The following is a 55,666-nucleotide window of genomic DNA, read 5'->3' on the forward strand; positions in this document are numbered from 1 at the left end:
CGCCCCAGCCGCAAGGACAACGCCGTCCACGCTTCTCTTTCTCCGATGAACTTGTCAAAGAGCCTGTTCAACGGACAACCGAGCGATCCCGGGTAACCCACCCGGAGCCAGACCCGCAGTCTGTCCGAAAGAAGCAGAAGCGCCCGGGCCGCTGAGTTGCAACGGCCGGCGCCGATGGGTGGTCGTATACGCCCCGCTCCCAGACCCGTCAACACCCCCTGCGAAGTTTTTGCGACAGCCCCCCTCCCCCGCTCTCAGGCGCGCAGCGGCGTGCAGGCCTCGCGCGCCTCGGCCGCGGCGTCGAGGTGCGCCGCGAAGGCGTCGGGCGCCATGGCGCGGCCGAACAGGAAGCCCTGGCCGTACTCGCAGCCGAGCCGCAGGAGCGCCGCGACCTGCTCGCGGGTCTCGATGCCCTCGGCGACCACGTCGAGGCCGAGCCGGCGCCCGATCGACAGGACCGCGCCGACGATGGCCTCGTCGTGCGGCTCGGTGAGGATGTCGCGCACGAAGCTGCGGTCGATCTTCAGCTTGGTGAGCGGGAAGCGCTTGAGCGTGCTGAGCGCCGCGTAGCCGGTGCCGAAATCGTCGAACGCGATGCCGACGCCGCGCTCGCGCAGCGCCCGGATGGGGCCGAGGTCGGTGGCGTCGTTCTCCAGCGCGATCGTCTCGGTGACCTCCAGCTCCAGCGCCGAGGGCGGCACGCCGTGGCGAGCGAGCGCCTCCGCGACCACCTGCCCGAGGGTGCCGGCCCGGAACTGCGCGGCGTAGAGGTTGAGGGCGACGCGCAGGGGCGGCAGCCCGCCGGCGCGCCAGGCCGCGATCCGGCGGCAGACCTCGTCCACCGTCCACCAGCCGAGATGCAGGGCGAGCGTGCTCGACTCGACGGCGTGCAGGAACTCGCCCGGATAGAGCAGCCCGCGCTCCGGATGCTCCCAGCGCACCAGGGCCTCCGCCCCGACGACGGCGCCGCTGCGCAGGGAGACCTGCGGCTGGTAGTGCAGGACGAGTTCGCCGCGCTCGAGGGCGCGCCGCAGCGCGTTCTGCAGGACGCGCCGCGATTCGATCTCCGCCCGCATGCCGGGATCGTAGAGGCGCAGGCCGCGGCCGTCCCCCTGGCGCGCGCGGCCGAGGGCGAGATCGGCATTGGCCAGGAGTTCGTCGGCGTCGCGGCCGTGCTCCGGCGCGAGGGCGATCCCGAGGCTCAGACCCAGATGCACGGTGCGGCCGCCGACCTCGAAGGCGCCCGCGAAGGCGTGCTGCAGGGTGGCCGCGAGGGCGAGGAGGCCCGCCCTGTCCGCGTCCGGCACCATCACGGCCATGCGGTCGTCGTCCCAGCGCGCCAGCAGGGCGCCGCCGTCGAGGATGGCGAGCAGGCGGATCATCGACGTCTGGGCGAGGGCGTCGCCGAGCCCGTGCCCGAGCCCCTCGGCGGCCTCCTTCAATCCTTCGAGCTGCAGGAGCAGGGCGGCGGCGGGCCCCACCGCGAGGCGCGCGGCCAGGATCTCGGTGACGCGGCGCCGATTCGGCAGGCCGGTGACGGGATCGTGGTCGGCGAGGTCCACGAGACCGCCGTCACGCCCGCGGCGCTCCGAGGTGTCGCGGATCACCGCGCCGACCCCGCCCCCGTCCACGCCTGTCCAGAGGGAAAGCGTGATGTCGATCGGCACCTCGCTGCCGTCCTTGCGCAGGCCCAGGACCGACACGGTCTTGCCGGCGAGCGCGGTGCCGCCCTCCGCGAGCGCGCGGAACATGCCGGCGCGGTGGCGGCCGCGGAAGCGCGGCGGGATGATGACCTCGACCGACTGCCCCGCGAGTTCGCCCGGTTCGTAGCCGAACAGGCGCTCGCTCGCCGCATTCACGAATCCGATGCGCCCGTCCGGGTCCACGGCGAAGAGCGCGAGTTCGGTCGCTGCCGCCACGCGCGAGGCCTGCGCGCCGCGCCGCGCCTCACGGCGGAGGTCGAGCTGCGCCATCACCAGCCGGGCGAGATCGGCGAGGCGGCCCCGCGCCGCGGCGTCGAGGTCCGGACGCGGGGCACGGTCGAACACGCAGACCGCGCCGATCCGCTCCCCGCCCGGTGCGATCAGGGGCGCGCCCGCGTAGAAGCGCAGGCCCAACTCGCCCTTCACCACGGGGAGGTCGCGGAAGCGCGCGTCGCGGGTGGCGTCCGGCACCACCATCACGCCCTCCCCCCGGATCGTGTGGGTGCAGAAGGATTCCGCCCGCGGCGTCACCGCGAGGGCGAAACCGTGACGCGCCTTGAGCCACTGCGTGTCCTCGCCGAGGATCGACACAGCGGCCATCGGGGCATCGAGCAGGGCGGCGGCCAGGGACGCGACGCGGTCGAGGTCGGGATCCGGCGCGGCATCGGCGAGCCGGTAGGCTGCCAGCTCCCGCAGGCGCTTCTCCTCGTCCGGCGAGGCTCCGCCCGCGCGGGGATTCGCAACCACCATGTCTCGCACCCGTTCACCCGCCCCGCTGGAGAGCGGCCTCACGGGAGAGTTTGGCGCAAGACCTTAACGTAGGATTGTTTTCTGACCCCGGCGCCGCCGCCTTACAGTGAGGTGGCGCCCCGCGGGGTCGAGCGGCGCCGCGACCGCGCCGACGATGCGGGGAGCACGGGAGCGACCGGAGGTCGTCCGGGCGAAGGCGGCCTCAGGCGCCCGCGGCGCGGGCCGCCCCGCGTCAGTGGACGGACCGGGGGGCGGGCGCGTCTTGGGTCTGGCGCGCCTGCTGGATGATCGACGCCTCGTAGAGTTCCGCCTGGGCGCGGGTGAGGCCGCTCACCAGCACGCTGGTGCCGCGATAGACCGTGTAGGTCCCGTCATGCGTCGGCCGCACCCGGATCGCGTCCTGGGTGGTGGCAGCGTCCGTAGCCATGCGAGGCCTCCCCCTGTGCGCCTGAACTCGCGGACGTCCCGCGATGAACGTGACGTTAACGGAATGTGGCCCGTCCGCAAGGGGGAGGCCCCGCCATGGCCCCATTCCCGCCGTGGATGCGGCAGAATGCCAGAGGGGTTGTACCGGGCCGGCTCAGGACGGAGCGCGCTCGCTCCGGGCCTGCGCCGAGGGCGAGAGGTCGTGCGGGAGGCCGGGCAGCGTCCACCAGCCCACGGCCGCCTGCACGGCAAGGGTGGCGACCACGAGGAGCGTCGTCACCAGGGCGTGACGGCGGAAGATCGGCGCCGGCGCGCGCGGGGCGCGGCCGAGGGTCTCCAGCGGCTCCGGCTCGAGCGCCAGGAGCGAGGTGTAGATCCCCGCTGGCTGCCCGGTCGACCGGTGGAAGGGTCCAATGCTGAACATCGGCTGCTCCTGTCGCGGCCCCCTCAGAACCGAGGGTCATCGGATCCGAGGAAGATTAACAGATGCTGAACAAAGAGCCACCCCTGGCGACGGATTTGGGCTAAAGCGCCGCCGCGCAGCGGTTTTTTCGTGCAGCCCGCCGCCCGGCGCGGCGCTCAGGACCGCCCCGGCGGGTCGCGGGAGAGACCGCGCCGGGCGATCTCCTCGCAGTAGCGGCCGAAGCGGTCGCGCTCCTCCTGCCCGAGTTCGCGCAGGTAGGACCACGTGTAGAGGCCGGTATCGTGCCGGTCGTCGAAGGTGAGCTTGACCGCGTAATTCCCGACCGGCGCGACCGACAGGATTTGGACCTCGCGCTTGCCACCGATCCACTGGCGCTCGGAGGGGGCGTGGCCCTGGACCTCCGCCGAGGGGCTCTCGACCCGCAGGTACTCGGCCGGCAGCGCGTAGGCGGTGCCGTCCTCGAACGCGACGTGGAGCACGCGCTTGTCCGCGGACAGGCGGATCTCGGTCGGCCAGGCTGCGTCGCTCATCGGGGTTCTCCGCTCATCGGGGTTCTCTACTCATCGGGATTCTCTACTCATCGGGGTTCTCCTGGCGGGCCGATCGCCCGCAGGCCCGGCGGGCGCAACGCCCGCGTGCGGACGGCTTGCCCGCCGCCCCGTCCGCCCTCATATGCAGGAGGCGACGCGGCCGCCAGACGCCGCGCGGCCCGCGCGTCAGCGTCGCGCGCCGCCCATCCAGGAGCGCCAACCCGCATGTGGGGTCCCCCCGACGAGACGACGCGCCCGGCGCCCGCCCGGCCGGCGCCCCTCATCGACCCGTTCCAGCGGGCGATCACCTACCTGCGCGTCTCGGTGACGGATCGCTGCGACCTGCGCTGCGTCTACTGCATGGCGGAGGACATGACCTTCCTCCCCAAGCGCGACCTGCTCACGCTGGAGGAGCTGGACCGGGTCTGCTCCGTCTTCGTGGCGCGGGGCGTGCGCAAGCTGCGCATCACGGGCGGCGAGCCGCTGGTGCGGCGGGACATCATACGGCTGTTCCGCGGGTTGTCGCGCCACCTCGCCTCGGGCGCCCTCGACGAACTCACCCTGACGACCAACGGCACGCGGCTCAAGCAGCACGCGGCCGAACTCGCCGATCTCGGCGTGCGGCGGATCAACGTCTCCCTCGACACCCTCGACCCGGACCGGTTCCGGGCCATCACCCGGCGGGGCGACCTGCCCCTGGTGCTCGACGGGATCGCGGCGGCGCGGGCGGCGGGGATCAAGGTCAAGATCAACGCCGTGGCGCTCGCGGGCGTCAACGAGGACGAACTCGCCCCGATGCTCGCCTGGGCGCATGGCGAGGGCATGGACATGACCCTGATCGAGGTCATGCCGCTCGGCGACATCGAGCCCGACCGGGCCGACCAGTTCCTGCCCCTCTCGGTGGTGCGCGAGCGCTTGGCGGCGCGCTTCTCCCTCACGCCCCTGCCCGACCGCACCGGCGGCCCGGCCCGCTACGTGCGGGTGGAGGAGACCGGCGGGCGCCTCGGCTTCATCACGCCGCTCACCCATAATTTCTGCGAGAGCTGCAACCGGGTGCGCCTCACCTGCACGGGCCGGCTCTACCTGTGCCTCGGCCAGGAGGACGCCGCGGACCTGCGCGCGCCCCTGCGCGCCTCGCCGGACGACGCGCTGGTGGCGGAGGCGATCACCGAGGCGATCACCCGCAAGCCGAAGGGCCACGACTTCGTCATCGCCCGCGCGGCGCGCCCGGCCGTGCCGCGGCACATGAGCACCACCGGCGGGTGAGGGCGCGGGCGGGCCAGCTCTCGCCACCCCGCCCGCGCGCTGCCCGCAGCATTCCGACGCCGCACGGGCGTCCTCAGCCCTCCTAGTTCATGCCGGATGGCTCGGCGTCGTGGCGGAAGGCCGAGCTGGCGGTCTGGAACGCAACCCCGGCGATCGCGCCCGTCGTGCCATCGTTCCAGGTGAAGCGGCCCTCGTCCACGAAGGTGTTGCCGTTCTCCACGTGCCGGTGCGGCGTAGCGTGAAGGTCGATCGACCGAAGCCCGAGATCGCTCACCGAGACCAGCCGGCCCCGCGTCGGATCGGCGTGACCCTCCGGGTCGATCCACACCTTCAGGTCCGACCAGGCCGCATCGGCCGCGTCCAACCGCCCGTCCCGGTTCGAATCCAGCTGCCGCAGGGCCGCGAAGCTCGCCACGAGGTCCGAGTCGCGGGTCACCGCGGTCTTGTCCGCGGGCAGGTGCACCAGGTAGCCCTCTCCGGCCGTCCCCCATCCGGTCGCCACCTGGCGGCCATCGTTGAAGGCGTCGAAGGTGGCGTTCGCGGCCCCGACACCGACGGTCTGCACCGCACCGCCCTGCAGGTTGAGCACGACCGGATCGAGTTCCAGGTCCCCCCAATCCCAGCCGATGGTGGCATCGAACCCCCCGAGGTAGCGGCCGATGTCGGAGAAGTAGGAATCCGCCGTTCCGCCGAAGGTGTCTCCCACCCAGGACCCCAGGATCTCCAGGTCACTGTTGCTGAAATTCAGGACCTCGTGATCCCCGGCGACCTCGATGAAGTCCCCGCTCCCGGTGATGACGTCGGAGGAGCCGCGCACGAGCGCATCGACGTTGGCGGCGAAGTTGAGGACCGCATGATCGCCGTTCACCACCTCGTTGGTGAGGTTCGACAGCGTGTTGACGGTCGAGCCGGCGTCCCCGATCGTCAGCGTGTCGCCGCTGCCGCACAAGCCGATGACGCCGCCGCCGTAGATGGTCGCGGAGGTGTCGCCGCCCAGGTTGACGAGATCACTGCCGCTGTCCCCCGTGACCACCTCGCCCTGGCCGAACAGGCCCACGTACGCGCCGCCGTCGGGCGCGAGGTGGACGCTGTCGCCCGATCCGAAAACGTTGGCGCTGGCCTTGGATCCGACGGTGATGTCGTCGCCGCTCGCGTAGACGGTCTCGCCGGTGAAGTTGTTGTAGACGGCGAGGCGGGTGCCGGCGCTGTTGAGCGTGACGCTGTCGTTCGAGCCGTAAAGGCCGATGCCGACACGGCCGTAGACGCTCGCGGAGGAGCCGTCGCCGCCGAGATTGACGAGGTTGGAGGCGTCGTCGTTGCTGATCACCTCGCCGGTGCCGAAGACGCCTGCGTACCCGCTCTGGCCCGTGAAGCCGATGGTGTTGTTGGCCCCGAAGACATCGGCGGTGGCCTTGCCGTCGAGGGTGATCGCATCGCCGCTGGCGAACACTCTCTCGCCGATGAAACCGCCGTAGACGGAGAGGTGAGTCCCGGCATTCTCGAGCCAGACGCTGTCCTTGGACCCGTATAGACCGACGCTGACGCGGCCGTAGACGCTGGCGGAGGAGCCGTCGCCGCCGAGATTGACGAGGTTGGAGGCGTCGTCGTTGCTGATCACCTCGCCGGTGCCGAAGACGCCTGCGTACCCGCTCTGGCCCGTGAAGCCGATGGTGTTGTTGGCCCCGAAGACATCGGCGGTGGCCTTGCCGTCGAGGGTGATCGCATCGCCGCTGGCGAACACCCTCTCGTCGGTGAAGCCACCGTAGACGGAGAGCCGAGTGCCGGCGCTGTTGAGCGTGACGCTGTCCTTGGACCCGTACAAACCGATGCCGACACGGCCGTAGACGCTCGCGGAGGAGCCGTCGCCGCCGAGATTGACGAGGTTGGAGGCGTCGTCGTTGCTGATCACCTCGCCGGTGCCGAAGACGCCTGCGTAACCGTTCTGGCCCGTGAAGCCGATGGTGTTGTTGCCGCCGAAGACATCGGCGGTGGCCTTGCCGTCGAGGGTGATCGCATCGCCGCTGGCGAACACTCTCTCGCCGGTGAAACCGCCGTAGACGGAGAGGTGAGTCCCGGCATTCTCGAGCCAGACGCTGTCCTTGGACCCGTATAGACCGACGCTGACGCGGCCGTAGACGCTGGCGGAGGAGCCGTCGCCGCCGAGATTGACGAGGTTGGAGGCGTCGTCGTTGCTGATCACCTCGCCGGTGCCGAAGACGCCTGCGTAACCGTTCTGGCCCGTGAAGCCGATGGTGTTGTTGCCGCCGAAGACATCGGCGGTGGCTTTGGCGTCGAGGGTGATCGCGTCGCCGCTGGCGAACACCCTCTCGCCCGTGAAGCCGCCGTAGACGGAGAGCCGAGTGCCGGCGCTGTTGAGCGTGACGCTGTCCTTGGACCCGTACAAACCGATGCCGACACGGCCGTAGATGTTGGCAGAAGAGCCGTCGCCGTCCAGGTTGACGAGGTTGGAGGCGTCGTCGTTGCTGATCACCTCCCCGGTGCCGAGGACGGCCGCGAAGCTGTTCTGGCCCGTGAAGCCGATGGTGTTGTTGCCGCCGTAGACGGTGGCGGTGGCCTTGTCGTCGAGGGTGATCGCATCGCCGCTGGCGAAGACGCTCTCGCCGGTGCGGCTGCCATAGACGGTGAGGTGATCGCCAGCATCCTTGAGCATGGCACTCTGGTTGTTGCCGTTGAGTCCAATGCTCACGTCGCCGTTGACGTTGACGGAAGAGCCGTCACCGTTAATGTTGACAAGATTATAAGAATCATTGTTTTCGACTAATTCATTTTTACCACTCAATCCGACAAAGGCATGCGCATCATTAGAAAATCTAATGATCTCCCCATCGCCTTGAACTTCGAGATCGGCTTTCCTACCTACAAATATATGATTTCTGTCTCCAGAAACATTATTCTTAGATTCATCAGTAAATAAAAAATCTGAGTCTGATGCTTTAATTTCCTTGTATTTCGAATTAGCAGTGAATATCCCGTTTCCATCGTATTTCTCTTCATATGAAATCAGATTGATGTATTTGCCATTTTCATCCTTCAACGCTTTCAGTAAACTATCTATCGATTCTCTCTCTATTTTATAATCAAATAAATCTTTATTAAGGGCTGGAGCGGTGTATATACTGTCAATTGCTTCTTGAGGTATTTGAAATTTATCTAATTTCAATACAGTTCCAACTACTGAATTACTATTAGCGATCAGAGGATTATAGGGAATTTCCAGCTTTTGTATTCTATCCAACGTAGTGTAGTCGTTTTCTCTTATTCGTGCGACTTCATCTTCTGATCCTTTGAATAGAATGAAGCCAGACTTGCTATTAACGGACTCTATATAATCCGGCGTATCCTTTTGATATGCTCCATGGTCAGTTACAATTTTGCCAAATATTGAACCATCACTTGGGGCTTGGCGCTTCACTTCTGGCCCACCCCTCGCATACCCGCTGACGTTTCCAGCGTCGTCCCTGTAAATTATAAACGCATGACTGGCGAAGCCGACCCCGTTGGGATCTGTTACGCTGGCCGTAGCAGCCGGCTTGAAGAAAAGTTCAACACTAGCCATTTTTGGCTCTCCCCGTTATATAAGATCCGTTGCCACTAATCCAACGCTTACATACTTCAGTTGCTTGTGCAGATCGTCACTGTAGTAGAAGCCAATCGATAATTGATCATCAAGATTAAAGTATTTACTGTAACATTTCAGACGAGCGCCCTTAATTAGCGCCAATCGGGAGTATAGCCTTTCTTGAGTATTCATAGGCGATAAGCGCCTATCTGGGACTAACGTAAATTTTTCACCAATGAACTTCTCAAGCTCTTCATCACCGAACTTGGAGCGGATATCGTCAAAATAAAATGATAATTCTTTACGATAATTAGAGTATTTGATCTGTTGGTTTTCGGCAATATTCTTGACTATTTTAGAGAACCTGTGATCGAGAGACTTATTTGAGACTGGATACATATAATCTTCCACCATTGCGCATATAGGAGTTCTGAAATATAATGAATATGATGCATAAACCGCGGCCGGCACCATAGGCACTGCAATGATTGTATACCATACATACCGTTTCATTTTACGCTCCCGGAGCAAGAAAACCGAATTTGAGTTTTAGTAATATGTAATTATCAGGAAATATATCCATTTAATCTTCTCGATTTATTTGAGTGTAAATTTTTGATAGCGATGCTTCTCTGCTTTTATCGGGCGGTTGCGCTACACGAGCGGCCAATCGATGCAAGGCACTGATTGTATCCTAGCCATCGCATCCTCGTCATCTCTCTGCTACGTTGATTACCTTGCGTCATTAAGCGCGCGGCTGTCAAGCATTATCCTGGAAGTCAACGATGATCGGCATAGAATTTCTATTTTTATTATATTAAGATTAAATTGCACACTCACGTACTACCGGCGAGCCGCGCCTTGTTTCGTCCTCTGGGCAACTCTTATCAGTCGCCCCCTTGTTCGCGGAGATCAGATTGATTTTGCTCGAGAATTTTGACGATCCGAGTTCTGGACGAACTCCATCTCGGACGCTGCAAGCGATCGAATTGCCGGCTGGTGTCAGCCCAACACAGCCAATGTGTGTCCAGCAGCCGGGCAGGGACACCGCCGGCCTCGGCCAGGGGGCACGGCATCCGCGGCGGACGCGCGCCTCCCAACCGAGCCGCCCTCTCCGCCCGAGCGCTTCCCAACAAGCCCACTCACCCCCGATACCCCATCCGCACCGCCCCCCAGTGCCGCCCCTGCACCCGGATCGGCGCCGAGACCTCCCGCACCGTCGCCGCCCCCTCCCCCGGCCAGAGCTGCACCAGGAAGGCCCGCCCCGAGCGCGCCGCCGCCAGCCCGGCCGGATCGTCGTGGAAGCGCTGCGGCCCCTGCGCGCCAGAATCATCGCTCACCGCCGCATAACCCTGCCGGTCCACCGCGACGCAGTGCACGAGGCGCGGATCGGCCCGAAGCCGCGGCCCCAGCAGCGGCGGCAGGATCTCCTCCAGCACCGGACCGGCCGCGGTCGTGAAGCGGCCCGGCGCCCCCGGCACCGGCGTGTAGAGCGGGGCGAACAGCACGTCGCGGAACAGCCGGCCGGCCTCGACCGCGCCCTCCAGGGCCGCCCCGATCGCTCCGGCGAGGTCCTGGGCCGCCGCCACGAAGGGCGCGTGGGCCGCGCCGATCCGGGCCAGCGCCGGGGCGCAGGAGGCCGCATCCGCCTCCGTCGCGAAGGCGCAGTGCAGCCCGCGGGCGCTCGTCCCCACCACCCGCACCCCGATTCGCCCGATCCCGCGCAGGTCGAGGGCCAGCACCGTGTCGACCGGCACGACGGCTCCGGCGGGCGGCGCCAGCAGCAGGCCGCCCGCGCCGAGGTCGCGCACCCGCCCGACCCCGCTCCGCCCCACCCGGGCCGGCAGGTCGACCGGGTAGCGGTCGTGGACGCGCCGGTCGCCGATCTCGGCCTGGCGCAGGGACGCGGCGAGGCGCGGGCCGATCCCCGCGAGGTCGTGCAGGGCCTCGTCCAGGCGGGTCGCGCGCGCCACCGCGCCCGTCACCGCGGCCTGCGCCACCGCCACCTCCGCGCCGATCTCTCCGGCCTCCCCGGCCAGGACCCGCGCGGTGCCGGCGATCCGGCGCGCCTGCCCGGCCTGGCCGGCGCTGGCCTCGCGCAGGGTGGCGAGGACGGGCGCGAGCCCCGTCACCGAGGCCTCCGCCAGGGCGGCGGCGCTGGCGGCGGCCCGCACCCCGCCCTCGCAGTGGCGCCCGAGCGCCCGGATCGCCTCGCCGGCCCGCAGGCCCTCGGCGGAGAGCCGGGCCGCGTCGCGGGCCATCCGGGTGCAGCCCTCCCCGGCCTCGCCGAGGCGGGCCGCTTCGACGGTCGCCTGCTGGGCCAGGAGGTGCGCCGCCCGGGCGAGGCGGGCCACCTGCTCGACCGCCCCGGCGATCGCCCCGGCGGCCTCGCCGAGCAGGGAGGCGGCGCGTCCCGCCTCGGCCTGGCTCTCGCCCGCCCGGTCGAGGTGGCGGCCGGCCTGTTCGAGAACGGCGCCGAGGCCGGCGGCCTCCTCCGCCAGGGTGTCGGCCGCCGCGGCGGCGGCCTCCGCCCCGGCCGCCAGCGCGCCCGGATCCCGGGACGCGAGATGCCCGGCCGTGGCGCAGAGCCCGTCGCGGGCCGAGGCCGCGTCGGCGCGCAGCGCCTCCACCACGCCGGCCACCTCCCGCGCCGTGCGGGCGACCTCCGCCTCGACGGCGTCCACCGCGTCGAGGCCGGCGCGCAGGCTCGGCTCCGGAGGGCGCCGCCGCGGCGGCTCGGGCGGCAGGATCTCCACGATCCCGGTGGGATCCGGCGGCGTGCGAGGGTGAAGCGTCGGCGGCATGCCCCCATCAGGCGGATGCCCGCTTAAAGCCCGCTTAACCCTGCGCCACGTCCGGCCCCGCCGGTTGCGCCCGGGGACCCGCGCGTGGCAAGGGACCGCGTCCCCCACGTCCCGGCCTCCCGGATGCGCCGCCTCCTCCCCCGCCTCCCCGTGATCCTGGCCCTCGTCCTCGCGGTCCCGCCCGTCCGGGCCGCGGGCCTGCCGGACCCCGTCCGCATCGCCACCGAGGGGGGCAACCCGCCCTTCAACTACGTGGAGGACGGCAAGCCGGCCGGGTTCGAGGTCGACCTCGCCGAGGCGCTGTGCCGGCAGGCGCATCTCACCTGCCGGATCGTCACCCACCAGTGGGACGGGATCATCCGCGACCTGGAGAAGGGCGCGTACGACGCGATCATGGCCGCGCTCGCCATCACGCCGAAGCGCCAGGCCCGCATCGCCTTCTCGCGGCCCTATGCCCGCATCCCCTCATCCTTCATGGCCCGCCAGGACGCGAGCCCCATCCCCCTCGACCCGGCGTCGCTCCAGGGCCGCGCGGTCGGCGTCGCCGCCCATTCGAAGGAACTCGCCTGGCTGGAGGCGCGGGCGCCGCAGGCGCAGATCCGGGTCTTCGACACGGTCAAGGACGCGGGCTACGACCTGCGGCTCGGCCGGCTCGACCTCGTGCTCGGCGACAAGCGCGACCTCTCCGACATCCTGGCGCTGCGGGACGGCGCGGCCTGCTGCCGGCTCGTCGGCGACGTGCCGCCGGGCGACCCGCTCCTCGGCGAGGGCGTCGGCATCGGCCTGCGCAAGGAGGACGAGGCCCTCCGGGAGGCCTTCGACCGCGCGCTCGCGGCGATCATCCAGGACGGCACCTACGACCGCATCCGGGCGAAGTTCCTGCCGTTCGACACCAAGTAGGCCGGCGCCGCCGGCCGTTTCCCGAAGGAGTTTCAGAGCATGGCGAAGGTCGCGTTCCTGGGTCTCGGCGTGATGGGCGGCCCGATGGCCCGCCACCTCGCCGCCAAGGGCCATGACGTCACGGTCTACAACCGCACCGCCGCGAAGGCGCGGGCCTGGGTGGAGGCGCATGGGGGCCGGGCGGCCGCGACCCCGGCGGCGGCCGCGGAGGGGCGCGAGATCGTCCTCGCCTGCGTCGGCAACGACGACGACCTGCGCGCGGTCACGACCGGGCCGGAGGGCGCCTTCGCCGCGATGGCGCCGGGCAGCACCTTCGTCGACCACACCACCGCCTCGGCCGAGGTGGCGCGCGAACTGGCGTCGGCGGCCCAGGCGGGCGGGTTCGGCTTCGTCGACGCCCCGGTCTCGGGCGGCCAGGCGGGGGCCGAGAACGGCGTACTCACCGTGATGTGCGGGGGCGAGGCGGAGACCTACGCGCGGGTCGAGCCGGTGATCATGGCCTATGCCCGCGCCTGCCGGCTGATGGGCCCGGCCGGATCCGGCCAGCTCACCAAGATGGTCAACCAGATCTGCATCGCCGGGCTGGTCCAGGGCCTCGCGGAGGGCATCCATTTCGGCAAGCGCGCCGGGCTCGACATCGAGGCGGTGCTCTACGTCATCGCCAAGGGCGCGGCGGGCTCCTGGCAGATGGAGAACCGCGGCAAGACCATGAACCAGGGCAAGTTCGACTTCGGCTTCGCGGTCGACTGGATGCGCAAGGACCTGTCGATCGTGCTCGCCGAGGCCCGCGGCAACGGCGCGCTGCTGCCGGTGACGGCCCTCGTCGACCAGTTCTACGCCGAGGTGCAGAAGCTGGGCGGCGGGCGCTGGGACACGTCGAGCCTGATCGCCCGGCTGGAGCGGTAATCCCGGCCGCGGCATCCTGTTGCGGCGCAGCAACCGCCTCCCGCACTGCACGTTGCCTGGCGCGGGATGGTTCTCGGACCGTCCCGCGCCAGCTGAAACCAGCACCGAAGGAGACGCGATGCCGTTCACGAAGCTCGTCACCTACGCGGCGGTCGCCGGGTTCGTCGGGGTCCTGCTGATGACGGGATACGGCACCATCGACGTGCTGATGGCGGAGAGGTAGGGGGCGGCGCCTTCCCAACCCTCCCCGCAGGGGCACGGCTGTCCGGGGACAATGTGCGGCACTTCTCCCCTCTCCCGAGTGGGAGAGGGGCCGGGGGTGAGGGTGGCTCGGCTTCAGCAAGTATCCTGAACCGTGCCGCTGCCAGCTCGACTGTCGAAGTTCAATCCTGAAGCCGAGCCACCCTCACCCCTACCCCTCTCCCACTCGGGAGAGGGGATCCCGCGCGAGCTGGAATGGCGCAATTTCTCGCTCATGTAGCGCTTTTCAAAGACCAATTTTTCCCGGACAGCCGTGCCGCAAGCGGGATAGGGGAACCCACACTGCCTTGCGGGAGGGGTCACGCGCCCCGCGCTCCCTCCCCTCCCACCTCCCGCAGCGCCGCCTCCGGGGCGAGCCAGCGCCAGCCCTGCCCGGCCTGGTGGCGGAACCACGTCACCTGCCGCTTGGCGTAGGCCCGGGTGTCCGCCTGCCCCCGGGCGACCGCCTCCTCGCGCGACAGCGTCCCGTCGAGATGCGCGATGAGCGCCGGCACCCCGTGGGCGCGCATCACCGGCAGCATCGGGTCGAGGCGGCGGGCGCGCAGGCGCGCCACCTCGTCGAGGGCGCCCTCACCCATCATGGCGACGAAGCGCGCATCGATCCGGGCGCGCAGGGCCGCCCGGTCCGGGACCAGGAAGATCTTCTCGCACGCGGCCTCCGCGAGCGGGCCCGGCCGGCGCTCGCCGTGGAAGGACGCGAGCGGGCGCCCGGTGGCCGCCAGGACCTCCAGGGCCCGCAGGATCCGCAGCCGGTCGCTCGGCCGCAGCCGGGCCGCGCCCTCGGGGTCCCGCGCGGCGAGGTCGGCGTGCAGGGCCGCGCTGTCGCGCCCCTCCGCCGCCGCCCGCACTGCCGCGCGCACGTCCTCCGGCACGGGCGGGATCTCCGAGAGCCCCTCCAGCAGCCCCTTGAAGTAGAGGCCCGTCCCGCCGACCAGGATCGGCAGGCGGCCCTCGGCCCACGCCGTCCCCAGCACCGCCCCGGCCACGGCGAGGTAGTGGCCGACCGAGAAGTTCACGGCGCCGTCGACCGTGCCGTAGAGCCGGTGGGGCGCCTGCGCCTCCTCGGCCGGGCTCGGCCGGGCGGTGAGCACCCGCAGGTCGGCATAGACCTGCATCGAATCGGCGTTGATCACCACGCCGTTCCGGGCGTGGGCGAGCGCCAGCGCCAGCGCCGACTTGCCCGAGGCGGTCGGCCCTGCGATGAGGATCGCCCGTCCGGCCAGGCCTGCGCGCTTCTCGTCGAGTTCCGTCATGACCCTTGTGGCGACCCTGATAGCAAACCCGGCGCGTCCCGCCATCACGGATGCGGTGCTGGCCGAGGCCCGGCGCGTGCTCGCGACCGAGCATCAGCCCCGCATCCTGCACGGCGAGGTCGCCGCGGAGGTGCTGGTCCCGGGCGTGCCGGACTCCGCCCCGGCGCTCGCCGAGCGGCTGCGGGCGGCCCTCGGCGACGAGCCGGTCGACGTCGCGGTGCTCCCGGCCGACGCCCACCGCCGCAAGCGGCTGTTTCTCGCCGACATGGACTCGACCATGATCGGCCAGGAATGCATCGACGAACTCGCCGCCACGGTCGGGCTGAAGGAGCGCGTGGCGGCGATCACCGAGCGGGCGATGCGCGGCGAGATCGCCTTCGAGCCCGCCCTGCGCGAGCGCGTGGCGCTGCTCAAGGGCCTGCCCCTCGCCACCGTGACGGCGGTGATGGAGGAGCGCATCACCATGACGCCGGGCGGGCGCACCCTGGTGCGGACCATGCGGGCGCACGGGGCGCACACGGCCCTGGTCTCGGGCGGCTTCACTCTGTTCACCGGGCCGGTGGCCGAGCGGCTCGGCTTCCACGAGCACCGGGCGAACCGCCTCGTGGTGGAGGGCGACCGCCTCGCCGGCGCGGTCGAGGAGCCGATCGTCGGGCGCGACGCCAAGCGGGCGGCGCTGATCGCGCTGCGCGACCGCCTCGGCCTGTCCGCGCCCGAGACCCTGGCGGTGGGCGACGGCGCCAACGACCTCGCGATGCTCGGCGAGGCCGGCCTCGGCGTCGCGTTCCGGGCCAAACCCGCCGTGGCGGCGGCCGCCCGCGCCCGGGTCGAGCACGGCGACCTCACCGCCCTCCTCTACCTCCAGGGCTACGCCGCCGCCGAGTTCGTGGACTGAATGACCGAGGGGCTGATCCGCCATTCCGACGGGCAGGACCGCTGCTGGTGGCCCGGCACCGACCCGCTCTACGTCGCCTACCACGACACCGAGTGGGGCGTGCCCGAGCATGATGGCCGGGCGCTGTTCGAGAAGCTGATCCTCGACGGGTTCCAGGCCGGCCTGTCCTGGATCACCATCCTGCGCCGCCGCGAGGGCTTCCGGCGCGCCTTCGCGGGCTTCGACCCGGCGGCGATCGCCCGCTTCGGGGAGGCGGAGGTCGAGGCGCTGATGCGCGACACCGGCATCATCCGCAACCGCGCCAAGATCGTCGGCACCGTGCGCGGCGCGCGCGCCTACCTCGCCCTCGAGGAGCGGGGTCCGGGCTTCGCCGCCTTCCTGTGGGACTTCGTCGACGGGCGGCCGGTCCAGACCCGCGCCCGCGACCGGAGCGGCATCGCCACCGAGACCGAGGTCTCGCGGCGGATGTCGCGGGCGCTGAAGGCGGAGGGGTTCGGCTTCTGCGGCCCGACCATCGTGCACGCCTTCATGCAGGCGACCGGCATGGTCAACGACCACCTCGTCGGCTGCTGCCGCCACGGCGCCTGCGCGGCGCTGCCCGGTCCCGGCGGTCTCGGGGTGTCGGGGCGCCCGGCCGCATGAGCCTGCCCCCGATGAGGCCGTCCCGATGAGCCGCCCGCCCCGCGCGTGGCAGCGGATGCTCTCGGGGCGCCGCCTCGACCTCCTCGACCCCTCGCCGGTGGACATCGAGATCGAGGACATCGCCCACGGGCTGGCGCGGGTCGCGCGCTGGAACGGCCAGACGGCGGGGCCGCACGTCTTCTCGGTCGCCCAGCACGCGCTCCTGGTCGAGGCCCTGGGCGCGGGGCTGATGCCGGAGGCGGGGGCGGCCGAGCGCCTCGACCTCCTCCTCCACGACGCGCCCGAATACGTGATCGGCGACATCATCTCGCCCTTCAAGGCGGCGATCGGCGAGTCCTACAAGGCGGTGGAATCGCGGCTGCTGGCGGCGATCCGTCTGCGCTTCGGCCTTTCCCCCGAGCCCGCCCCGGCGATGCGCCGCCTCGTCAAGCGCGCCGACCGGCTCGCCGCCTTCCTCGAAGCGACGCGGCTCGCCGGGTTCTCGCGGGCGGAGGCGCTGAAGGTCTTCGGCCGGCCCGAGCCGGTGCGGGTGCCGGTCGACGCCCTGCTGGCGCCCTGGCCGACGGCCGAGGCCCAGGACCGCTTCCTCGCCCGCTTCCGCACCCTCGGGGCGGCGTACCCGGTGGCGGCCGCCCCACCGCCCAGCCCCGAACCCTGACCCGATGCCGCGCCTCCACGTCTGCCCCCTGTCGCGCCTCCCCGAGACCGTGGCGGAGACCGGCGCGCGCCACCTCGTCAGCCTGCTCACCGCCGGCACGACGGTGACGCGGCCCTCCGGCATCGCCCCCGGCCGCCACCTGCTGATCGGCGTGAGCGACATCACGGCGCCGCGCGCCGACCACGTCCTGCCGGACCGGGCGCATGTCGAGGCGCTCCTCGCCTTCGTGCGGGCCTGGGACCGGGAGACGCCCCTGGTGCTGCACTGCTACGCGGGGATCAGCCGCTCGCCCGCCGCCGCCTACATCGCGGCCTGCGCCCTGCACCCGGCGCGCGACGAGGCGGACCTCGCGCGCGACCTGCGGGCCGCCTCGCCCTCCGCCACGCCGAATGCCCGCCTCGTCGCGGTGGCGGACGCGGTGCTGGGCCGGAACGGGCGGATGATCGCGGCCATCGCGGCGATCGGGCGCGGCGCGGAGGCCTTCGAGGGCGCGCCCTTCGGCCTCCCGCTCGGCTGACGCATGCGCCCCCCGGGCCCTGACCTTCGCCTGCGGGTCCACCTGCTCTCCGGCCACGACGTCCGCCTCGGCGAGACGACGGCCCTCGACATGGCCTCGGCTTCGCTCATCGCCGTCCCGCCGGACGCCGCGGCGGGCCGAGCACCCCGCGCCGGGATCCGAGCGCCCGCCCATGGGGCGGCCCCGAATCCTCGCGGCGGCGCGAGCGCCGCGCTCTCACCCAGCGTCGGGCCGGTGCATCATAGTGCCATGCACGATACTGCCCTGTGCGATGTCGCACTTTGCTTTATTTTGCAGTGCAAAAAGCTCTTGTGCACCGCGATAACCCATGATTTACTCTGATCAACATCAACAACATCCTTGGAGTCGATCATGCGGTACTCCCTCCTTGCCGGCGCCTTCATCGCCGCCCTGTCCGCTACGGTCCCGGCCGCCGCCGAGGACGGTCGCATCACCGTGTTCCCGCCGCTCTCCCGCATGATGGTCCGCGAGAGCCGCGTGGAGCGTCCGGCCTCCGAACTCACCACGGTGCCGCAGCCGGTTCCGGCCGCCCCGGTGCAGAAGGCCGGCCAGCGCTTCGCCGAGGCCCGCTGAGGCGGGCCGCGACCGCCCTGCCCGCGGCGGGAGCGCCGTGCTAAGGGTGAGGGCATGAAGATCGACGGCCGCCCCTATCGCACCATCTTCCCCGAGCCGGGCGGCGACGCCGTCTGCGTCATCGACCAGACCCGGCTCCCCTTCGCCTTCGAGACCCGGCGCCTCACCAGCGCCGAGGACGCGGCCGCGGCCATCCGCACCATGGTGGTGCGCGGGGCGCCGCTGATCGGCGTCACGGCGGCCTACGGCCTCGCGCTGGGCCTGCGGGAGGACCCGTCCGATTCGGGGCTGGCCCGATTCGCCGCCCTGCTCGCCGCGACCCGCCCCACCGCCGTGAACCTGCGCTGGGCCCTGGAGCGGCTGAGCGGAACCCTGCGCCCCCTGCCCCCCGATATCCGCGCCGCCCAGGCCTTCGCGGAGGCGGGGCGGATCGCCGAGGAGGACGTGGCCGCCTGCCGGGCGATCGGCCAGCACGGCTCGCGTCTCCTGGCGGAGGCCGCCGCGCGCAAGGGCGGCCGCCTCGACGTGCTCACCCATTGCAACGCCGGCTGGCTGGCGGCGGTCGACTGGGGCACGGCCCTGGCGCCGATCTACGCGGCCCACGATGCGGGCGTGCCGGTGCACGTCTTCGTGGACGAGACCCGGCCCCGCAACCAGGGCGCGGCGCTGACCGCCTTCGAACTCCACGCGCACGGGGTGCCGCACACGGTGATCGCCGACAATGCGGGCGGGCACCTGATGCAGCACGGCCACGTCGACCTCTGCATCGTCGGCTCCGACCGCACCACGGCGACGGGCGACGTCTGCAACAAGATCGGCACCTACTTGAAGGCGCTCGCCGCGCACGACACCGGCGTGCCCTTCTACGCCGCCCTGCCCTTCTCGACGATCGACTGGACGCTCTCCGACGGCCTCGCCGAGATCCCGATCGAGGAGCGGGACGCCCGCGAGGTGACGCACCTCACCGGCCGCACCGAGGACGGGGGCTTCGCCACCGTGCAGGTGGTCTCGCCCGGGAGCCCGGTGGCGAACCCCGCCTTCGACGTCACGCCCGCCCGCCTCGTCACCGGGCTGATCACCGAGCGCGGCGTCGCCGAGGCCAGCGCCGAGGGGCTGCTGCGGCTCTACCCGGAGCGCCGGGCGGCGGCCTGAGGGCGGGGGCGAACCCCCTGCCCCCTTCGACGGCAGTGTGCACGCATCCTTGTCGTCAGCTGACCAGCCGAGCGCTTCTGGACGACACACCGTCCCTCATGCCGAGGGGCGGCGGCGATCGAAGATCGCGCGCAGCCTCGAAGCACCCCCAATCGATCATCCAAGAGAGAAGCGCCCCGGATAGGCTGTTCCGGGGTGCTTCGAGGCTCGCTTCGCTCGCGCCTCAGCATGAGGATGCGGACCTGTTGCCATTCGCCGGGTCTGAATGCTGCGATTCGCTACCGACTGGCTGGACGGGACGTAGCGGACGTCGGCTTTGATCAAGTCTTGCGACGTCGTGCCGGCTCGCGCGCGGCGGGTGCGGCCGAGCGATGAGGATCCACCCGAAGATCGCGCTGCGGGGGAGAGCGCGAACCGAGCGGCGCTCCCGAGTCCCCTCAGCGCCGGCCGCCGCCGAAGCCGCCGCCCGGGCCCCCGAACCCGCCCGGCCCGCCTCCGCCGCCGAAGCCTCCGGGGCCGCCGCCCGGCCCGGCCCCGCCCGGCGGCGCGAAGCCGCCCGGCTCGCCGAACCGGCCCGGGGCGCCGAACCCGCCCCCATCCCCCGGCAGCCGCCGATCGAGACCGAACCCGCCCGGCTGCGGCGCCCCGCCCGGCCGGCCCGGCTCGAACCCGCCGCGCCCAGGCGCGCCGAGGTCGCGGCCACCCGGCAGCCGCAGGTCGCGCGGGCGATCGCCCGGCGCGCCGGCGCCCGGCCGCCCGTCGAGGCCGCCCCGGGCAGCAGGCTCCGCCCCGCCCGGCCGGCGCGCGCCATCCCCCTCCGGGGCCGGGCGCAGGCGCAGCGACTCGACCCGCAGGCCGCCGCCCGGCTCGACCGCGGCGTCGATCACCGCGAGCCCGCCCGCCCGCGGCAGCGCGGGCGCATGGCCGGCCACCGCGAGGCCCGATCCCAGGCGCAGCCGACCGCCGCCCGGCGCCACGTAGGCCTCGATCGAGACGCGGCCGACCTCCGAGCCGAAGGGGCGGTCGGCGTCGCGGGCCTGCGCGACCGCGAGGCGACTCCCCGCCGCCTCGCCCTCCACCACGGCCCGGCGCCCGACGAGGCCCGGATCGAGCCCCGGCAGCGGCAGGGCGCCGATGCGCGGCGTCCCGCCCGCCCCCCGGCGCACCGGGCCGGCGACGAGGTCCAGCTCCCCGCCCGCCGGGTCGATGCGGCTCGCCGCGATGCTGCCGTCGGGCCGGCGCAACCCGCTCACCGCGACGCGCTCGCCGCGGCGCCACGCCCGCCCCTCGGCGATGCCGCCGGTCGCGACCGTCTGGCCGAGCACCGTGATCCGGCCCCGGCCCAGAGCCGTCACCGGCCCCACCACCTCGTGCGTCACGGCGATGGCCGGCGTCGACAGGCCGCCCTCCCCCGCGCGGGCCACCACGCGCACCACCTGGCCGAGCTTCAGGTCCCGGGCGGCGGCCGGCCTCCCGTCGAGGGTCACCGGCACGTCGGGCGGGTAGGCGATGCGCAGGTCGTTGACCACGATGCTGCCGAAGGCCCGGATCGTCCCGATGACGCCGGTCCCCCCGATGCCGCGGTCGCCCTCCTCCTCGTCGCCGCCCGGCCGGATGCCGGTGCCGCCGATGCCCTGGTCGAGGACCCTGTCCCCGGCCGCGCCCGCCGGCCGCGCGAGGACGAGCGCGCTCGCGCCCGAGAACAGGCGCAGCAGGGCGCGGCGGCTGAGCGCGTCGGCCGGGGCGGGCCTCCCCAGCAAATCGGGCCTCCTCACCACGGCGGGCCTCACGGAGCCGGGGGCGCGGGCGGCACCGGCGGCGCCTCCTCGCGGTAGATGTAGAGGCCGAAATTCCACCGCGCCTCGCCGCCCGGGTCGGTCTCGCAGGCCGCGTGCGCCTCGCGGTTGGCCTGCTGCAGGGCCTCCATGGCGATCTCGCGCGCCCGCGCCTCCAGGCGCCGGGCGAGGTCCGGGGAGAGCCCGTCGTAATGCACCGCCCGCTCGAAGAAGCGCGGCGTCTCCTCCAGGATGTTCGTCACCGCCGCCGCCACGTGGTCGTGCAGGTTGCGGCCGAAATAGTAGAGCTGCTGCTCGCCCCCGCCCTGCGGGACGAAAGCCGCCTCGGCGAGCGCGATCCGCCCGGCCTCGTCCACGAAGGCGACCCCGCGGTCGAGCCACTCGTCGAGCACCGCGCGGGGCCGGACGTCCCGGGTCACCGAGGCGACCAGGCTCTCGAAGGAGGGCTCGTCCTCGGCGGCGCGCGGCAGGGGCCGGGGCCGCCCGGCCGCGTCGGTGAATTCCGGCGCGGCGAGCCAGCGGGCGATGATCCGGCTGGTGCGCGACAGGGCCACCGGCACGGCGCTCACCGGCGCCCCCGCCCCGCGCAGGCGCCGCACCTCCTTGCGGTGGATCCCCGTGAGCAGGCTCACGCGGCTGTCCGTCTGCTCCTTGCCCGGCAGGGCGAAGTCGTACTCCGCCACGTTCACGTAGAGCTCCCGCAGCAGGTCGGTCAGGGCCGGGAAGGTGATGCCGCTGCGCACGAACAGCCGCACGAGCGGGCGCAGCAGCCGGGCCACCGGCGCCTGCAGGCGGCTCGCATCGGGAGGGACGTGGGGCGCGGACATGGCCCCGGTTCTACAAGAGGCGGTGTGGGACACAATCCCACAAAAACGCCGCCCACCGCGTTTTCCGATTGACGTGGGAAATTTGCCCACATAGAGAACAGCCGTGGTCAGATTTCCCACGGAGAGGCCCCCATGACCGAGGCCGAGCTTCCCGATTCCCAAGCTCCCGATGGCGGCGCGCCGGCGCATCGCTCCCGTCCGCGCCCGCCGGTGCCTTCGCTGGCCATGGCCGGGCGCGTCCTGATCGTCGCCCTGGCGCTGGCGATCCCGCTGGCGGCCGCGCCGATGGCGGATCACCTCCGGCCGGCCGCGGCCCTGCACGGAGAGGGACGATGAGCGACGCGTCCCGTCCGAGCCAGGGCAGCGTGGTGCCCTTCCCGACGCCGGAACTCTCCGGCCGCTGGTCGGCTCAGCCGGCGGATCTCGGCGATGGCGGGGCCGCCATCGTCCTGTTCGGACTGTGCCTGCTGATCGGCGGCGCCGTCCTGCTGGTGGCGATCCAGACGGCGCTGATCCTGCGCGCCCTCTGAGACCACCGCGTCCCACCGGCCCCGGCCGGCCCGCGGATCCCGCCCCGCGCGGGCTCCCGCTCCCACCTCAACCACGGCACAGAACCATGACGCGAACCCTCCTCCTCGGCGCGCTCGGCGGCGCCTGCCTCGGCTCGGCGGCGCTGGCGGCCGACCTGCCCCGCAGGGCCGCCCCGCCCCCCGCCCTCCCGGTCCCGCCGGTCTTCACCTGGACCGGGTTCTACGCGGGCGTGAATGCCGGCTACGGCTTCGGCACGGGCTCCCGGAGCTTCACCGACCCGACCTTCGGCGCGATCACGACCGGCAACGGCCGCGGCGGCTTCGTCGGCGGCGGCCAGGTCGGGTACAATTACCAGGTGACGCCGGGATCGGGCCTCGTCCTCGGCGCCGAGGCGGACATCCAGGGCACCACCTTCGGGCGCCCGCGGACCGGGTTCGTCGGCACCTCGACCTTCTACGACGTCGGTCCGAGCCTCGACTGGTTCGGGACGGTGCGGGGCCGGATCGGCTACGGGTTCGGCCGGTTCCTGGTCTACGGAACGGGCGGTTTCGCCTATGGGGGCGGCAGCCTGCCCACCTTCGCCTCGACCTATACCGGCACCCTGCCGGGGACGACCCGCACCGGCTGGACGGCGGGCGCAGGCCTCGAATACGCCATCACCGATCAGATCAGCGCCCGGATCGAGGGGCTCTACGTCGACCTGAGGAGCCGGCGCGGCGGCACGATCTACGACGCGACCTCGAACGCCTATTACGGGTTCGGGCGCGACGGTTCGGAATTCGGCCTGGTGCGGGCCGGCCTGAACTACCGGTTCTCGACGTTCTGAGGTCCCCCCAGCCTTCAGGCGTCGAGACGGGCCGGGGGCGACGCGTCCCCGGCCCGAACCGTTCCGGCGCGCCGCGAAGGGCGGCTTGAGCGGCGGCGCGCCCCGCGGCACTGTCCTTGCGTCATCACTACGGACGCAACCGACGGGGCCGCCCCATGGACCTCACCACCCTCCTGGCCTTCGCGCTCGCCTACGCGGTCTTCGCCGCGAGCCCGGGACCCGACAACGTCGCCATCGTGGCCCGCACGCTCTCGCACGGCGCGGGCGCCGGCCTCGCCTACGGGGCCGGGATGACCCTCGGCATCCTGGTGGTGCTGGTGCTGGCGGCCTTCGGCCTCGCGGCCCTGGCGGCCCGGATGGAGACCGCCATGACGGTGCTCCGCTACGTGGGCGCCGCCTACCTGATCTGGAGCGGGATCCGCCTCTGGACCGCGCCCGCGATCCTGCCGGAGGCGGCCCTGCCCCGCGGCGGGCACGGCCTCCCGGCGAGGCGCAGCCTCCCTGCGAGGCGCAGCCTCGCCGGGACCTTCGTCACCGGGCTCGTGCTGAATCTCGGCAACCCGAAGATGCCGCTCTTCTACCTCGCCCTGCTGCCGGGCGTGGTCGGCCCCTCCCTGACGCCGGGCGCGACCGCGCTCCTCGCCGCGGTGATCGTCGGGGTCGAGATCGGGGTGATCGGCGCCACCGTGCTCGCGGCGAGCCGCGCCCGCACGCTGCTGCGCGCGCCGGCGGCCGTGCGGCGGGCGAACCGCGTCGCGGGCGGCCTGATGATCGGGGCGGGCGTGGCCGCCGCGACGCGCTGAGGGGTGCCTCAGGCGGCCGCGAGGGACGAGGGCCCGTCCCGCCGCGTCCCGCGCGCGGGGCCCTGCAGGGCGATCTCGGCCTCGCGGCGCGAGCTGCCGCGCACCAGCTCGGCCCAGCGCTGCGGCACCTCGTGCCGGCCGACGAGGCGCCCGCGGGCGTCGAACCGCCGCCAGCCGCAGCGGTCCCGGCCATCCGCGTCGGTCTCGTCGTAGGTCTCGTAACGGGCGACGACCTGGCCGCCCGCATCGATCTCGGTGTGGAACCAGCACACGCCGTCCGCCGGGCCGCCGCGGCTGCGCGACCCCATGATCGTCAGCCTGTGCGCGACCGGAACCTGGAAGATGGTCTCGAACACCGGAGGCTGGAACAGCATGGCGGACGACGTCTCCTCCCGCAGCCCGCAGCGTGGGGCCGCCATCAGAATTCGCTGAGCGGGCAGGATGGTGCGCCGCAGCACCCGGAGCGTCAAGCACGCCGTGCGGCGGCCGGGTCGGCGCGGGCGCGCCCCGCCCGACCCCCACCCTCCGGAGAGGACGCGACCCCGCGCCTTGCAAGCGGGAGGCGAGCATCCCGAGTCCGCTCGCCTAGAAGCCGAGTGGGCATCGCGCCGCGGCCGGAGCGGCACGCCTGCGGAGGCGAATCGGCGAGCCGGCTCAGTGTTTTCGCCGCACCGCAGCACTCCGGCTCATCGTCCGGAGAGGTTTGCGCGGGGTCGCGCGCGAGGCTTATGGTCCGGCCGAACGGCCCGCCGGGGCGCGGTCGCCCGGCGAGCCGGCGCCGGCGCCGCGCCGCGGCGGACCTTCGACCAATGTCCGAGACGGCCGCCGGGAGGCCACCCCTCCCGGGCGCTCTGCCGAAAGGCGGTACGCCGCCTTCGGGTTGATCCCACCAGGAGATTCGTATGCGACGCCACCGCCACGCCAAGATCGTCGCCACCGTCGGGCCGGCGAGCGCAGCCCCGGAGCGCCTGCGGGCGCTGTTCCTCGCCGGGGTGGACACGTTCCGGCTGAACTTCTCGCACGGCAGCCACGACGACCACGCCAAGGTCTACCGGGCGATCCGGGCGCTGGAGCAGGAGATCGGGCGGCCGATCGGCATCCTGCAGGACCTGCAGGGGCCCAAGATCCGCATCGGCACGATCGCGGGCGGGCGCCTGGCGCTGGAGGCCGGCGACGCGGTGCGCTTCGTGCGGTCGGGCGAGGCCGGGGACGCGCGGTCGATCCCGCTGCCGCACCCGGAGATCTTCGCCTCGGTGACGCCCGGCCAGGACCTGCTGATCGACGACGGGCGGGTGCGGGTGCGGGTCACGGGCGTGACCGACGACACGCTCGACGCCGAGGTGGTCACCGGCGGCACGATCTCGGATCGCAAGGGCGTGAACCTGCCGGGCACCGTGCTCGCCCTCTCGCCGCTGACCGCCAAGGACCGGGCCGACCTCGCCTTCGGGCTGGAGCTCGGCGTCGACTGGGTGGCGCTCTCCTTCGTGCAGACGCCGTCCGACGTGATCGAGGCGCGCGGGCTCGTCGGCGGCCGGGCCGGGCTGATGGTGAAGATCGAGAAGCCCTCGGCGCTGGAGCACATCGAGGACATCGTGCGGCTCGCGGACGCCGTGATGGTGGCCCGCGGCGATCTCGGGGTGGAATTGCCGCCCGAGGACGTGCCGGGCCGCCAGAAGGAGCTGGTCCGCGCCTGCCGCCGCGCGGTGAAGCCGGTGATCGTGGCGACGCAGATGCTCGAAACGATGGTCTCGGCCCCGAGCCCGACCCGGGCCGAGGCCTCGGACGTGGCGACGGCGGTCTACGACGGCGCCGACGCGGTGATGCTCTCGGCCGAATCGGCGGTGGGCCAGTACCCGGTCGAGGCGGTGGCGATGATGGACCGCATCATCCGGCGCACCGAGCAGCATCGCCTCTACCGCTCGCTGGTGGCGGCGAGCGAGCCGGAGGTAGAGGACAGCCCGCCCCACGCGGTGGCGGCTGCCGCGGCGGGCCTCGCCGACGCGATCGACGCCAAGGTGATCGTCGCCTTCACGTCGAGCGGCACCACGGCGCTGCGCATCGCCCGCAAGCGCCCCCACGAGCCGATCCTGGCGGTGACCCCGGATGCCGCCGTGTCGCGGCGCCTCAGCCTGGTCTGGGGGGCGCACAGCGTCCTGTCGGACGACGTTTCCTCCTACGAGGCGATGGTGAGCCGCGCCGCCGCGGTGGCGAGCCAGGAGGGCTTCGCCCAGAGCCCGGACCTGATCGTGGTGGTGGCCGGCATTCCGTTCGGCACGACCGGGAGCACGAACAACCTGCGGGTGGTGGAGCTGGGTCGGGCGGAGGGCGCGGCGTGAGGAGCGCCGCCGAACCCGGCCGCACCGGGGTGTGCGTCGCGACGTGACGACGACGCGTGGCGGTCTCATCGGTCCCCCGCAGCGCGGTCCGATCCGGCTCGCGCGAAGGGTACCCGCGTCTCGATCAGGCTTCGGCCGGACCGGGACGCGAAACGGCCCTCAGGTCGAAACTCGATCAGCGCGACCTTGCGAAGGGCTGCTTTCAACCCGTTGCTAAATTTCAGAATGTCCAGTTGCGAGCACTTTGATGCAACAGGCTCACAGACCCGGTCCGGAGATCGCATAGCCAGCTTCGGACATTGACGTCGAGTACGCCGGGCACCCTTGGGTCAGGATATCTGCCTAGCTCAACTCGCACAGAACGGACCTTCACATCGGTAGCCTTCGCGGCTCTACTGTAACGAGCCCGACGCCCGCCGCTTGAGCGGGAACGCAGCCTCTCGAAGGAGGTGACGATGCGCTCGTTTGGTCCTGCTCTCCTGCCGCTCCTCGGCCTCTTGCTGGCCGGATGTCCCACGGCCTGGGCCGATCCCGCCTCACCCGTTGCGGAGGTCGACACGGGCCAACTCCGCGGGACCAGCGAAGGCGACATCGTCAGCTTCAAGGGCATTCCGTTTGCGGCACCTCCTGTCGGCTCCCTTCGGTGGCGCGCGCCACAGGCGACCCAACCGTGGCAGGGCGTCCGTGATGCGACATCCTTCGGACCCGCTTGCCTTCAGACAGATGCGGTGCCGAAGTCCGAGGATTGCCTCACCCTGAATGTCTGGCGCCCGGCGAAGCCTGCCGAGGAACGGCGCCCCGTGATGGTGTGGATCTATGGCGGCGCGCTGATCCATGGCCGGACGGCCATGTACCCCGGTGCGGCCCTGGCGCGGCAAGGCGTGGTCGTCGTCAGCATGAACTACCGCATGGGGCGGCTCGGGTTCTTCGCCCATCCTGCCGCCGCCGGGGAGGCGCCCGACGAGCCGACCGCGAATTTCGGCTTTCTCGATCAACTCGCCGCGCTCGAATGGGTGCAGCGAAACATCGTGGCCTTCGGCGGCGACCCAGGGAACGTCACGATCTTTGGCGAGAGCGCCGGCGGCGGCTCGATCATGGCCCATCTGGTCTCCCCGCTGTCACGCGGCCTGTTCCACAAGGCCATCATGCAGTCGCCGGGCATCCCGACGGGGCGGGCGCAGAGCATCGCTTTGACCGAACCCGAGGATGCTCAGGCGGCCGCCTTGGATTACGCACGTTCACGCGGCGTGACGGACGATGGCGCGGCCGGACTGGCGGCGTTGCGCGCGATGCCGGCCGAGAGCTTCCTCCAGAAGGCATCGAGCAAGCAGGAACTGCGGGCGCTTGCGGCTGGCGCCCATGTGAAGGGGGTGGTCGGAGCCATCCGGGACGGCAGGATGCTTCCTGATCATCCCGAGAGAATGATCGCGGCCGGCAGGCAAGCGCCGGTTCCCGTCCTCCTCGGGGCGAACGACCGTGATCTCGGATTGGGTTTCACCCTCGATAAGGCAGAGCTCTTCGCCCGGTTCGGAGACGTCGCCGCTCAGGCTCGTGAGTTCTACGACCCAACCGGAACCGAAGCCTTGGACGAGCTCAAGCAGCGAGTGTTCGCGGACGGGACGCTGATCGAGCCGACCCGCCACCTTGCCGATAGCCTCGCCCGCGCTGGCCAGCCGGTCTGGCTCTACCGCTTCTCCTACGTCGCCGAGAGTGCCCGCAGGGTGCAGAAGGGCACGCTTCACGGATTCGAGATCCCATACACGATGAACATCCCCGGTGGCATCGTCGGTCCGGATAAGGTGACGGACTCGGACCGGGCGATGGGAGCGCTGGTCAGCGCCTATTGGGTGAGTTTCGCAGCGACGGGCGACCCGAACGGCGGCGGGCGCCCAAGCTGGCCTCGCCACGATCCGGATGCTGACCGCGTGATCAACTTCACTAACACCGGTGTCGTGTTGGGTCCCGATCCATACAAGCCCGGCCTCGATCTATGGGCGAGCGTGTATGACGCGCCAAAATCCCGAACCCGACCTGTGACGCTCGATACCTTCGTTCGCGCCGAGACCGACCGCTACTTCGCTGACACGGCGAAGGTGGCCTTCGGCCACTTCAATCACCGCCGGGCCATGGTCGCGATCGATGCGCAGAACGTCGTGCGGATGAACCGCGACACGCTCTATTCCTCGGGCGTGTTCGATCTCGCAGCCGCCCCTCTGAGGATCACACTGCCGGACCCGATCAGGCGGTTCATGTCCATGCAGGCGGTATCGGAAGACCACTACACGGTGGATGTGGTCTATGCGCCGGGGAGTTTCGTGTTCACCGCTGAGGAGGTCGGAACCCGCTACCTGTACGTCATCGTCCGCATCGTGGCCAACGCGGACGATCCAGAGGACTTGAAAGCCGCAAACGGGCTTCAGGACGCGATCAAGGTGGACCAGGCAAGCGCCGGGCATTTCGCCATTCCGGACTGGGACACAGCCTCCCTCGACGAGGTCCGCGCTGCGATCAACGGACTTGCGCCGTTCCGAGGCGAGGCGTCCGGGCCCACGTTCGGCCGCAAGGACGAGGTCGATGCGATTGCCCACCTGATCGGTACTGCGATCGGTTGGGGCGGCAATCCTCCAACGGCGGCCGTCTACAAAGGGGTCTTCCCCGCCAAGAACGACGGCACCACGCGCCACGAGCTCACGGTGCATGACGTCCCGGTGGATGGGTTCTGGTCAGTCAGTGTCTACAACGACAAGGGCTTCTTCGAAAAGAACAATTTGGACGCCTACTCGATCAACAATTTCTCTGCTAAGCCGAACGTGGATGGCTCGACCACAATCCGCTTCGGCGGATGTAGACGAGAGATCGACAACTGCCTTCCGATCACAAAGGGTTGGAACTACACGGTCCGACTCTACCGTCCTGGTCCGGAAGTCCTGGACGGACGGTGGACATTCCCTGAGGCACATCCCGTCGAATAGTGAAATGGGCTTGCTGGGGTCGAACCTCGATCAGCGCGACCATGGAGGGACGGCTCCCGACCCCTCTCGGCCATTGAACCCGGCCCGACTGGTCCGTCTGATCTTGGCCGATCGCAGCCTGCCCGCTTCCGGACAGCGAACCCGCGGGACGGACCGTCTCATCCGCCGACCGAACGGATCTCCGCCGCCGCGCGCCGCGGGACGACGTCATCCACGCCCGCAACGGCCACACGCGCAACGACCACTTGGGCAACGACCACTTGAGCAACGATCAATTCCGACCGGACCAGCGGCGCCCGGTCGCAGCTCTCCCGCGGCTGAGTGAAGTTTCCGCCGCTCTCTGAGCCGTTTTCAGCCTCCCAGCGATCGAGTGAATGCATGCGCTGCAGCAACTTGGCGCCGTCGACGACTTCGTCTCTGACACGATTGCTCGCGCGGCAACGACATAACTTTAGATCAAATTTCTCTCGGATGTTGCCAATCCGATTCACGCCCGCGTCAGGGATCCGTGCTTTGATCCGAATCGACCGGCGAGGAGAGGAAACGTGGTCGATCCGATTGGTATTGGGGCGGGCAGCATTGGCCCGGATCTGCACCTGACCGACATCTTCGGCGATGCGGTGCCGACCAGCATCTCGGGCATGACGGTCCACGCGTGGACGGCCGACCAGACCGGCCTCTACCACACCACCACCGACCTGGGGGTCGAGTGGCAGGCCGCTTACCGCGCCGCGCAGGATCCCGCCACGGCCCGGGCCCTGACGCCGATCCAGCACCTGGAGGCGAACGCCGAGGCCGTGATCGAGAACACCGGTGCCGACCACCTCTCGGCCGACCGCCTCGGGCAGTTCCGCGAGGACGTCCAGCGCGAGTTCGACGCCATCGCGGCCGCCATGAGCGAGAACCAGCACCTCTACGGCATCGACCCGAACGCGCCCCTGACCGAGCACACCTACCTGCTGCTCGAACGGACCATCCAGAGCACCCCCGCCCTCGAAGAGCTGGCGCTGCAGGGCCACGGTCTCAACAACCAGGGACAATCCAAGTACCACGGCTTCACCAACGACTTCCAAAACCGCACCGACAAGGAAACTTTGTTCATCGGCGCGGGAATCGACCAGAACAAGAACGCCATCGCGGATTTCTTCGACGACGTGATCATGTCGCACGTGCCGTTCCCGGTGGTGGTTCATAACGGCAAGCTGTATCAACTCAACCAGAATGGGGACCGCGAGAACACGCTCGACCAAGCGGTCACGGCGCTCGATGAGGCGATGTACTTCCGCACCTACACGCGCGCGGATTTCGGGAAGACAGCGGTCACGGCGACGCCCTACACTTCTCCGGCAGAGGCAGTGATCCACGACATCGCGCCGGCGCCGGCGGGGTCGCACGAGATCGTGACGCTGTTCGGGGACACGATCTCCGACACGATCACGGGCGTGACCCCGCATGACTGGATCGCCGGGTCGGACGGGGTGTTCCACACCCGCACGGATCTCGGGGTGGAGTGGCGCGCCGCCTATGCCGAGTTGCTGGCGGGGCACGGCGGCACGATGACCGCGGTCGAGCGCCTGGAGGCCAATGCCGAGGCGGTGATCGAGAATACCGGCCTCTCCCGACTGTCGGCCGCCAGGCAGCAGCTCTTCCGTGAGGATGCCCAGCGCGAGTTCGACGCCATCGCGGCGGCGATGCGGATCGACGCGGCCCGCTACGGGATCGACCCGACGAAGCCCTTCACGGACCAGACCTACGAACGTCTCGAGCGGACGATCCAGACCGACCCGGTGCTGGAGGAACTGGCGATGCAGGGTCACGGCCTGAACAGGCCCAGCAACCCGCGCTACGCGGGCTTCACCACGGACTTCCAGAACCGGGTCGACAACACGACGCTCTACGTCGGAAGCGGGCTCGACCACGGCGAGAAGGCGATCGCCGACTTCTTCGACGACGTGATCCTGTCGCACGTCGCCTTCCCGGTCGTCGTTCACAATGGCAAGCTGTCGCAGCTGAACCAGAACGGCAACCGGGAGGACGGCCTCGACGCGGCCGTGCGGGCCCTGAACGGCCCGATGTTCACGCAGGTCCTGCACGCGAGCGACTTCGAGCATCCGGCGCCGAAGACGCAGGCGGCGTCGCACCCGACGGCGACGTCCTCCGCCCCGCATGCGTGAGCGACGTCCGGATCCGCCGCTCCGACGGGATCGCGCGGGTCCGGTGTGACGCCCCTCTCTCCGGCGAGGTCGCGGGCTGCCCCGCCGCCGCCTTCGCGACGAGGGAGGCCGCGGCCCCGAGGGGCCGGCCCGCGCGCCCGCCTCCGGAGCCGATCCTCCTCGACCCGCTCCGGCCAGGGCGGCGGGAGCGTGGAAGCCGGTTCGCCCAGCAGGCGTCGGGCCGCCGCGGCGAGGTCCGGGACGATGCTCCAGGCCACGCGGGCGCCGATCTCCGCGAGGGCGAGGGCGACCCGCGTCGCCGCGGCGGCCCGGCCGGGATCGGTCCAGGGGGCGGCCTCCTGCGGGAGGTTGCCGCGATGCGTGACGCGGGTGACGGAGGGCCGTGCGCGGGTGATCAGGATGCGTCGCGACAGGGGAAGCGCTCCGTGCGGGAGACGGTGGAGGCGCCGAACCCGGACGTGAAAAAGCCCTCCCGCGCGGCACGGAAGGGCTGGGTTGCGGCGCTCTCGCCTGTCTCGCGCGATCGGACGCGCGTCACCCGTTCCGGCCAGACCTCCCGCCGTCGGGCCGGGTCACTCGCCGAACCGGAGCGAAGGACGGGAACATGGCTCCAGAGCAACTCCTGTGGGCGCCCCGACGGGACGCCCCATGAGGCGGTTACGCTCCCGGCGCGCTCGCGTCCAGCCCCGCGACCGGCGCCGGTGCCGCCGCTCAGCCCGGCAGGCGGGCGGTCTCCAGGGCCGCGACGCGGCAGATGTTGCGGGCCGGGCCGAGTTCGGCGAGCGGCGTCTGCCCGGTGGCGCGGGCGACGCGGGTGGCCGTGCGGACCGGGCCGCGGGAGGCCGCGACCTGCACCGGGGCCGGCAGCTGCGCGAAGGTCGGGGTCGATTCCCACTCGCGGCGCGGGCGCTTCTCGTAGAAGGCGTTGCCGCCCGCCAGCGCCACGTAGTGCATGTTCGCGTAGGGGAAGCGCAGCCCCGCCGTGTGGAAGAACTTCGCGCTGCCCACCGCCCCGTGGCGCTCGCCGGACAGGATCGCGTCGGCGACCTGCTCGGCCTTCTGCCGCTCCTGGTCGCGCATGGGCTTGCGCAGCACGCCGGTCGCGAATTGCCGCTTCTGGCCGACCACGCCGCAGATCGAATCCGGATAGGCGGGCGATTCCAGCCGGTTCATCACCACCGTGCCGACCGCGAGCAGCCCGTCCTCGCTCGACCGGTTGGACTCGAAGTACATCGCCCGCGCCAGGCACTCCCGATCCGCCTCGGTGACGGCGGCGAGCTGCTTGCCGTTCGGCAGGGAGCCGGTCGTGGCCGCGCGGTCGATGCCCGGCACGAGGCTGCAGGCGCCCAGATGCGGCGCCAGGGCCACCACCGTCAGGCAGGCGGCGAGAGAGAGACGTCGCGATCGCTGCATGCAACCCCCGAAGCTTGCGGTCACGCTTTCGGGCAAGCTCAACCGGAAATGTGGCAGAGAGTTGGCAACCCTTCGGCCGGATCGCCTCTCTTTCGCCTTGACACGCGCCAGAATGGGTCGCCGACGCTCCGGCGGGCGCGCCGGCCGCGGGATGCGGCGGGACGGCCCGGCCGGGCCGAGCAGGAGCCGCGCGATGGATCAGGACGGTGCGATCGCCGAGGCGCCGGCGCCTCCGCGGCCGGAGGTCACCGCTCCGCCGATCTCGTTCGCGGTCACGGCGGACGGGCCCGACGCGGTGGCGCTGGCGGTGTCCTTCGGCCCGCGCACCTACCCGATCCGCCTCGGCACCGCGGAGGCGGCGGAACTCGGCCTCACGCTGATCGCCACCGCCTCGGTGGCGGCCGACCGGGACCATCCGGTCGCGCCCGGCACCCGGGTCGAGAACTGCTTCTTCCCGGTGCTGCGCTGGACGGCGGGCCTGCTCGCGCCCGGCCGCCCGGCCCTGGCGCTCACCATCGCGGAGGGGACCGAAATCGCCTTCCAGTTCAGCGAGGAGGCCGCCCGGGCCTGCGGGCGCGACCTGCGCCGCAGCGGCACCCGCCCGCTCTGGAGCCGCCTGAGCGAGGGCTGGACGCGCCTGCGCGCGCCCTGGGCCAGACTCGCGCAGGCCCGCTCCGACCCCGGCCCCTGAGAGGGGCGGCGCCCTTGCCTCTGCGCCGGGGACGCGCCATCAGGCGCGGGCGCCGCGGCGGACGGCGCCGCAGGAGGTCCCGACGGCGTGGCTCGCGATCCAGGATACCCGCCCCCGCCCCCCTTCGCGGCACCCGAGCGGGTCGAGGATCCGCGCGCGTGCTACTTCACGCACACGATCGATCTGCCGGGTCACGGCACCGTCGAGGGGCCGTGGGACCTGCGGCCGGGCCTGAGGGATTATCTCGGCCACGTGGCGGTGGCGGGGAAGACCGTCCTCGACCTCGGCTGCGCGAGCGGGTTCGTGAGCTTCGCCCTGGAGGCGATGGGGGCCGAGGTCGTCTCCCTCGACCTCCCGGGCGGCGAGGCGTGGGACGTCCCGCTCTACCCGGAGAGCGAGCGGGCGCTGATGGGCCAGCTGATGGGCGCGCACCTGCGGCAGATCCGCAACGCCTACTGGTTCAGCCACGCGCGGCTCGGCTCGCGGGCACGGCTCGCCCTCGGCACGGCGACGGCGATCCCGGACGCGGTCGGGCCCGTCGACATCGCCTTCCTGGGCATGGTGCTCGGCTTCCTGCGCGACCCGCTCGCGGGCCTGCGGGGCGCGCTGCGCCTGACCCGCGAGACCGTCATCGTCACGGAGGCCCTGCCGAAGCGCTACCGTTTCCTGCGCCTCCTGCCGCCCCGCCTCGGCCTCCCAATGCTGCTCGCCCCCCGGGCCGCGCGGAGCGACCAGATCCAGCCCTGGTGGATCCTCGGCCCGGAGACCGTGCGCGAGTATCTCCGCATGCTGGGCTTCGGTGAATCCGTCGTCACCTTCCATCGCCAGCGCCTCAACGGCCGGCCGCACCTCTGCTACACCGTGGTCGCCCGGCGCACGGCGTCGACGAATCCCGACATCGCGTGACGCCCCGGATGCGCCGCGCCGGCGCCGCCCGGACGGCGCGATCCCGGCTCAGGCGGGTGGGGCGGGGCGCCGCGCCACCTCCCTCCACCACCGGCCCAGGCGCGCGGCGCGGCCCGGCGCGGCCGGGAGCGGCGGGATCGTCGGCGAGAGGTGCCAGTTGAGCGGGTCGCGGGTGTAGTCGTAGCGCTCCAGATCCTCCCCGTGCTCCAGCCGGCGCAGGATCGCCTCCGCCACGCCCTCCGGATCCCGGAGGGTGAAATCCAGGTGGAAGCCGGACCGGAAGGCTTCGAACGAGGTTCCCACCGGGTAGTAGTAGTGGGCGCGATGGCCCTTCAGCGCGTCGATCAGCGCGAAGGTCGCGCTGTAATGGTCGGTCGGGCAGACGATGATGAGCCGCCGCCCGGCCGGCGCGAAGGCCGCCGTGTGCAGGGCGGAGCCGAGCGAGCCGATGATCGTGCGGCGGGTCGCGAAGAGCCGCACCTGCCCGGCGAAGTCCAGCTCCTCCGGATAGACGATGTCCACGCCACCCCGCGCGAGCCGCTCGGTCAGCGCCTCCTCGTTGACGAAGCGCCGCACCCCGCCCGTCAGGCGGGCCTTGGAGAGGTAGACGGGGCGGTCCTCGCGGCCGACCTCGTCGGCCCCGTAGAGGCCCCGCGCGACGTGGTCGCAGAGGCGCCCGAACGCGGCGTGGACGAAGGTCTCCTCCTGCAGGCTGCTCGCCGGCACGACCAGCTCCCGCAGCAGGACGGGCTCGTCGAAGGTGCGGATGTCGTGGACGGTCAGTCCCAGGCGCCGCAGGATCTCGACCAGGGTGCCGAACCGGGCCCAGTCCTCGGGGGTGCCCGGCCCGTGGCACAGGATCGGCGGCACCTCCCCGCCGGCGAGCAGCGGCCAGAGGCGCGGCAGCGTGTTGATCAGGAAGTGCCCGTAATGGAGCGCGAAGGTCCCGGCATAGAGGTAGCGCGCGGCGGGTGCCGGCCGCGTCACCGCCCCGACATCGGAGGGCCAGGCCGCGACGTGGTCCGAGGGGCGGGTGGGATCCTGACGGAAATCGTAGGAATCCGGGACCGGGCGGCGGTGCCGGTCGAACAGGCCCCAGGCCCCCTCGGCCCCCGGCCGATAGGGCAGGTAGGCGACGTCCCGCGCGACCCGAATGGCCGGATCCTCGGCGCGCAGGACGACCTGTCCGACCGGTTTCGAGAGGCGTCGCAGCGGCATACGGGCGGGCGGGCGGCGGCGGACGGGGCTGTCCGCGACGGGCTTTCGTCGTAGAGGGAGGGCGTGCAGGGTGTCAACGCGGGCGCCCGGACCCGAGGACCGCCATGACCGTCGCCGTCTCCGTCGTCTCGCTGCTCCTGATCCTGGTGCTGATCAGCCGCGGCGTGCCGGGGCGGCGCCTGCTGGTGATCGCCCTGGTGACCGTCGCGGTGGTGCTGCTCGTCGTCGGCATCGAGCGGGCCGGACTCTGGCCTGCCGAGCTGCGCACGCGGTGAGGCGCGCCCCGTGGCCCTCCTGCCCCTCCTGCGCTTCCCCGACGCGCGCCTGCGCCGGGCGGTCGCCCCCGCCGCCCTGCCCGATCCGGCCGTCGCGGCGTTCGCGGCCGACCTCGCCGAGACCCTCGATACGCACGGGGCGATCGGGCTCGCCGGCCCGCATGCCGGGGCGATGGTGCGCCTCACGGTGATCCGCCTCACGCCGGGGGCGCCGCTCGCGACCTACGTCAATCCCCGCCTCGCCTGGGCCTCGCCGGAGACCGCCCGCCACCCGGAGGGCAGCGTGGCGATGCCGGGCCTCGTCGAGGCGGTGGAGCGCCCGGCCCGGGTCCGGGTCGCCTTCCAGGACCTCGACGGCGCGGAGCGGGAGGTCGAGGCCGAGGGCTTCCTCGCCGCCTGCCTGCAGCACGAGATCGACCAGCTCGACGGGATCTTCTGGATCGAGCGCCTGTCTCGGCTCAAGCGCGAGCGGCTGCTCAAGCGCTTCGCGAAGGCCCTCCCGGTCGAGCCCCGCTGAGGCGTCAGGCCAGCGCCCCGGCCGCCGTCAGGATGCGGGCGAGGTCCTCCCGGGCCGCCGCGTCGAGCGGCGCCTGGGGCGGGAGGGGATCGCCCACCGGGAAGCCCTGGAGCGCCAGCCCGGCCTTGACGCAGGCCGCGAGGTTGTGGCGGGCGAAGGCCTGGTTCACCGCCCAGAGATCGCGCTGGAGCGCCATGGCACCCGCCCAGTCGCCCGCCCGCGCCCGCTCGTAGAGGGCGACGCTCGCGCGCGGCACGAGGCAGGCCGGTCCCGCCATCCAGCCGACGCCGCCGATCAGCATCACGCAGGCCGGGATGTGCGAGGAGGCGGAGAAGACCCGCATCCGCCCCTCGGTCTCGGTGAGGATCGAGAGCAGCCGCCCGGTATTGGTCGAGGCATCCTTGATGTAGCGGATGTTCTCGACCCGCGAGAGCCGCCGGATCAGCGGCAGCGACAGGTCGGCGCGCTGGAAGTGCGGGTTGGTGTAGAGCACGACCGGCCCGTCGACCGCCGCCGCGACGGCGGTGAAATAGGCCTCGATGCCCTCGTCCGGGACGGGGAAGTAGGCTTCGAGCGTCGCCATGACGCCGTCCGCCCCCAGCGCCATGACGGCGCGGGCGAGCGACACCGCCTCCGCAATGGTGGTGGCGGCGACGCCCGCGATCACCGGCACGCGGCCGGCGGCGGCGGCCACCACGGTCTCGACCACGGCGAGCTTCTGGTCGCGGGTGAGGTAGGCGAACTCGCCCGTCGAGCCGAGCGGCGTGAGCCCGTGCACCCCGGCCCGGATCAGGTGGTCCACGAGCTCGGCCAGGACCGGGCGCATCACCCGGCCCTCCGCGTCGACCGGCGAGACGAGGTAGGGAAAGACGCCGTGGAGGTCGCGCATGGCTCGGGTCCGTCCGGAGGGTCAGCCGCCGAGGCGGCGGTTGCATTCCGCGTAGTAGCCCCCGCCCCGCCGCGTCCAGGGCAGGCCGCCATTGCCCTCTCCGGCGGCCTTGTTGGCCCGGTACCGGTCGAGGCAGGTGAGGCGGCGGGCCGTCCCGGGCGAGCGGTCCGCGTAGGCCGGCGCGATCGCCCGCGGGAACAGCGCGGCCTCGGGGGCCGGCGCGGGCCGGATCGGGACCGAGGGCAGGTTCGACGCGAAGGGGTTCGTCACGAGGCTGCCCTGGGCGCGGGCGGGACCGGCCGAGAGGGCAGCGAGGACGAGGCAGAGGGCGAGGCGGGTCATCGGTCGGTTATAGGGCGGGACGCGCCGCCGCCGGAGGGGGCGTTTCACGTCCAGTAGAGGAGGCGCGCCGCGGGCAGCCGCGCGGCGAGGCGTGCGGTGATGTGGGCGCGCATCTCCGCCATCGCGTCCTTCGGGAAGACGTACTTCACGGAGCCGAACTTCGTGAGCTTGCGGCTGCGCTCCTCCTCCCGCATCGGAAGGTCCGAGCCCGGATACCAGCCCTCCAGCACGGTCTTGGAGCCGGGCGTGAAGCGGTGGGTGATGCATTCCGCCGTCAGGTCGAGGTCCGGCACGCCCGCGAGCGCGGCGGCGACGGCGGCGAGGAGCGCGTCGTAGGCTTCCCGCCAGCCGGCGACCGGCAGGATCGGCGCCAGGGTCAGGCCGACCGGGTAGCCGGCGAGGGCGAGCGCCCGCAGCGCCCCGAGGCGGGCCGGAAGGGGGTCGGTGCCGCCCTCGTAGCGCGCCGCCGGCGCGGCGTTGAGCGACAGGCGGACGCGGGTGCGCCCAGCGTGATCGAGGCCGAGCAGGGGCTCCACCGCGGCGAATTTCGTGGTGAGGCGCAGCTGCACGGGCGCGTCCCAGGCGCCGAAATGGCGGATCGTTTCCGTGAGCGAGCCGGTCAGGTGCTCGATCGCCAGGGGATCGGTGTAGCAGGAGGCCTCGAAGGTGGTCCCCTCGCCCGCCCGCTCCCCGCTCGCCGAGGTCACGCGGCCCGTCCCCGCGTAGTCCGGCAGCCCCGCGAGGATCTCGTCGAGATTGGCGTAGGCGCGCGTCACCGGCGGGCCCTGCAGCGAGCCCGCGAGGTAGCAGTACTGGCAATGGGCCGGGCAGCCCTCCGCGAGGTCGAGCCGCCAGTCGGCGCTCGGCGGGATCGGCTGCAGGCGGAGCTTCGTCGGGGGCGCGACGACGATCGCCAGGGTCTCCTTCGCCGCCCGGTAGGCCCGCCGCGGATCGCCGCCGCCGAGGCCGGTCAGGCGGTTGGACCGCAGGCGCTCGACCGGGAGGCCCAGCGCATCGAGCCGCGCCACCATGCGCCGGCCGTGGGCGTGGTCGAGGGCGGCGGGGGTCACGAGCACCCGCCGCGGCTGCCAGAGCCGGGTGGTCGGGAGGAGCGAAGCCTGGAGGGTCATGCGGGCGAACGCCGGGCGGGCCGCGCGGGATCCCGTCAGCGCCACGTCCCGACGCGAGAAGACCCGCCGGTAGCGACCGACGGGCCTTGGGAGGCAGGGGCCACGCCCCAGGGTTCGGTTGTGAGGGTCGGCGCGGTTCGGATGCCGTCTCGGCGCCGCGCCGGGCTGGACCGCCCTGGAGCCACTATCCCTGTCGGACCTGGTCCGGCGGCGTGTCCTCGCCCCCGTCGGCGGTGCGGGTCGCTTGAGGTTGACGGCCCTGAGCGTTCATCGCTGACCTCCTCTCGTCGACTGCGGACGGGAGCATGCTGCGCCCGTTCGGGGGGCCGGGTCAAGGGGTCGTTGAGCCGGCTCACACCACGTGCAGGATCGCGTCCTTCACCACCCGGGCGACGATCTCGCAGGTGAGGTCGCTCGCCGCGCCGTGGGTGACCTGCCGGTCCGCGAGGTCGTGGTCGAGCAGCGGGTCGCAGGCGCTCGCCAGGAAGTAGCCCGCATCCGTGATGCTCATCACGTAGACCGGCGAGGCGCGGCCGTTCTGCCGGTTGATGAGCATGAACTGCGTGTAGGCGTGCTCGAAATCCGGCCGCCCGCGCAGGGCGGGCCCGCGCTCGACGAGCACGCCAACGGGGGCGAGCTGGGCCGCGGCCGCCGCCAGCACCTCGGCGGCGATGCCCTTCAGGAGCGCGATGCGGCGCAGATCCTCGGCGCTCAGCGGGTCCGCCGGGGCGGGCGCCGGGGCGGGTGCCCCGGTCCCCTCGCGCTTGCGGCGCTGCTCCTCGAAGAACTGTGCGAAATCCGACAGCACCACCTGCGAGCAGCGCGGCGGCGGGCTCGCGGCCTCCACGAGGATCTCGCTCTCGATCATCGGGCTCTCCCAGATCCGGTTCCGCACCGTAACGCCGCGGCGCTGAGAACGGATGCCTCCCGCGGCAAGCCACCGCGGCGGGCAAGGGCGACCGCGGCGGCGCTCACGTCCGCGCCGCCTCGCGGGCGCGGCGGCGCTCGTAGGTCTTGAGGTGGGTGAGCACCGCGTCGAGATGCGGGAAATCCGCCTCGGGCGCGGCGGAGCGCCCGCGCCGCAGCAGGTCGCCCACGATGTGGTCGGCCTCGATCGCGGCGCCCTTCTCGATGTCGCGCAGCATCGAGGCCGTGAAGGTCGAGGTCTCGGCGGTCAGGGTGGCGCGGCTCGTCTCCAGGAACGTCTCCCGCGGCGGGAAACCCGCCCCCGCGGCGATCCGCCGGCACTCGTCGAGGAGGCCGAGCATCAGCGCCCGCCCGCCGGGCGCGCCCACGATGTCGCCCACGGCCCCGCGCATCAGGCAGGTCCCGCCCGCCAGCGTCGCCAGGAACACCCACTTCTCCCACATGTCGAGGAGCATCCGCTCGCTCAACCGGGCCGTGAAGGTGGCGCCCTCCATGAGCCGCGCGATGCGCTCGACGCGGGCCGAGCGCGACCCGTCCCGCTCGCCGAAGGTCAGGCTGTGAAGGTCGCTCATCTGGACGATCTCGCCCTCGGCGTCGAGCGTCGCCGCGATGGCGCAGGCGCCGCCGAGCACCCTCTGCGGTCCGAATCGGGCGTCGAGGGCGTCGAGATGGGCCATGCCGTTGAGGACCGGCAGGATCGCGGTGTCGGGCCCGACCGCGGGCGCCACCGCCTCCAGGGCACCGTCGAGGTCGTAGGCCTTGCAGCTCAGGAGGACGAGGTCGAAGGGACCGGGGATCGCCTCGGCCGTCACGGTGGCGGGAGAGGCCACGTGCACGTCGCGGACCGGGCTCCTCACCACCAGGCCCCGCGCGGCGAGCCGCGCGGCGCGGGCCGGCCGCACCAGGAAGGTCACGTCCCGCCCGACCTCGGCGAGCCGCGCCCCGAAATAGCCGCCCGTCGCACCCGCCCCGACCACCAGCACCCGCATCGCATCCTCCCCGACAGCTGCGCACAGGGCATGCGACGCCCGCGGCCGGATGAGCTTCGCATCCCCGGTCCCATCCTCCAAGGTGGCCTCCGCGGGTAGAGCCTGGCGGGTCGATCCCGGCGGGGCGATCCCGGACAGGACGGCAGATGGCGGGATCGGGGCGATGAGGCGGCGGACCGGATCGTGGCGGCGGGTCTCGGGCGGGTTGCGCCGCCGGATCGTCGATCCCGGCACGCGGCGCGGCCTGTTCGTGGTCGGCGGCCTCTGCGTCGGGGGCGCCGCGGTGCTGATGGCCCAGCTCGCCGACGCCGCGCAGGCGGCCCTGCGCGCCATGCTGGCCCTCTCGCCAAGCCTCGCCCTGGCGGTGACGCCGCTCGGCTTCGGCCTCGCGGTGCTGCTCGCCCGGACGGTGTTCCCGAATTCGGAGGGCAGCGGCATCCCGCAGGTGATCGCCGCCCGTCAGATCGCCGATCCGGAGCGCCGGGCGGGCCTCGTCTCCCTGCGGGTCGCCCTCGGCAAGATCGTCGTGATGACGCTCGGCCTCCTGTGCGGCGCCTCCACGGGGCGCGAGGGGCCGACCGTGCAGGTGGGGGCCGCCATCATGGCGGCGGCGGGGCGGCGCTCGCCCGAGCACCAGCGCGGCCTGCTGCTCGCGGGCGGCGCCGCCGGGGTCGCGGCGGCCTTCAACACCCCGCTCGCCGGGATCGTGTTCGGGATCGAGGAGCTCAGCCGCTCGTTCGAGTCGAAGACGAGCGGGCTCGTCCTCGGCACGGTGATCGCCGCGGGCCTGACCTCCCTCGGCCTCCTCGGCAACTACGCGTATTTCGGCACCACCGCCGAGACGCTGACCGTCCCCACGGCCTGGCTGGCGGTGCCGCTGTTCGGGGTCGCAGGGGGCCTGTGCGGCGGGCTGTTCAGCCGGATCGTGATCACGGTCTCCCGCGGCCTGCCGGGGCGGCCGGGCGCCCTGATGCGCCGCCACCCGGTCGGCTTCGCGATGCTGTGCGGGCTCGGCGTGGCGCTGCTCGGCCTCGCCACCGGGGGCCACGTCCACGGCACGGGCTACGAGGAGGCGAAGGCGCTGCTCCACGGCACGGCGGAGCCGGCGCCGTGGTTCGGCCCGGCGAAGTTCCTGGCCACCACCCTGTCGTCGATCAGCGGCATCCCGGGGGGCCTGTTCGCGCCCTCGCTGGCGGTGGGGGCGGGCCTGGGGGCGCAGCTCGCGGGGTTCTTTCCCGGGGCGCCGCTCGGCGCCCTCGTCCTCGTCGGCATGGTGGCCTACCTGGCCGGCGTGCTGCAGGCGCCGATCACCTCCTTCGTCATCGTCTCCGAGATGACCGAGGCCCACGCCCTGGTGATCCCGCTGATGATCGCCGCGGTGCTCGCCGACGCGGCCTCGAAATGGGTCTGCCCGGAGGGCCTCTATCACGCGCTGGCCGCCGGGATCACCGCGCGGCTGGCGCCGCCCTCCCCGCCGGCGCCGCACGGACCCGCCTGACGGCTTCTCATCGGCCGGGCGCCGTGCTATCGCGGCGCCAGCGCGGGTGTAGCTCAATGGTAGAGCAGCAGCCTTCCAAGCTGAATACGAGGGTTCGATTCCCTTCACCCGCTCCAGCCCTCGCGCCGTGAGCGGCGCGGGCCCGGCCCCCGCGGCACCGATCCGAGCGGTCGTCCCCCTCCCTTCCCCGCCAGAGCGCGCCGCCCGTGATCCCGTGGATTGAACTCGACACGGCCGCCATCCCCGGCGAGCGGGACGCGATGCGCCTGATGCGGCGGGGCGACGAGTTCACGATCCGGGTCGGGACGGTCGAGCTGATGAGCAGCCGCGCCTCCCAGTCCGAGGTCGCGCTGGCCAGCCACGCCTGCGCCCGCCTGCGGAACCGCCCGAGACCCGCGCTTCTGATCGGCGGCCTCGGCATGGGCTTCACGCTGCGCGCGGCCCTCGCCGGCCTCGGGCCGGAGGCCCGGGTCGTGGTGGCGGAGCTCGTGCCGGCCGTCGTGGCCTGGGCCCGCGGGCCCCTCGCCCACCTGTTCGAGGGAAGCCTGGAGGATCCCCGCGTCGTCCTGCGGGAGGAGGACGTGCACCGGGTCATCGCCGAGGGCGGGGCGCGCTACGACGCCATCCTGCTCGACGTCGACAACGGCCCCGACGGCCTGACGCGGCGCGAGAACGACCGCCTCTACGACGCCGGCGGCCTGGCGCGGGCGCGCGCGGCGCTGCGGCCCGGCGGCCTGCTCGGCGTGTGGTCGGACGCGCCGGACCGCGCCTTCACGGCGCGGCTGCGGCAGGCGGGATTCGCAGTCGAGGAGGTCCGGGTGCACGCGAAGGGCCGCAGCGGCCACCGGCACGTGCTGTGGTTCGCCACGCCGTCGGGATCGTCCGCCGCGCCGTGAGGCCCCGCGCGGCGCGCGCGCGCGCGGCGGCGGCGGGCGCAACGGGATCCGGCGCCGGGGCGTTGCCGGGGACCGGTCCGGGTGCGCCCGGAGGAGCCCCCTCTGACGCGCGAGGCCGCCGATGTCCGATCCGAGCCAACCCACGCACGCGGCCGAGTGGGCCGCCGCGATGCGCGGCGTCGTGCGCGAATTGACGTCGGAATGCGTGGAACTCTACGCGCTACTGCTGCAGGACCCGCCCCTCGGCCGGGAGGCGGTGGCGGACAGGCTGCGCGCCCTGGAACCCGCGCTGGGCCGGGCCTCCGGGCCGCTGGGATTGCACGCGTGGTGGGACGTGGCCGAGCCCGTGCAGGAGCGGTTCCCCGGCCTGCTGGACGCGGAACCGCCGGGCGGCGCCGCGGAGGCGTAGCGGCCGCCGGCCGCCACGGACACCGCGCCGCCGGGTCGGGTCAGCGCCGCGCGCCCGACCCCGGATGGGCCGCCCGCTCCACCGCGGCGAGCGCGCGGGCATAGGCCTTGGTCTCGGATTCGTGAGGACGGTCGGACCGCTCCAGCAGCTTGCCGTGCTTGCGGATCGCCCAGCCGAAATGGCCCGTGGGCTTGGAGAGCGGCGACACTTCGATCGTGAAGGGGTGCAGATTGTCGTTGGTCATCGCGGCGTTGTCGCACGTTCTGGCCGCGATGACCATCTCCGGGACCCGGATGGCCGGTCAGCGCATGGGGGCTTTCCGTCCGACGCAGCCCCGCAGGGTGCTGATCCGGCGGCCGAACACCCGCACGGCCTCCTTGAGTTCGTCCTCGGTGACGCCGAGGTCGCGGGCGAGGGCCTGAACCTCGTCGCGATCGTAGAGGTCGAGGTGGGTGCGCGGGTGCGAGGTCGTCTCGGGCTGGATCGCGGACATGGTCATCCTCGGCGCGGGCTCGGCGCGGGCTAACGGTGACGGGAAGTGCCTGACAACGTTCAGGGACCGTGTTCGTTGCGGCGCGCGGCGCCGCGAAGCGGTTGCCTCGCAACACGGTTGCCGAAGGCCGAACCGCTTCGCGGCAGAATCCCGTGCGGATTCCCGATCTCCCTCCACTCTCGCGTCAGCCGTCAGGAAAAGGGGCGCTCGAACGGAAGCGCCCTGGTTGCGAGGCGATTCCCCGCTTCGATCGCGCGGAGGATCAGCCCAGGCCGCCCGATGCCGTGATCACCTCGCCCGTGACCCAGCCGGATTCCGCCGAGGCGAGGAAGACCGCCACGGGCCCGATATCGGCGGGCTGGCCCATGCGCCCGAGCGGCGTGTTCGCGATCATGCCGCGCTCCATGTCGGTGCCGATCAGCCCCAGCGTGTGGAGGCCCTCGGTCTCGACCGGCCCCGGCGAGATGGCGTTCACGCGGATCCCGCGTGGACCGAGTTCCCGGGCGAGGGTGCGGGTGATCGAATCCACCGCCGCCTTCGTGGCCGTGTAGACCACGGTCGAGGGCAGGTTCATCCGGGTGCCCGCCGAGCTGATGTTGATGACCGTGCCCCCGTCCGACCCGAACCGCCGCACGGCCTCCTGCGTCACCAGGAGGAGCCCGAGCACGTTGGTGTCGAACTGCTCGCGGTAGTTCTGCTCGGAAACGGCCTCGATCGGATCGAACCGGTAGATCCCGGCATTGTTCACCAGGATGTCGGGGCGCCCGAAGGCCTCCTCGGTCGCGGCGAACAGCCCCTGGACGTCGCCGGCCTTGGCCACGTCGGCCCGCACCGCGACGGCCCGGCCGCCCTGCCGGGCGATCTCCTGCACGACCCTTTCCGCCCCGTCCCGGCTCGACGCGTAGGCCACGGCCACCGCCGCCCCCTCCGCGGCCAGCGCCCGCGCGATGCCGGCCCCGATGCCCTTCGACGCCCCGGTCACGATCGCGACCTTGCCCTGCAGCTTGCCCATGTGACGATCTCCTGCCGCACCCCTCGCCGCGACAGTTAGATATCCATCGAAGTATCGGATGTGCGCCAGCGCACATGGGCGGGGATCAGATGGCGGCCAGCCGCAGCAGGTAGGCGCGCAGGATCTCGCGCCGCAGGATCAGGGTGGCGGAGCGTCCCTCCCGGCGGATCTCGATGAGGCCCGCGGCCTCCAGCTCCCGGATGTGGTGCGAGATCGTCGGGGCGCTGACGCGCAAGGTGTCGTGCAGGACGCTGCAGGGCAGCGATTCGCCGCTTCTGCCAATCTGACGGAGGATGTCGTAGCGGCGCGGCTCCGCCAGGGCGCGCGCGATCAGGGCGACCTGCTCGTCGGAGAGGGAGGCGGGCGCCGCTTCGGTCATGGCGACGGGACGGGTCATGCGACGGGACAATAGGCTTCCGCCCGGGGGACCGCCACTTCAGCGCTGCAGCCGGTTCCCGAGCACGTAGCCGAACAGGCCGAGCAGGATGATGCCGAGCGCCCCCTCGGTGCCCACCAGGATGTTGGTGATCCGCCCGACCGGCTTGAGGCCGAGTTCCGGCTGGTTGGCGGTCATCATGTTGAGGGCGCTGTAGCTCAGGAGGTCGAGGGGGTTGTAGGTCGGCGCGCCGGCCCCGCCCTCCTGCAGCAGGCCGCCGGTGAGCCCGAACAGGCCGGCGAAGAGCAGGATGCTCAAGGCGAAGGCGCGCATGATCCGCGACAGGCTCTCGCCGTAATCGCAGAGCCACTCCACGAAGCGGTCGGCCGCCCAGCCGTAGCCGCAGCGCAGGACGTCGCGCCAGCGCCCCGTCCGCCACGCCTCCAGGGTCAGTTCGCCCGCCCGGTGCCGGCCCATGCGGCGGGCGCGCTTGAAGGCCCAGCTCGCCCCGTCGCGGTCGCCGATGCTGCGCTGGTTGCGTTCCAGGGCGAGGTAGCTGGCGGCCGCCGCCTCGTACGCGCCCGCGACCTCCTCGCCGACCGCGCCGCCGAGCTGCTCCACCGTGAGGCGCGTGCCGTCGAGCCAGGCCTGCGCGAAGCGCGCGTGGCGCAGGCGGCAGGACATCAGGTTGAGGCGCACGAGCTGCGCGTCGGAGAAATCGGCCCCGGAGAGGTCCGCCCCGTCGAGGGCGGCGCCCGTGAAATTCGCGCCCGACAGGCGGGAGCCGGCGAGCGACGCCTTCTTGAGGCTCGCCCCCTCGAAATCCGCATGCGTGAGGTTGACGTTGACGAGCCGGGCCTCGTCGAGCCGCGCGCCCCGGAACCGGGTGAAATCCGCGTCCGCGTCGGTGAAATCCGCGCCCCAGAGATCGGCGCCGGTGAAATCGGCCCCGTCGAGGAGCCCCCGGTCGAGGCGGGCGAAGCGCAGCATGGCGCCCGCGAAGCAGGCATCCTCCATCATCGCCCCGCTGAGATGGACCTGGCCCCCGGCCACCTCCCGGAAGCTCGCCCCGCTCAGGTCCGCCCCGGTCAGGTCCGCCTCCTCGATCCGCGCCCGGTCGAAGCGGGCCGACCGCGCCAGCGCCCCGGCCAGCGGCGCCCGCGACAGGTCGGCCCCGGAGAGGTCCACCTCGACGAGGTCGCGGCGGGCCGTCTCGAGGGACGGCCCGCCCGGGGTCGTCTCGAGGGACGGCCCGCCCGAGGCCGCCTCGGGGGACGGCCCGCTCACGCCCGCGCCATCGCGGCTTCAGGCGAGGGCAGCTCCGCCCGGGGCAGCCGCGAAGCCGCGCGGGCGCGGGTGAGCGCGACGTCGAGGGCGTCGCCGAGCGAGGTCACGAGGTCGTCCGCCCCGACCGCTCGGCGCAGCCGCGCGAGGCTCGCCGGGTCGCGCTCGCCCCAGAACCCGACCAGCACCGCGACGCCCGGGAGGAGCCGGCGGGTCTGGCGCACCACGAACCGGATCTGCGACAGGCTCACCGGGTGGAGGTAGGAGTAGCAGACGAGGCCGATCCCCTCCGGGACGGGCGCCTCCGCGGGCCGCTCGCGCAGCTCGCGCAGGGTCGTCACCCGGTTGGCGAGGCCGTGCCGCGCGAGGATCTGGCTCAGCATCGCCGTGGTGGCGAGGTCGAACGCGCCTCCGCTCGACACGCAGAGCACCGGGCTGGCGCCGCGGAAGCGGGGGCTGAGCGCGTCGGGATCGAGAACCGTGCGCGCCGCCCGCGGGTCCGGCCCCACCGCCGCCACCGCGGCGGCGGCCTCGCGGCCCAGCGCCCGCCGCCAGACGCTCGCCCGCGCCTCCCCGAGCCGGGCCACCACGGTGCGGAAGGCCTCGCCGACCTGGTCCTGGCGGGATCGCTCCAGGGTGCCGCGGGCGAAATCCTCCTCGGCGAGGAGGAGCGCCCTCATCACCACCTCGTCGTAGTAGGTCACGAGCGGGCGGGCCTTGAGGAACTGCCGTCCCTGGTCGATCGCCTCGCCGGGATCGTTGGCGAGCATGCGCTGGTAGAAGATCTCCGCGGGGGCGAGCGCGGGCTGGTCGCCCAGGAGCACGTCCAGGAAGGCCAGCCGCTGCACGTGCCGTCCGAGCACCACGAGGCAGACGGTGAGCGGCGTGGCGAGGACGAGGCCGACCGGCCCCCACAGGAAGGTCCAGACGGTCGCGGCGAGCAGCACCGCCACCGGCGAGAGGCCGGTCGAGTGCCCGTAGAGCAGCGGCTCGACCACGTGGCCGGCGATCGGCTCGACCACCAGGAACAGGGCGGCGGTGGCGAGCACCATGGTCCAGCCGGGATCGACCGCGGCGGCGAGCACCAGGGGCAGCAGGGCGCCGATCGCCGCGCCGATATAGGGCACGAAGCGCAGGATGCCGGCGATGACCCCGAACAGCACCGGGCTCGGCACGCCGATCACCCAGAGGCCGAGGCCGATCACGAGGCCGAAGGCCACGTTGAGGCCGGCCTGGGCCAGGAAGAAGCGGGTGAGCCGGGCGGTGGCGTCGTCGATCGCCGCCGTGGTGCGCAGGAGGTCGCCCGAGCCGGCGAGCCGGATCGCCCGGTTGCGCAGGTCCTCCCGCTGCAGGAGGATGAAGACCGTGAAGAGCAGGATCAGCCCGGTCGTCGCGAGCGGGTGCAGCACCGGCGCCGCGTAGGTGCCGAGCGTCGCCAGCAGGCTGGCGCGCGCCTCCACCACCTCGACGCGCATCGGCGCCCCGCGCGGCGCCTCCGCCGGGCCGGCGGGCGCCTCCGGGGGCTGCAATTCGCGGCTGAGATCGGAGGCCATGTCGAGGAGCCGCGAGATCGCGCCCCCGCCCGCCGTGGCGCTCTGCAGCGTCTTGATCTTGTCGCGCATGGTGAGCGAGTAGCGCGGCAGGTCGGCGGCGAGCTGGCTCGCCTCGCCGACGAGGAGGCTCCCCACCGCCCCGAGCGCCCCGAAGGTCAGCACGACCACGAGGAGCACGGCGGCCACCCGCGGCACGCGCAGGCGCCGCAGGGCCCGCACGGCCGGCACCAGCACGAAGCTCAGCAGGATCGCCAGGATCAGCGGCACCAGGATGTCGCGGCCGAGCACCAGCAGGGCGGTGAGGGCTAGCACGCCGAGCACCACGGCGAGACCGACGAAGACCGGCAGGGCGAGCCGCAGCCGCCGGGCGGTGACCGGATCCTCGCTCACGGGCCGGCCACGCCGCCGCTGGCGGGGCCGCCGGAGGTCGTGCCCCCTTCGGCGGGACCGCCCAACGCCGCGCCGATCTGGCCGAGGAGCTTGGCGAAGTCGATGGGCTTGGGGTGGTAGTCGTCGCAGCCCGCCTGCAGCGCCTTCTCGCGGTCCCCCGACATGGCGTGGGCGGTGAGGGCGATGATCGGGATCGCCTTCGTGTCCGCGCTCGCCTTGAGGGTCCGGGCCACCGACCAGCCGTCGAGGACCGGCAGGTTCATGTCGAGCAGGATCACGTCCGGACGGGCGGCGCGGGCCTGCTGCACGCCGGCATCCCCGTCATGGGCCATCACCACCTCGTAGCCGCGCCGGGTCAGGCGCCGGGACAGGAAGTCCCAGATCTCCTCATGGTCCTCGACGAGCAGGATCCTGGTCACGGGGTGGTCTCCGTCCGGCGGACTTGTGCAATCATACTACGGCCATGTCCTACTACGGCCATGTCCGGCCCGGGTTTCGGTTTGTATGACGGGCGAACTTGTCCAGGGGAAGACTGTCCGCGCCTCACCCTCCCCCCTCTGCGGGGGAGGGTGCCCGGCGGAGCCGGGCGGGAGAGGGGAACCACGGCGCCGAATAATCCTGAAGCGTTCTGACGGGCGCTCCCTGGAAGAGCGTCGCGCCGACCCCTCTCCCGGCCTGCTCCGCAGGCCACCCTCCCCCGCAGAGGGGGGAGGGTTGGGGCGCTCACCCCTCCAGCGCCTCCCCGAACACCACGTGCTCGGCGCTCGCCCGCTCGAAGGCCTGCATCACGTGGGTGAAGGAGCGCTCGACGCCCTCGTTCGCCTCCGCCGGGTCGGGCCGCAGCACCAGGGCCAGCAGCGAGCGCCCGGTGACGTCGTAATCGGCGCCGGCCGCGAAGGCGGCGGCCTCCTGGCTCTCGGGCAGGTTGGTGTCGATCAGGCGCACCCATTCCTGGCCGCCCGCGGTCTTCGGCAGGGTGAAGCGGACCACGTCGTGATAGGCGTTGATGAGGAGCAGCAGCGTCGCCTCGGAGCCCTGCTGCTTGAGGCCCGTCTCCTGGGCGCGCCCGTCGAGGAGCACGGCGAGCGAGCGCGCGTGGCCGTCGCTCCAGTGCTCGGGCGTCATCTCCTCGCCCGCGGGCGTGAGCCACGCCACGTCCTTGATGCCGAGCTCCTCGTCGTAGCGGCCGGTGAGGAACCGCCCGCGGCTGAGGATCGGCAGGGCGTTGCGCAGGAGGATCAGGCGCTGGGTGAACTCGGCGAGGTCGCGCTCCTCCTCCCCGATCCCCTCCCAGTCGACCCAGGAGATCTCATTGTCTTGGCAATAGGCGTTGTTGTTGCCCTTCTGGGTGCGGGCGAACTCGTCGCCGGCGAGCAGCATCGGGGTGCCGCGCGACAGGAACAGGGTCGCCAGCATGTTGCGCATCTGCCGGAAGCGCACCGAGCGGATCTCGGGATCGTCGGTCGGGCCCTCGACGCCGTAATTGGACGAGAGATTGTGCGAGTGGCCGTCGCGGTTGTCCTCGCCGTTCGCCTCGTTGTGCTTGTCGTTGTAGGAGACCGTGTCGGCGAGCGTGAAGCCGTCATGGGCGGTGAGGAAGTTCACCGAGGCCCAGGGCCGGCGCCCGCGCTTGTCGAACTTGTCGGCCGAGCCGGTGAGCCGGGCGGCGAGGTCGGGCAACTGGCCGTCGTCGCCGCGCCAGAAGCCGCGCACGTCGTCGCGGAAGCGGTCGTTCCACTCGGCCCAGCCGGGCGGGAAGCCGCCGACCTGGTAGCCGCCCGGCCCGCAATCCCAGGGCTCGGCGATGAGCTTCACGGAATTGAGCACCGGGTCCTGCAGGCAGGTGTCGAGGAAGCCGCCGCCCTCGTCGAAGCCGTAGGGCTCGCGGCCGAGGATGGTCGCAAGGTCGAAGCGGAAGCCGTCGACCTGCATCTCCGTCGCCCAGTAGCGCAGGGAATCGGTGACGAGCTGGAGCACCCGCGGATGCGACAGGTTGAAGGTGTTCCCGGTCCCGGTGTCGTTGATGTAGTAGCGCTTCTGGTCGGGCAGCAGCCGGTAGTAGGAGGCGTTGTCGATGCCCTTGAAGGACAGGGTCGGCCCGCGCTCGTTGCCCTCGGCGGTGTGGTTGTAGACGACGTCGAGGATCACCTCGAGGCCGGCGCCGTGGAAACGCGCCACCATCTCCTTGAACTCGGAGAAGGCGAAGTCCGGCACCGCGGCGTAGCGGCGTGCGGGCGCGAAGAACGAGATCGTGTTGTAGCCCCAGTAGTTCCACAGGTCCTTCTGGCGCAGGTAATCGTCCTGCACGAAGGCGTGGATCGGCAGCAGCTCCACCGAGGTGACGCCGAGGCTGCGGATGTAGTCGAGCACGGCGGGCTGGGCGAGGCCCGCATAGGTGCCGCGCAGGCGCTCGGGCACGCCCGGGTGGCGTTTGGTGAAGCCCTTGACGTGGGTCTCGTACACGATCGTCTTGTCCCAGGGCACGTCCGGCTTGGCGTGGCGGCCCCAGGTGAAGGCGGGATCGATCACCCGCGAGCGGCGGGTGAAGGGCGCGCTGTCGCGCTCGTCGAAGGTGAGGTCGTCCCCGCTCTCGAGCTTGTAGCCGAACAGGGCGGGGTTCCAGTCGATCGAGCCGACCAGCGCCTTGGCGTAGGGGTCGATCAGGAGCTTGTTGGGGTTGAAGCGGTGGCCCTCCTCGGGGGCGTAGGGGCCGTGGACGCGGTAGCCGTAGACGGTGCCGGGGCGGGCGTCCGGCAGGTAGCCGTGCCAGACCTCGTTCGTGTATTCGGGCAGCGGGATGCGCTCGACCTCCGCCTCCCCCGCCTCGTCGAACAGGCAGAGCTCCACCTTGGTGGCGTGGGCGGAGAACAGCGCGAAGTTCACGCCGAGCCCGTCCCAGGTCGCCCCGCGCGGATGCGGCCGTCCCTCGCGGATGCGCGCCCGTTTCAGGACCGACGGACCCGCGCTCCCGTTGGCCTTCACCCCGTCACCCATGGATGGTCTCAGCTCCGCACCGGCGGCGGCGCGCTCCTAAAGCCGCCAAGGTCCGCCAGGTGCCTCAACGTTCGTGCGCTGCGAAAGGTCCCCCGAAGGGGGGAGACGGAGCGCCGCCGCCAACCCTCCCCCGCAGAGGGGGGAGGGTTCGCCCCACCGCGCGTCCTACCTCCCCGCCCTCACGCCGCCACCATCAGCGAGCGCACCGTCGTGGCGAGGTCGGCCATGCTCAAGCCCCCCTTCTGCAGCACGCGGTCGGCCTGGCCCGCGAGGCGCCGCCGGTCCTCCGCCGTCACGTCCTTGGCGGTGAGCACCACGACCGGGATGTCGCGCCACTCCGGCCGCGCGCGCAGGTCGCGCAGGAAGCCGAACCCGTCGAGTTCCGGCATCATCAGGTCGAGGAGGATCAGCCCCGGCTTGCGCAACGCCACCGCGTCGAGGCCCGCCCGGCCGTTCGCCGCCGAACTCGCCCGCCAGCCCTCCCGGGTGAGGAGCGCGGTGAGGCGCTCGCGCACGTCCGGGTCGTCGTCCACCACCAGCACCGGCCCCTCGTGGATCGCCGGCCGGAACCGCTCCATCGCCTCCTTGAGCTGCGTCCAGGCCACGGGCTTGTGCAGGTAGTCGGTCGCCCCCAGCGAGAAGGCGAGGTTCTGCTCGTCGAGCACCGTCACCATGATCACCGGCGTCGCGCCGAGCTCCGGATCCGCCCGCAGGGCCCGCAGCACCGCCCAGCCATCCATGCGCGGCATGGTCACGTCGAGGAGGATCACCCGGGGACGGAGCACCCGCGCCTGTTCCAGCCCCTCGCGCCCGTCCGACGCCGCCACCACCCGGAACCCGTCCCGCTGCAGGAAGCGGGCGAGGAGGTCGCGGGTCGCCGCATCGTCATCGATGACGAGCACGAGGTCGTCCGGCCCGCCGGCGGCGGGGGCCTCCGGAGCCGGCGCGGCGGGCGCCTCCGCCGCCTCCTCCTCCGGCCGGAAGCGGGCCGGCACCTCGATCGCGAAGGTGGTGCCCTCCCCCTCGCGGCTCTCGACCGTGATCGCGCCGCCCAGCATCTGCACGAAGGCCCGGGTGATGGCGAGGCCGAGCCCGGTGCCGCCGAAGCGGCGGGTCGTCGAGGCATCGGCCTGCGTGAAGCGCTCGAACAGCTTGCCCACCTGCTCGGCGCTCATGCCGATGCCGGTGTCGGAGACCCGGAAGCGCAGGCGGTCGCCGCCCTCGCCGCCCAGGCGCTCGGCCGCGAGCACGATGGTGCCCCCTTCGGTGAACTTCGCGGCGTTGCTCAGGAGATTGATCAGGCACTGGCGCAGCTTGGTGACGTCCGTGTGCGCCCCGCCCAGCCCCTCGGCCAGGCGGATCTCCAGGTGGTTGTCCTTCTTGGCGACCAGCGAGCCCACCGTGGCGGCGACGTCCCGCACGGTCGCGGCGACGTCGAAATCCTCGGAGAAGATCTCCATCCGCTCGGCCTCGATCTTCGAGAGGTCGAGCACGTCGTTGATCAGCCCGAGCAGGTGGCGGGCATTCGCCTCGATCTTGCGCATGTCCGGCAGGAGGGCGTCCGCCCCGATATCCTCCATCTCCTCCTGCAGCATCTCGGAATAGCCGATCACCGCCGAGAGCGGCGTGCGCAGCTCGTGGCTCATGTTGGCGAGGAACTGGCTCTTGGCGCGGTTCGCCTCCTCGGCGGCCTCGCGGGCGGCCTCGAGGGCGAATTCCGCCTCCTTGCGGGCGGTGATGTCGGTATGCGCGCCGACCCATTCGCGCAGCCCCCCGTCGCTCTCCAGGATCGGGACGGCCCGCACCTCCATGTGGCGGTAGATGCCGTCGTGGCGGCGCAGCCGGTGCTCGACCGCGTAGAGTTCGCGGGTCGCCACGGCGCGTTCCCAGGCGGTCCGCGTGGCGTCGCGGTCCTCCGGGTGGATCGCCGCCAGGAAGCCGAACCCCGCCGCCTCCTCGGGGGTCTGGCCGGTGAAGCGCGTCCACTCCGACGTGACCTGCCCGAAGGTCCCCTCGGCCGTCGTGCGCCAGACGATCGCCGAGGTGGCCTCGGTGAGGGAGCGGAAGCGCTCCTCGCTCTCCCGGGTGCGGGTCTCCGAGAGCTTGCGCAGGGTGACGTCCGCCATCACGAGGCCGACGCCCTCAGCCTGCCCCGTCCGCTCGTCGACGTCGCGGCGCAGCGGGAAGAAGCTCATCTGGAAGGTGCGCACGCTGCCCGGCGCGCTCGGCGTCGGCACCCCGACCTCCACGTTGGCGGTGACGAGCCCGGCATCGCGGGCCGCGGCGAGCTTGGGCGCCAGGGCGTCCTCCAGCGAGGGCAGCAGCGCCCAGATCGGCGCGCCGATATCGGTGCCGAGGCCGCGCTCGCTCATGCTCTCCAGCGCCCGGTTCATGTGGCGGATGTTGAGGTCGCGGTCGAGGAAGCCGAGGCCGACCGGCGCGTTCTCCAGCACGCCCGTGAGGAGCGCCTCCATGCGCCGCCCCTCCCGCCGCCGCCGGACCGCGAGCCGCGCGACGAGCCCCACCGCCCCGAGGGCGGCGGCGAGCGCCAGCACCTGCAGGAGCGGCCCGCGGACGCGCTCGGCGGCGGCGGAGCGCTCCAAAGCCGCCATCGCCCCGTCCTGGCTGCGGGCCGTCAGCGCGCGCAGGGCATCCATGGCGCGCTTGCCCTCCCCGCTGCGCACCATCGCCATCGCCGCCTCGGCGCCCTGCTCGCGGCGGGCCGCGACCGCGCGGGCGGCGAAGTCCCGCTCCTGCGCCACGAGGGCGCGGCGGCGCTCGCGCGCCTCGCGGTCGTGGTCGAAGCCGTCGAGCCGGCCGAGTTCGGCGTCGAGCCGGGCGATGGCCGTGGTGTAGGGGTCGAGGTAGCTCTCCTCGCCGGTCAGGATGTAGCCGCGCAGGCCCGTCTCCAGGTCCTTGAGGGTCGAGAGCACGCGCTCGCCCTGCGCCACCACGCCGTTGAGCCGCACCGCCTCGGCCTTGGCGCGGCTGCCCATCGCGGTGTTCAGGCCCGCCGCCGCGAGGCTGACCGCGAGGAGGAGCCCCACGAGGAGCGCGGTGGGCGAGCGCAAGCCTCGCAGGCGGCGGCGCCAGTCCGGCGCGGGTTCGGTCCCGGTCGTCATGCGTTCCTCATCCTCACGGATCGGGACATTCCCCCGGGAGCCCCCGCGGCAAGGGCCGGGGGGCGGGGCGGAGGCGAAAATCGTCCGCCGCCGGGACGCGCCTTCTCCTGCGCCCGCCCCGCGACAGCAGAATTCACCAAGCAAACACCGATCCTTAAATCAAGTTTCTTCTTGACGGGGGAGAGTAAAACTCGATCATATCCGTCATCATCAACGGTACAGGGCTCGGGCGTCGGCGCGTGGACCGTCGATCTCGGCGGCCCGATCCCCATCCTGATCGGTCCGGTGCGGGCACCGGGCGCCGGAGCGTGTCATCGCGATGTCGGGAGTCGTTCTGGACCTGCGGCGGGGCGGTGGCCCGCCGCCCGATCCCCGCGACGCGGAGCGGGTTCTCGCCACCGCGCGGGACCTCGCGGCGGATTTCGCCGCGCGGGCGGAGCGGCACGACCGGGAGGGCAGCTTCCCGCACGAGAACGTCGCGGCCCTGCGCGCAGCGGGTTTCCTCGGTCTGACGGTGCCGCGGCATCGCGGCGGGGGCGGCGCCGGGCTCGGGCAGGCGAGCCGCCTGATCGGAACGCTCGCCGCGGGCGACGCCGCCACGGCCCTGGTCCTGGCGATGCAGTGGCTCCAGCACGCGCAGATCGCCCGGGCGGCCTGGCCGGCCGGCCTCGCGCGGCGGCTGCAGCGCGAGGCGGTGGAGGACGGCGCCCTGATCAACGCCCTGCGGGTCGAGCCGGAACTCGGCACCCCGGCCCGCGGCGGCCTGCCCGCGACGCTGCTGCGGCGCGACGGCGAGGGCTGGCGGCTCACCGGCCG

The 55,666-nt window shown here is 72.1% G+C and carries 51 protein-coding genes, 1 tRNA gene and 1 pseudogene (1 of these 53 cut by a window edge); 26 read left to right on the forward strand and 27 right to left on the reverse strand.

The annotated features are described in order from the left end of the window. Nucleotides 1–254: 254 nt before the first annotated feature. The 4 genes from ACW9J6_RS30600 to ACW9J6_RS30615 form a co-directional block, all read right to left on the reverse strand. Entirely contained in the window at nt 255–2,453 is a 2,199-nt protein-coding gene (locus ACW9J6_RS30600) for a putative bifunctional diguanylate cyclase/phosphodiesterase (RefSeq protein WP_457120093.1), read from the reverse strand. Nucleotides 2,454–2,685: 232 nt separating this feature from the next. After that, a complete protein-coding gene (locus tag ACW9J6_RS30605) occupies nt 2,686–2,880 on the reverse strand; it encodes a hypothetical protein (RefSeq protein ID WP_457120094.1) in 195 nt (64 codons plus the stop codon). Nucleotides 2,881–3,033: 153 nt separating this feature from the next. Next, nucleotides 3,034–3,303, reverse strand: coding sequence for a hypothetical protein (locus tag ACW9J6_RS30610; protein WP_457120095.1), 270 nt, complete (start codon nt 3,301–3,303; stop codon nt 3,034–3,036). A 155-nt stretch (nt 3,304–3,458) separates the two neighbouring features. Then, a complete protein-coding gene (locus ACW9J6_RS30615; RefSeq protein ID WP_457120096.1) occupies nt 3,459–3,833 on the reverse strand; it encodes a gamma-butyrobetaine hydroxylase-like domain-containing protein in 375 nt (124 codons plus the stop codon). A gap of 225 nt (nt 3,834–4,058) precedes the next feature. Here ACW9J6_RS30615 and moaA point away from each other — a divergent pair, with 225 nt between their 5' ends. Continuing rightward, nucleotides 4,059–5,099 carry a GTP 3',8-cyclase MoaA gene (moaA, locus tag ACW9J6_RS30620; RefSeq protein ID WP_457120097.1) on the forward strand — a complete coding sequence of 347 codons (1,041 nt, stop codon included), beginning with the start codon at nt 4,059–4,061 and terminating at the stop codon, nt 5,097–5,099. Between the two features lie 82 nt (nt 5,100–5,181). Here moaA and ACW9J6_RS30625 read toward each other — a convergent pair whose 3' ends face one another. Then, nucleotides 5,182–8,154: a beta strand repeat-containing protein gene (locus ACW9J6_RS30625; RefSeq protein WP_457120098.1), complete on the reverse strand. Its 2,973-nt coding sequence runs from the start codon at nt 8,152–8,154 to the stop codon at nt 5,182–5,184. Nucleotides 8,155–9,821: 1,667 nt separating this feature from the next. After that, nucleotides 9,822–11,483, reverse strand: a complete 1,662-nt coding sequence (locus ACW9J6_RS30630; RefSeq protein ID WP_457120099.1) for a chemotaxis protein — start codon at nt 11,481–11,483, stop codon at nt 9,822–9,824. Between the two features lie 84 nt (nt 11,484–11,567). On the opposite strand from ACW9J6_RS30630, the gene ACW9J6_RS30635 reads away from it, so the two are divergent. Both ACW9J6_RS30635 and ACW9J6_RS30640 read left to right on the forward strand, forming a co-directional pair. Beyond that, nucleotides 11,568–12,383 (forward strand): transporter substrate-binding domain-containing protein, encoded by an 816-nt coding sequence (locus ACW9J6_RS30635; RefSeq protein WP_457120100.1) that lies wholly within the window; start codon nt 11,568–11,570, stop codon nt 12,381–12,383. A 39-nt stretch (nt 12,384–12,422) separates the two neighbouring features. Then, nucleotides 12,423–13,289: an NAD(P)-dependent oxidoreductase gene (locus tag ACW9J6_RS30640; RefSeq protein ID WP_457120101.1), complete on the forward strand. Its 867-nt coding sequence runs from the start codon at nt 12,423–12,425 to the stop codon at nt 13,287–13,289. A gap of 560 nt (nt 13,290–13,849) precedes the next feature. On the opposite strand, the gene miaA is transcribed toward ACW9J6_RS30640, so the two are convergent. Beyond that, nucleotides 13,850–14,803 carry a tRNA (adenosine(37)-N6)-dimethylallyltransferase MiaA gene (miaA, locus tag ACW9J6_RS30645; protein WP_457120102.1) on the reverse strand — a complete coding sequence of 318 codons (954 nt, stop codon included), beginning with the start codon at nt 14,801–14,803 and terminating at the stop codon, nt 13,850–13,852. Between miaA and serB the strand changes: the two genes are divergently transcribed. The 6 genes from serB to mtnA all read left to right on the forward strand — a co-directional run bounded on the left by serB (nt 14,802) and on the right by mtnA (nt 19,261). After that, nucleotides 14,802–15,698, forward strand: a complete 897-nt coding sequence (gene serB, locus ACW9J6_RS30650) for a phosphoserine phosphatase SerB (RefSeq protein WP_457120103.1) — start codon at nt 14,802–14,804, stop codon at nt 15,696–15,698. The two genes, miaA and serB, sit on opposite strands and share 2 nt — an antisense overlap. After that, entirely contained in the window at nt 15,699–16,340 is a 642-nt protein-coding gene (locus tag ACW9J6_RS30655; RefSeq protein WP_457120104.1) for a DNA-3-methyladenine glycosylase I, read from the forward strand. 25 nt (nt 16,341–16,365) lie between these two features. Then, nucleotides 16,366–16,998 carry a hydrolase gene (locus ACW9J6_RS30660; protein WP_457120105.1) on the forward strand — a complete coding sequence of 211 codons (633 nt, stop codon included), beginning with the start codon at nt 16,366–16,368 and terminating at the stop codon, nt 16,996–16,998. 4 nt (nt 16,999–17,002) lie between these two features. Further along, a complete protein-coding gene (locus ACW9J6_RS30665; protein WP_457120106.1) occupies nt 17,003–17,515 on the forward strand; it encodes a tyrosine phosphatase family protein in 513 nt (170 codons plus the stop codon). A 372-nt stretch (nt 17,516–17,887) separates the two neighbouring features. Further along, a complete protein-coding gene (locus ACW9J6_RS30670) occupies nt 17,888–18,109 on the forward strand; it encodes a hypothetical protein (RefSeq protein ID WP_457120107.1) in 222 nt (73 codons plus the stop codon). Between the two features lie 54 nt (nt 18,110–18,163). Then, nucleotides 18,164–19,261, forward strand: a complete 1,098-nt coding sequence (gene mtnA, locus ACW9J6_RS30675; RefSeq protein WP_457120108.1) for an S-methyl-5-thioribose-1-phosphate isomerase — start codon at nt 18,164–18,166, stop codon at nt 19,259–19,261. A 437-nt stretch (nt 19,262–19,698) separates the two neighbouring features. Here mtnA and ACW9J6_RS30680 read toward each other — a convergent pair whose 3' ends face one another. Then, nucleotides 19,699–21,021 (reverse strand): DUF5666 domain-containing protein, encoded by a 1,323-nt coding sequence (locus tag ACW9J6_RS30680; protein WP_457120109.1) that lies wholly within the window; start codon nt 21,019–21,021, stop codon nt 19,699–19,701. Between the two features lie 26 nt (nt 21,022–21,047). Then, nucleotides 21,048–21,884, reverse strand: coding sequence for a DUF6502 family protein (locus tag ACW9J6_RS30685; RefSeq protein ID WP_457120110.1), 837 nt, complete (start codon nt 21,882–21,884; stop codon nt 21,048–21,050). Between the two features lie 132 nt (nt 21,885–22,016). Here ACW9J6_RS30685 and ACW9J6_RS30690 point away from each other — a divergent pair, with 132 nt between their 5' ends. The 4 genes from ACW9J6_RS30690 (at nt 22,017) to ACW9J6_RS30705 (ending at nt 24,044) form a co-directional block, all read left to right on the forward strand. Next, entirely contained in the window at nt 22,017–22,220 is a 204-nt protein-coding gene (locus ACW9J6_RS30690) for a hypothetical protein (protein ID WP_457120111.1), read from the forward strand. Continuing rightward, on the forward strand, nt 22,217–22,414 hold the full coding sequence (locus ACW9J6_RS30695; RefSeq protein WP_457120112.1) for a hypothetical protein: 198 nt from the start codon (nt 22,217–22,219) through the stop codon (nt 22,412–22,414). Before ACW9J6_RS30690 ends, ACW9J6_RS30695 begins: the two co-directional genes overlap by 4 nt. Nucleotides 22,415–22,500: 86 nt before the next feature. Continuing rightward, complete coding sequence (locus tag ACW9J6_RS30700) at nt 22,501–23,241, forward strand: outer membrane protein (protein WP_457120113.1); 741 nt, start codon at nt 22,501–22,503, stop codon at nt 23,239–23,241. A 155-nt stretch (nt 23,242–23,396) separates the two neighbouring features. Further along, complete coding sequence (locus ACW9J6_RS30705) at nt 23,397–24,044, forward strand: LysE family translocator (RefSeq protein ID WP_457120114.1); 648 nt, start codon at nt 23,397–23,399, stop codon at nt 24,042–24,044. 8 nt (nt 24,045–24,052) lie between these two features. Here ACW9J6_RS30705 and ACW9J6_RS30710 read toward each other — a convergent pair whose 3' ends face one another. Continuing rightward, entirely contained in the window at nt 24,053–24,418 is a 366-nt protein-coding gene (locus tag ACW9J6_RS30710) for a hypothetical protein (RefSeq protein ID WP_457120115.1), read from the reverse strand. Between the two features lie 528 nt (nt 24,419–24,946). Here ACW9J6_RS30710 and pyk point away from each other — a divergent pair. The 3 genes and pseudogenes from pyk (at nt 24,947) to ACW9J6_RS30725 (ending at nt 29,352) form a co-directional block, all read left to right on the forward strand. Beyond that, nucleotides 24,947–26,380, forward strand: coding sequence for a pyruvate kinase (gene pyk, locus ACW9J6_RS30715; RefSeq protein WP_457120116.1), 1,434 nt, complete (start codon nt 24,947–24,949; stop codon nt 26,378–26,380). A 455-nt stretch (nt 26,381–26,835) separates the two neighbouring features. Beyond that, a pseudogene (locus ACW9J6_RS30720) lies at nt 26,836–28,398 on the forward strand (carboxylesterase/lipase family protein); the annotation flags it as partial. A gap of 75 nt (nt 28,399–28,473) precedes the next feature. Then, nucleotides 28,474–29,352, forward strand: a complete 879-nt coding sequence (locus ACW9J6_RS30725) for a DUF1214 domain-containing protein (RefSeq protein ID WP_457120162.1) — start codon at nt 28,474–28,476, stop codon at nt 29,350–29,352. Between the two features lie 158 nt (nt 29,353–29,510). On the opposite strand, the gene ACW9J6_RS30730 is transcribed toward ACW9J6_RS30725, so the two are convergent. After that, a complete protein-coding gene (locus ACW9J6_RS30730; protein WP_457120117.1) occupies nt 29,511–29,843 on the reverse strand; it encodes a hypothetical protein in 333 nt (110 codons plus the stop codon). A gap of 54 nt (nt 29,844–29,897) precedes the next feature. Here ACW9J6_RS30730 and ACW9J6_RS30735 point away from each other — a divergent pair, with 54 nt between their 5' ends. Beyond that, nucleotides 29,898–31,526 carry a hypothetical protein gene (locus ACW9J6_RS30735; RefSeq protein WP_457120118.1) on the forward strand — a complete coding sequence of 543 codons (1,629 nt, stop codon included), beginning with the start codon at nt 29,898–29,900 and terminating at the stop codon, nt 31,524–31,526. A 711-nt stretch (nt 31,527–32,237) separates the two neighbouring features. Here ACW9J6_RS30735 and ACW9J6_RS30740 read toward each other — a convergent pair. Then, nucleotides 32,238–32,939: a cell wall hydrolase gene (locus tag ACW9J6_RS30740; RefSeq protein WP_457120119.1), complete on the reverse strand. Its 702-nt coding sequence runs from the start codon at nt 32,937–32,939 to the stop codon at nt 32,238–32,240. Between the two features lie 193 nt (nt 32,940–33,132). On the opposite strand from ACW9J6_RS30740, the gene ACW9J6_RS30745 reads away from it, so the two are divergent. Both ACW9J6_RS30745 and ACW9J6_RS30750 read left to right on the forward strand, forming a co-directional pair. Next, nucleotides 33,133–33,630 (forward strand): hypothetical protein, encoded by a 498-nt coding sequence (locus ACW9J6_RS30745; RefSeq protein WP_457120120.1) that lies wholly within the window; start codon nt 33,133–33,135, stop codon nt 33,628–33,630. Nucleotides 33,631–33,717: 87 nt separating this feature from the next. Beyond that, nucleotides 33,718–34,536 carry a class I SAM-dependent methyltransferase gene (locus ACW9J6_RS30750; RefSeq protein WP_457120121.1) on the forward strand — a complete coding sequence of 273 codons (819 nt, stop codon included), beginning with the start codon at nt 33,718–33,720 and terminating at the stop codon, nt 34,534–34,536. A 48-nt stretch (nt 34,537–34,584) separates the two neighbouring features. On the opposite strand, the gene ACW9J6_RS30755 is transcribed toward ACW9J6_RS30750, so the two are convergent. Further along, nucleotides 34,585–35,754 carry a glycosyltransferase family 61 protein gene (locus ACW9J6_RS30755; RefSeq protein ID WP_457120122.1) on the reverse strand — a complete coding sequence of 390 codons (1,170 nt, stop codon included), beginning with the start codon at nt 35,752–35,754 and terminating at the stop codon, nt 34,585–34,587. A 104-nt stretch (nt 35,755–35,858) separates the two neighbouring features. On the opposite strand from ACW9J6_RS30755, the gene ACW9J6_RS30760 reads away from it, so the two are divergent. Both ACW9J6_RS30760 and ACW9J6_RS30765 read left to right on the forward strand, forming a co-directional pair. After that, nucleotides 35,859–36,029: a hypothetical protein gene (locus tag ACW9J6_RS30760; RefSeq protein ID WP_457120123.1), complete on the forward strand. Its 171-nt coding sequence runs from the start codon at nt 35,859–35,861 to the stop codon at nt 36,027–36,029. A 10-nt stretch (nt 36,030–36,039) separates the two neighbouring features. After that, nucleotides 36,040–36,546 (forward strand): peptide deformylase, encoded by a 507-nt coding sequence (locus tag ACW9J6_RS30765; RefSeq protein ID WP_457120124.1) that lies wholly within the window; start codon nt 36,040–36,042, stop codon nt 36,544–36,546. Nucleotides 36,547–36,550: 4 nt separating this feature from the next. Here ACW9J6_RS30765 and ACW9J6_RS30770 read toward each other — a convergent pair whose 3' ends face one another. The 5 genes from ACW9J6_RS30770 to panE all read right to left on the reverse strand — a co-directional run bounded on the left by ACW9J6_RS30770 (nt 36,551) and on the right by panE (nt 40,823). Continuing rightward, nucleotides 36,551–37,435 (reverse strand): dihydrodipicolinate synthase family protein, encoded by an 885-nt coding sequence (locus tag ACW9J6_RS30770; protein WP_457120125.1) that lies wholly within the window; start codon nt 37,433–37,435, stop codon nt 36,551–36,553. 21 nt (nt 37,436–37,456) lie between these two features. Next, nucleotides 37,457–37,777 carry a hypothetical protein gene (locus tag ACW9J6_RS30775; protein ID WP_457120126.1) on the reverse strand — a complete coding sequence of 107 codons (321 nt, stop codon included), beginning with the start codon at nt 37,775–37,777 and terminating at the stop codon, nt 37,457–37,459. Nucleotides 37,778–37,821: 44 nt separating this feature from the next. Next, nucleotides 37,822–38,907, reverse strand: a complete 1,086-nt coding sequence (locus ACW9J6_RS30780; RefSeq protein ID WP_457120127.1) for a spore photoproduct lyase family protein — start codon at nt 38,905–38,907, stop codon at nt 37,822–37,824. Between the two features lie 352 nt (nt 38,908–39,259). Next, a complete protein-coding gene (locus ACW9J6_RS30785; RefSeq protein WP_457120128.1) occupies nt 39,260–39,775 on the reverse strand; it encodes a hypothetical protein in 516 nt (171 codons plus the stop codon). Nucleotides 39,776–39,878: 103 nt separating this feature from the next. Beyond that, complete coding sequence (panE, locus tag ACW9J6_RS30790; protein WP_457120129.1) at nt 39,879–40,823, reverse strand: 2-dehydropantoate 2-reductase; 945 nt, start codon at nt 40,821–40,823, stop codon at nt 39,879–39,881. 163 nt (nt 40,824–40,986) lie between these two features. Here panE and ACW9J6_RS30795 point away from each other — a divergent pair, with 163 nt between their 5' ends. The 4 genes from ACW9J6_RS30795 to ACW9J6_RS30810 all read left to right on the forward strand — a co-directional run bounded on the left by ACW9J6_RS30795 (nt 40,987) and on the right by ACW9J6_RS30810 (nt 43,626). Further along, nucleotides 40,987–42,321: a chloride channel protein gene (locus ACW9J6_RS30795; protein WP_457120130.1), complete on the forward strand. Its 1,335-nt coding sequence runs from the start codon at nt 40,987–40,989 to the stop codon at nt 42,319–42,321. Nucleotides 42,322–42,363: 42 nt separating this feature from the next. Beyond that, a tRNA-Gly gene (locus tag ACW9J6_RS30800) sits at nt 42,364–42,437 on the forward strand. Between the two features lie 90 nt (nt 42,438–42,527). Further along, entirely contained in the window at nt 42,528–43,217 is a 690-nt protein-coding gene (locus ACW9J6_RS30805; RefSeq protein WP_457120131.1) for a hypothetical protein, read from the forward strand. A 121-nt stretch (nt 43,218–43,338) separates the two neighbouring features. Further along, on the forward strand, nt 43,339–43,626 hold the full coding sequence (locus tag ACW9J6_RS30810) for a hypothetical protein (RefSeq protein ID WP_457120132.1): 288 nt from the start codon (nt 43,339–43,341) through the stop codon (nt 43,624–43,626). A gap of 40 nt (nt 43,627–43,666) precedes the next feature. Here ACW9J6_RS30810 and ACW9J6_RS30815 read toward each other — a convergent pair whose 3' ends face one another. The 9 genes from ACW9J6_RS30815 to ACW9J6_RS30855 all read right to left on the reverse strand — a co-directional run bounded on the left by ACW9J6_RS30815 (nt 43,667) and on the right by ACW9J6_RS30855 (nt 54,850). Further along, complete coding sequence (locus ACW9J6_RS30815; protein ID WP_457120133.1) at nt 43,667–43,870, reverse strand: hypothetical protein; 204 nt, start codon at nt 43,868–43,870, stop codon at nt 43,667–43,669. Nucleotides 43,871–43,927: 57 nt separating this feature from the next. Beyond that, entirely contained in the window at nt 43,928–44,119 is a 192-nt protein-coding gene (locus ACW9J6_RS30820) for a DUF3606 domain-containing protein (RefSeq protein WP_457120134.1), read from the reverse strand. A 262-nt stretch (nt 44,120–44,381) separates the two neighbouring features. Beyond that, nucleotides 44,382–45,131 (reverse strand): SDR family NAD(P)-dependent oxidoreductase, encoded by a 750-nt coding sequence (locus ACW9J6_RS30825; protein ID WP_457120135.1) that lies wholly within the window; start codon nt 45,129–45,131, stop codon nt 44,382–44,384. Between the two features lie 85 nt (nt 45,132–45,216). Then, complete coding sequence (locus ACW9J6_RS30830) at nt 45,217–45,528, reverse strand: ArsR/SmtB family transcription factor (protein WP_457120136.1); 312 nt, start codon at nt 45,526–45,528, stop codon at nt 45,217–45,219. A gap of 39 nt (nt 45,529–45,567) precedes the next feature. After that, the gene (locus ACW9J6_RS30835; RefSeq protein WP_457120137.1) at nt 45,568–46,794 is read right to left on the reverse strand and encodes a pentapeptide repeat-containing protein; all 1,227 of its coding nucleotides are present in this window, start codon (nt 46,792–46,794) and stop codon (nt 45,568–45,570) included. Further along, a complete protein-coding gene (locus ACW9J6_RS30840; RefSeq protein ID WP_457120138.1) occupies nt 46,791–48,734 on the reverse strand; it encodes an AI-2E family transporter in 1,944 nt (647 codons plus the stop codon). Before ACW9J6_RS30840 ends, ACW9J6_RS30835 begins: the two co-directional genes overlap by 4 nt. Further along, nucleotides 48,731–49,153, reverse strand: a complete 423-nt coding sequence (locus ACW9J6_RS30845) for a response regulator (RefSeq protein ID WP_457120139.1) — start codon at nt 49,151–49,153, stop codon at nt 48,731–48,733. The genes ACW9J6_RS30840 and ACW9J6_RS30845 overlap by 4 nt, the downstream gene beginning before the upstream one ends. A 304-nt stretch (nt 49,154–49,457) precedes the next feature. Then, complete coding sequence (gene glgX / locus ACW9J6_RS30850) at nt 49,458–51,728, reverse strand: glycogen debranching protein GlgX (RefSeq protein WP_457120140.1); 2,271 nt, start codon at nt 51,726–51,728, stop codon at nt 49,458–49,460. Between the two features lie 179 nt (nt 51,729–51,907). Beyond that, nucleotides 51,908–54,850 carry a response regulator gene (locus ACW9J6_RS30855; RefSeq protein ID WP_457120141.1) on the reverse strand — a complete coding sequence of 981 codons (2,943 nt, stop codon included), beginning with the start codon at nt 54,848–54,850 and terminating at the stop codon, nt 51,908–51,910. Between the two features lie 319 nt (nt 54,851–55,169). On the opposite strand from ACW9J6_RS30855, the gene ACW9J6_RS30860 reads away from it, so the two are divergent. After that, nucleotides 55,170–55,666, forward strand: partial view of an acyl-CoA dehydrogenase family protein gene (locus ACW9J6_RS30860; protein WP_457120142.1) — the beginning only. The gene runs 724 nt beyond the window's last position; 497 of the gene's 1,221 nt are visible here — the first part of the coding sequence; its start codon is at nt 55,170–55,172; its stop codon lies beyond the right edge, outside the window.

The sequence above is a fragment of the Methylobacterium sp. JK268 genome, from assembly GCF_054052225.1.

Excerpts from the sequence above, each read along its gene's own strand:
- ACW9J6_RS30745 (WP_457120120.1), top strand. The coding sequence starts at position 33,133 with ATGGATCAGGACGGTGCGATCGCCGAGGCGCCGGCGCCTCCGCGGCCG.
- ACW9J6_RS30855 (WP_457120141.1), bottom strand. The coding sequence starts at position 54,850 with ATGACGACCGGGACCGAACCCGCGCCGGACTGGCGCCGCCGCCTGCGA.
- ACW9J6_RS30780 (WP_457120127.1), bottom strand. The coding sequence starts at position 38,907 with ATGACCCTCCAGGCTTCGCTCCTCCCGACCACCCGGCTCTGGCAGCCG.
- ACW9J6_RS30810 (WP_457120132.1), top strand. The coding sequence starts at position 43,339 with ATGTCCGATCCGAGCCAACCCACGCACGCGGCCGAGTGGGCCGCCGCG.
- ACW9J6_RS30690 (WP_457120111.1), top strand. The coding sequence starts at position 22,017 with ATGACCGAGGCCGAGCTTCCCGATTCCCAAGCTCCCGATGGCGGCGCG.
- miaA (WP_457120102.1), bottom strand. The coding sequence starts at position 14,803 with ATGACGGAACTCGACGAGAAGCGCGCAGGCCTGGCCGGACGGGCGATC.
- ACW9J6_RS30660 (WP_457120105.1), top strand. The coding sequence starts at position 16,366 with ATGAGCCGCCCGCCCCGCGCGTGGCAGCGGATGCTCTCGGGGCGCCGC.
- ACW9J6_RS30785 (WP_457120128.1), bottom strand. The coding sequence starts at position 39,775 with ATGATCGAGAGCGAGATCCTCGTGGAGGCCGCGAGCCCGCCGCCGCGC.
- ACW9J6_RS30700 (WP_457120113.1), top strand. The coding sequence starts at position 22,501 with ATGACGCGAACCCTCCTCCTCGGCGCGCTCGGCGGCGCCTGCCTCGGC.
- ACW9J6_RS30775 (WP_457120126.1), bottom strand. The coding sequence starts at position 37,777 with ATGACCCGCCTCGCCCTCTGCCTCGTCCTCGCTGCCCTCTCGGCCGGT.
- ACW9J6_RS30770 (WP_457120125.1), bottom strand. The coding sequence starts at position 37,435 with ATGCGCGACCTCCACGGCGTCTTTCCCTACCTCGTCTCGCCGGTCGAC.
- ACW9J6_RS30630 (WP_457120099.1), bottom strand. The coding sequence starts at position 11,483 with ATGCCGCCGACGCTTCACCCTCGCACGCCGCCGGATCCCACCGGGATC.
- ACW9J6_RS30815 (WP_457120133.1), bottom strand. The coding sequence starts at position 43,870 with ATGACCAACGACAATCTGCACCCCTTCACGATCGAAGTGTCGCCGCTC.
- ACW9J6_RS30710 (WP_457120115.1), bottom strand. The coding sequence starts at position 24,418 with ATGCTGTTCCAGCCTCCGGTGTTCGAGACCATCTTCCAGGTTCCGGTC.
- ACW9J6_RS30605 (WP_457120094.1), bottom strand. The coding sequence starts at position 2,880 with ATGGCTACGGACGCTGCCACCACCCAGGACGCGATCCGGGTGCGGCCG.
- ACW9J6_RS30640 (WP_457120101.1), top strand. The coding sequence starts at position 12,423 with ATGGCGAAGGTCGCGTTCCTGGGTCTCGGCGTGATGGGCGGCCCGATG.
- ACW9J6_RS30740 (WP_457120119.1), bottom strand. The coding sequence starts at position 32,939 with ATGCAGCGATCGCGACGTCTCTCTCTCGCCGCCTGCCTGACGGTGGTG.
- moaA (WP_457120097.1), top strand. The coding sequence starts at position 4,059 with ATGTGGGGTCCCCCCGACGAGACGACGCGCCCGGCGCCCGCCCGGCCG.
- ACW9J6_RS30685 (WP_457120110.1), bottom strand. The coding sequence starts at position 21,884 with ATGTCCGCGCCCCACGTCCCTCCCGATGCGAGCCGCCTGCAGGCGCCG.
- panE (WP_457120129.1), bottom strand. The coding sequence starts at position 40,823 with ATGCGGGTGCTGGTGGTCGGGGCGGGTGCGACGGGCGGCTATTTCGGG.
- ACW9J6_RS30830 (WP_457120136.1), bottom strand. The coding sequence starts at position 45,528 with ATGACCCGTCCCGTCGCCATGACCGAAGCGGCGCCCGCCTCCCTCTCC.
- ACW9J6_RS30695 (WP_457120112.1), top strand. The coding sequence starts at position 22,217 with ATGAGCGACGCGTCCCGTCCGAGCCAGGGCAGCGTGGTGCCCTTCCCG.
- ACW9J6_RS30820 (WP_457120134.1), bottom strand. The coding sequence starts at position 44,119 with ATGTCCGCGATCCAGCCCGAGACGACCTCGCACCCGCGCACCCACCTC.
- ACW9J6_RS30670 (WP_457120107.1), top strand. The coding sequence starts at position 17,888 with ATGCGGTACTCCCTCCTTGCCGGCGCCTTCATCGCCGCCCTGTCCGCT.
- ACW9J6_RS30600 (WP_457120093.1), bottom strand. The coding sequence starts at position 2,453 with ATGGTGGTTGCGAATCCCCGCGCGGGCGGAGCCTCGCCGGACGAGGAG.
- ACW9J6_RS30760 (WP_457120123.1), top strand. The coding sequence starts at position 35,859 with ATGACCGTCGCCGTCTCCGTCGTCTCGCTGCTCCTGATCCTGGTGCTG.
- pyk (WP_457120116.1), top strand. The coding sequence starts at position 24,947 with ATGCGACGCCACCGCCACGCCAAGATCGTCGCCACCGTCGGGCCGGCG.
- mtnA (WP_457120108.1), top strand. The coding sequence starts at position 18,164 with ATGAAGATCGACGGCCGCCCCTATCGCACCATCTTCCCCGAGCCGGGC.
- ACW9J6_RS30665 (WP_457120106.1), top strand. The coding sequence starts at position 17,003 with ATGCCGCGCCTCCACGTCTGCCCCCTGTCGCGCCTCCCCGAGACCGTG.
- ACW9J6_RS30755 (WP_457120122.1), bottom strand. The coding sequence starts at position 35,754 with ATGCCGCTGCGACGCCTCTCGAAACCGGTCGGACAGGTCGTCCTGCGC.
- ACW9J6_RS30610 (WP_457120095.1), bottom strand. The coding sequence starts at position 3,303 with ATGTTCAGCATTGGACCCTTCCACCGGTCGACCGGGCAGCCAGCGGGG.
- ACW9J6_RS30705 (WP_457120114.1), top strand. The coding sequence starts at position 23,397 with ATGGACCTCACCACCCTCCTGGCCTTCGCGCTCGCCTACGCGGTCTTC.
- ACW9J6_RS30795 (WP_457120130.1), top strand. The coding sequence starts at position 40,987 with ATGAGGCGGCGGACCGGATCGTGGCGGCGGGTCTCGGGCGGGTTGCGC.
- ACW9J6_RS30655 (WP_457120104.1), top strand. The coding sequence starts at position 15,699 with ATGACCGAGGGGCTGATCCGCCATTCCGACGGGCAGGACCGCTGCTGG.
- ACW9J6_RS30615 (WP_457120096.1), bottom strand. The coding sequence starts at position 3,833 with ATGAGCGACGCAGCCTGGCCGACCGAGATCCGCCTGTCCGCGGACAAG.
- ACW9J6_RS30825 (WP_457120135.1), bottom strand. The coding sequence starts at position 45,131 with ATGGGCAAGCTGCAGGGCAAGGTCGCGATCGTGACCGGGGCGTCGAAG.
- serB (WP_457120103.1), top strand. The coding sequence starts at position 14,802 with ATGACCCTTGTGGCGACCCTGATAGCAAACCCGGCGCGTCCCGCCATC.
- glgX (WP_457120140.1), bottom strand. The coding sequence starts at position 51,728 with ATGGGTGACGGGGTGAAGGCCAACGGGAGCGCGGGTCCGTCGGTCCTG.